Annotated in this window: 44 protein-coding genes, 2 pseudogenes and 1 riboswitch (2 of these 47 running past the window's edge); of the genes and pseudogenes, 15 read left to right on the top strand and 31 right to left on the bottom strand. The window is 66.7% G+C overall.

The genetic code is table 11. The annotated features are described in order from the left end of the window. Both Y958_RS29140 and Y958_RS29135 read right to left on the bottom strand, forming a co-directional pair. Positions 1-8,994 carry the 5' portion of a hypothetical protein gene (locus Y958_RS29140; RefSeq protein WP_145727913.1) on the bottom strand. It extends 8,109 nt beyond the left edge of the window, so only the first 8,994 of its 17,103 coding nucleotides appear in the window; its start codon is at positions 8,992-8,994; its stop codon lies off the left edge, out of view. 712 nt (positions 8,995-9,706) lie between these two features. Then, the gene (locus Y958_RS29135) at positions 9,707-10,603 is read right to left on the bottom strand and encodes a LysR family transcriptional regulator (protein ID WP_088875432.1); all 897 of its coding nucleotides are present in this window, start codon (positions 10,601-10,603) and stop codon (positions 9,707-9,709) included. Positions 10,604-10,723: 120 nt separating this feature from the next. Between Y958_RS29135 and Y958_RS29130 the strand changes: the two genes are divergently transcribed. Then, positions 10,724-12,265 (top strand): proton-conducting transporter transmembrane domain-containing protein, encoded by a 1,542-nt coding sequence (locus Y958_RS29130; protein WP_088875431.1) that lies wholly within the window; start codon positions 10,724-10,726, stop codon positions 12,263-12,265. 26 nt (positions 12,266-12,291) lie between these two features. Continuing rightward, positions 12,292-14,670, top strand: coding sequence for a YbcC family protein (locus tag Y958_RS29125; RefSeq protein ID WP_088875430.1), 2,379 nt, complete (start codon positions 12,292-12,294; stop codon positions 14,668-14,670). 22 nt (positions 14,671-14,692) lie between these two features. On the opposite strand, the gene Y958_RS29120 is transcribed toward Y958_RS29125, so the two are convergent. The 3 genes from Y958_RS29120 to Y958_RS29110 form a co-directional block, all read right to left on the bottom strand. Beyond that, entirely contained in the window at positions 14,693-15,547 is an 855-nt protein-coding gene (locus Y958_RS29120) for an EamA family transporter (RefSeq protein WP_088875429.1), read from the bottom strand. Positions 15,548-15,650: 103 nt separating this feature from the next. Continuing rightward, positions 15,651-16,475, bottom strand: a complete 825-nt coding sequence (locus Y958_RS29115) for a CbtA family protein (RefSeq protein ID WP_088875428.1) — start codon at positions 16,473-16,475, stop codon at positions 15,651-15,653. A gap of 21 nt (positions 16,476-16,496) precedes the next feature. Next, entirely contained in the window at positions 16,497-16,715 is a 219-nt protein-coding gene (locus tag Y958_RS29110) for a CbtB domain-containing protein (protein ID WP_004274006.1), read from the bottom strand. Positions 16,716-16,748: 33 nt separating this feature from the next. Then, positions 16,749-16,913: riboswitch (cobalamin riboswitch) on the bottom strand. A gap of 1 nt (position 16,914) precedes the next feature. Here Y958_RS29110 and Y958_RS29105 point away from each other — a divergent pair. Next, positions 16,915-17,544, top strand: coding sequence for a histidine phosphatase family protein (locus tag Y958_RS29105; protein WP_088875427.1), 630 nt, complete (start codon positions 16,915-16,917; stop codon positions 17,542-17,544). A 96-nt stretch (positions 17,545-17,640) separates the two neighbouring features. On the opposite strand, the gene Y958_RS29100 is transcribed toward Y958_RS29105, so the two are convergent. The 11 genes and pseudogenes from Y958_RS29100 to Y958_RS32650 form a co-directional block, all read right to left on the bottom strand. Beyond that, positions 17,641-18,141 (bottom strand): response regulator transcription factor, encoded by a 501-nt coding sequence (locus tag Y958_RS29100; RefSeq protein WP_088875426.1) that lies wholly within the window; start codon positions 18,139-18,141, stop codon positions 17,641-17,643. A gap of 199 nt (positions 18,142-18,340) precedes the next feature. Continuing rightward, positions 18,341-18,775 (bottom strand): hypothetical protein, encoded by a 435-nt coding sequence (locus tag Y958_RS31695; protein WP_145727914.1) that lies wholly within the window; start codon positions 18,773-18,775, stop codon positions 18,341-18,343. Between the two features lie 12 nt (positions 18,776-18,787). Next, positions 18,788-22,042, bottom strand: coding sequence for an nSTAND1 domain-containing NTPase (locus Y958_RS29095; protein ID WP_186291660.1), 3,255 nt, complete (start codon positions 22,040-22,042; stop codon positions 18,788-18,790). Between the two features lie 195 nt (positions 22,043-22,237). Continuing rightward, complete coding sequence (locus tag Y958_RS29090) at positions 22,238-23,026, bottom strand: glycosyltransferase family 2 protein (RefSeq protein ID WP_088875424.1); 789 nt, start codon at positions 23,024-23,026, stop codon at positions 22,238-22,240. Further along, entirely contained in the window at positions 23,023-23,952 is a 930-nt protein-coding gene (locus Y958_RS29085; protein WP_088875423.1) for a hypothetical protein, read from the bottom strand. The genes Y958_RS29090 and Y958_RS29085 overlap by 4 nt, the downstream gene beginning before the upstream one ends. 19 nt (positions 23,953-23,971) lie before the next feature. Continuing rightward, positions 23,972-25,180, bottom strand: coding sequence for a phenylacetate--CoA ligase family protein (locus tag Y958_RS29080; RefSeq protein ID WP_088875422.1), 1,209 nt, complete (start codon positions 25,178-25,180; stop codon positions 23,972-23,974). Beyond that, positions 25,177-26,106 (bottom strand): glycosyltransferase family 2 protein, encoded by a 930-nt coding sequence (locus Y958_RS29075; protein ID WP_088875421.1) that lies wholly within the window; start codon positions 26,104-26,106, stop codon positions 25,177-25,179. The genes Y958_RS29080 and Y958_RS29075 overlap by 4 nt, the downstream gene beginning before the upstream one ends. Next, positions 26,103-27,167 carry a hypothetical protein gene (locus Y958_RS29070; RefSeq protein WP_088875420.1) on the bottom strand — a complete coding sequence of 355 codons (1,065 nt, stop codon included), beginning with the start codon at positions 27,165-27,167 and terminating at the stop codon, positions 26,103-26,105. The genes Y958_RS29075 and Y958_RS29070 overlap by 4 nt, the downstream gene beginning before the upstream one ends. Before the next feature lie 103 nt (positions 27,168-27,270). Next, positions 27,271-28,032 (bottom strand): hypothetical protein, encoded by a 762-nt coding sequence (locus Y958_RS29065; protein ID WP_145727916.1) that lies wholly within the window; start codon positions 28,030-28,032, stop codon positions 27,271-27,273. An 864-nt stretch (positions 28,033-28,896) separates the two neighbouring features. Beyond that, positions 28,897-28,986, bottom strand: a pseudogene (locus tag Y958_RS32185) (SEC-C metal-binding domain-containing protein); the annotation flags it as partial. A gap of 102 nt (positions 28,987-29,088) precedes the next feature. After that, positions 29,089-29,496 (bottom strand): annotated as a pseudogene (locus tag Y958_RS32650) (UPF0149 family protein); the annotation flags it as partial. 376 nt (positions 29,497-29,872) lie between these two features. Here Y958_RS32650 and Y958_RS29055 point away from each other — a divergent pair. Genes Y958_RS29055 through Y958_RS29045 form a run of 3 tightly spaced genes read left to right on the top strand, consistent with a single transcriptional unit; the run spans position 29,873 to position 31,241 of the window. After that, positions 29,873-30,256 (top strand): MarR family winged helix-turn-helix transcriptional regulator, encoded by a 384-nt coding sequence (locus tag Y958_RS29055; RefSeq protein WP_244909746.1) that lies wholly within the window; start codon positions 29,873-29,875, stop codon positions 30,254-30,256. Positions 30,257-30,313: 57 nt separating this feature from the next. Then, a complete protein-coding gene (locus Y958_RS29050; protein WP_088875416.1) occupies positions 30,314-30,877 on the top strand; it encodes an isochorismatase family protein in 564 nt (187 codons plus the stop codon). Between the two features lies 1 nt (position 30,878). Continuing rightward, on the top strand, positions 30,879-31,241 hold the full coding sequence (locus tag Y958_RS29045) for a hypothetical protein (protein ID WP_088875415.1): 363 nt from the start codon (positions 30,879-30,881) through the stop codon (positions 31,239-31,241). 113 nt (positions 31,242-31,354) lie between these two features. Here Y958_RS29045 and Y958_RS29040 read toward each other — a convergent pair whose 3' ends face one another. From Y958_RS29040 to Y958_RS29020, 5 genes are read right to left on the bottom strand one after another with little or no spacing between them, the layout of a single operon-like run. Beyond that, complete coding sequence (locus tag Y958_RS29040; protein WP_088875414.1) at positions 31,355-31,888, bottom strand: flavin reductase family protein; 534 nt, start codon at positions 31,886-31,888, stop codon at positions 31,355-31,357. Further along, positions 31,878-32,267, bottom strand: a complete 390-nt coding sequence (locus Y958_RS29035) for a carboxymuconolactone decarboxylase family protein (protein WP_088875413.1) — start codon at positions 32,265-32,267, stop codon at positions 31,878-31,880. Before Y958_RS29035 ends, Y958_RS29040 begins: the two co-directional genes overlap by 11 nt. Next, a complete protein-coding gene (locus tag Y958_RS29030; protein WP_088875412.1) occupies positions 32,264-33,220 on the bottom strand; it encodes an alpha/beta hydrolase in 957 nt (318 codons plus the stop codon). Before Y958_RS29030 ends, Y958_RS29035 begins: the two co-directional genes overlap by 4 nt. Beyond that, positions 33,217-34,407: an LLM class flavin-dependent oxidoreductase gene (locus Y958_RS29025; protein WP_088875411.1), complete on the bottom strand. Its 1,191-nt coding sequence runs from the start codon at positions 34,405-34,407 to the stop codon at positions 33,217-33,219. Before Y958_RS29025 ends, Y958_RS29030 begins: the two co-directional genes overlap by 4 nt. 12 nt (positions 34,408-34,419) lie before the next feature. Further along, positions 34,420-35,178, bottom strand: coding sequence for an alpha/beta fold hydrolase (locus Y958_RS29020; RefSeq protein WP_186291659.1), 759 nt, complete (start codon positions 35,176-35,178; stop codon positions 34,420-34,422). Between the two features lie 186 nt (positions 35,179-35,364). Between Y958_RS29020 and Y958_RS29015 the strand changes: the two genes are divergently transcribed. Continuing rightward, positions 35,365-36,243 carry a LysR family transcriptional regulator gene (locus tag Y958_RS29015; RefSeq protein ID WP_186291658.1) on the top strand — a complete coding sequence of 293 codons (879 nt, stop codon included), beginning with the start codon at positions 35,365-35,367 and terminating at the stop codon, positions 36,241-36,243. A gap of 19 nt (positions 36,244-36,262) precedes the next feature. Here Y958_RS29015 and Y958_RS29010 read toward each other — a convergent pair whose 3' ends face one another. Beyond that, positions 36,263-37,042: a helix-turn-helix transcriptional regulator gene (locus tag Y958_RS29010; protein ID WP_186291657.1), complete on the bottom strand. Its 780-nt coding sequence runs from the start codon at positions 37,040-37,042 to the stop codon at positions 36,263-36,265. 107 nt (positions 37,043-37,149) lie between these two features. On the opposite strand from Y958_RS29010, the gene Y958_RS29005 reads away from it, so the two are divergent. Then, the gene (locus Y958_RS29005; protein ID WP_088875407.1) at positions 37,150-37,680 is read left to right on the top strand and encodes a VOC family protein; all 531 of its coding nucleotides are present in this window, start codon (positions 37,150-37,152) and stop codon (positions 37,678-37,680) included. A gap of 37 nt (positions 37,681-37,717) precedes the next feature. Here the strand turns inward: Y958_RS29005 and Y958_RS29000 are convergent, their stop codons facing one another. Both Y958_RS29000 and Y958_RS28995 read right to left on the bottom strand, forming a co-directional pair. After that, the gene (locus tag Y958_RS29000; RefSeq protein WP_088875406.1) at positions 37,718-38,899 is read right to left on the bottom strand and encodes an alpha/beta hydrolase; all 1,182 of its coding nucleotides are present in this window, start codon (positions 38,897-38,899) and stop codon (positions 37,718-37,720) included. 33 nt (positions 38,900-38,932) lie between these two features. Beyond that, positions 38,933-40,120: an FAD-dependent monooxygenase gene (locus Y958_RS28995; RefSeq protein WP_088875405.1), complete on the bottom strand. Its 1,188-nt coding sequence runs from the start codon at positions 40,118-40,120 to the stop codon at positions 38,933-38,935. 149 nt (positions 40,121-40,269) lie between these two features. Here Y958_RS28995 and Y958_RS28990 point away from each other — a divergent pair, with 149 nt between their 5' ends. Beyond that, positions 40,270-41,070, top strand: a complete 801-nt coding sequence (locus Y958_RS28990; protein WP_088875404.1) for an IclR family transcriptional regulator — start codon at positions 40,270-40,272, stop codon at positions 41,068-41,070. A gap of 158 nt (positions 41,071-41,228) precedes the next feature. Here the strand turns inward: Y958_RS28990 and Y958_RS28985 are convergent, their stop codons facing one another. Next, entirely contained in the window at positions 41,229-42,710 is a 1,482-nt protein-coding gene (locus tag Y958_RS28985; protein ID WP_244909745.1) for an aldehyde dehydrogenase family protein, read from the bottom strand. Between the two features lie 183 nt (positions 42,711-42,893). Between Y958_RS28985 and Y958_RS28980 the strand changes: the two genes are divergently transcribed. Then, positions 42,894-44,498 carry a GMC family oxidoreductase gene (locus Y958_RS28980; protein ID WP_088875402.1) on the top strand — a complete coding sequence of 535 codons (1,605 nt, stop codon included), beginning with the start codon at positions 42,894-42,896 and terminating at the stop codon, positions 44,496-44,498. 126 nt (positions 44,499-44,624) lie between these two features. On the opposite strand, the gene Y958_RS28975 is transcribed toward Y958_RS28980, so the two are convergent. The 6 genes from Y958_RS28975 to Y958_RS28950 form a co-directional block, all read right to left on the bottom strand. After that, positions 44,625-47,522 (bottom strand): TonB-dependent receptor domain-containing protein, encoded by a 2,898-nt coding sequence (locus tag Y958_RS28975; RefSeq protein WP_211098835.1) that lies wholly within the window; start codon positions 47,520-47,522, stop codon positions 44,625-44,627. 227 nt (positions 47,523-47,749) lie between these two features. Then, positions 47,750-48,562: an amidohydrolase family protein gene (locus Y958_RS28970; RefSeq protein WP_088875401.1), complete on the bottom strand. Its 813-nt coding sequence runs from the start codon at positions 48,560-48,562 to the stop codon at positions 47,750-47,752. 5 nt (positions 48,563-48,567) lie between these two features. Then, the gene (locus Y958_RS28965; protein ID WP_088875400.1) at positions 48,568-49,467 is read right to left on the bottom strand and encodes an amidohydrolase family protein; all 900 of its coding nucleotides are present in this window, start codon (positions 49,465-49,467) and stop codon (positions 48,568-48,570) included. A gap of 40 nt (positions 49,468-49,507) precedes the next feature. Then, complete coding sequence (locus Y958_RS28960) at positions 49,508-50,839, bottom strand: MFS transporter (protein WP_088875399.1); 1,332 nt, start codon at positions 50,837-50,839, stop codon at positions 49,508-49,510. A gap of 65 nt (positions 50,840-50,904) precedes the next feature. Beyond that, positions 50,905-51,816, bottom strand: a complete 912-nt coding sequence (locus tag Y958_RS28955) for a DUF6282 family protein (protein ID WP_088875398.1) — start codon at positions 51,814-51,816, stop codon at positions 50,905-50,907. Positions 51,817-51,877: 61 nt separating this feature from the next. Further along, positions 51,878-52,729, bottom strand: coding sequence for a hypothetical protein (locus Y958_RS28950; protein WP_244909744.1), 852 nt, complete (start codon positions 52,727-52,729; stop codon positions 51,878-51,880). Between the two features lie 361 nt (positions 52,730-53,090). Here Y958_RS28950 and Y958_RS28945 point away from each other — a divergent pair, with 361 nt between their 5' ends. From Y958_RS28945 to Y958_RS28925, 5 genes are all read left to right on the top strand, one after another. Continuing rightward, positions 53,091-53,879: an HpcH/HpaI aldolase family protein gene (locus Y958_RS28945; RefSeq protein WP_088875396.1), complete on the top strand. Its 789-nt coding sequence runs from the start codon at positions 53,091-53,093 to the stop codon at positions 53,877-53,879. Continuing rightward, the gene (locus Y958_RS28940) at positions 53,880-55,982 is read left to right on the top strand and encodes an acetate--CoA ligase family protein (RefSeq protein WP_088875395.1); all 2,103 of its coding nucleotides are present in this window, start codon (positions 53,880-53,882) and stop codon (positions 55,980-55,982) included. A gap of 32 nt (positions 55,983-56,014) precedes the next feature. Next, entirely contained in the window at positions 56,015-56,875 is an 861-nt protein-coding gene (locus tag Y958_RS28935) for a p-hydroxycinnamoyl CoA hydratase/lyase (protein WP_088875394.1), read from the top strand. Between the two features lie 65 nt (positions 56,876-56,940). Beyond that, complete coding sequence (locus Y958_RS28930; protein WP_088875393.1) at positions 56,941-57,279, top strand: carboxymuconolactone decarboxylase family protein; 339 nt, start codon at positions 56,941-56,943, stop codon at positions 57,277-57,279. Continuing rightward, positions 57,276-57,671: the beginning of an aldehyde dehydrogenase family protein gene (locus Y958_RS28925; RefSeq protein WP_244909743.1), read on the top strand. The gene runs 1,017 nt beyond the window's last position; the window shows 396 of its 1,413 coding nt (coding positions 1-396); it begins with the start codon at positions 57,276-57,278; its stop codon lies off the right edge, out of view. Before Y958_RS28930 ends, Y958_RS28925 begins: the two co-directional genes overlap by 4 nt.

The following is a 57,671-nucleotide window of genomic DNA, read 5'->3' as shown; positions in this document are numbered from 1 at the left end:
CACCGTGCCGACATAGTCGGTCGTCACCGCCATCAGCAGGTCCAGGTTGCCCCCAACCGTGGCGATGGACGACGTCGCCCCCAGGCCCGTCAGGCCGGCCGTGGCAATGGTGACGCCGGTGTAGCTGGACCCCGCCCCGCCCTGCACCAGGGTATAGGCGTTGCCCGCCAGGTAGTTGCTGGTGCCGGACAGGCTGACCTGCACCGCGCCGCCGGTGATGCTGGCGGTGCCGCTGACCGTCAGCTGGGCCGTACCGGGGTTGACCATCAGCGTGCCGGCATTCTGGCTGTAGTTGCCGGTGATGCTGATGTTGCCAGCCAGCGCCAGGCTGGCGCCGGTGTTGCGGACCGTGTTGGCGCCAACGTTGATCTGATCGTTCAGCGACAGCGCGCCGGAGCTGAACACCACGTTGGCCGAGGTGTTGGTGATGGTGCCGACGGTGCCGCCGGCCCCCGTGAACGTGCCAACCAGGCCGCCCGTGCCGCCGGCGATGTTCAGGTCGTTGCCGCTGTAGTTCTGGATGTTACCCCGGATCAGCCCGCTGTTGACCAGCGTGCCGATACGGCCGACCCCTGTCAGCAGCAGGGCGTTGCCCTGGCCGCTGATGGTGCCGCTGTTGACCAGGCTTCCGATGGTGCCGTTATTCAGGTAGATCGCCGAATAGCTGGCGATCAGCCCGCTGTTGGTCAGCGTATTGATCAGCCCGGCGTTGGCGATGCCGCTGGCCGCGTTCGTGTTCGTGGTCCGGATGGTGCCGCTGTTGTTCAGCGACACGATGGTGCCGTTGCTGAGGTTGTACAAGCCCGGCTGCGGCCCCATGATCAGGCCGGCGTTGACCAGGCTGAGGATGGTGCCGCCGCTGTTGAGCACGCCGCCGCCCAGGGTGCCGCCCGCCTGGATGGTGCCGCCGGCCTGGTTGATGACGGTGCCGATGGTGCCCTGGTTATAGAGGGCGTAGCCGCTGACGCTTCCCTGCGCGCTGATTAGCCCGCTGTTGGTCAGGCTGCCCAGGGTGCCCACCACCCGGACACCGGCCGCCGTGGACCCGCCGTTGCCCGCCAGGGTTCCGCTGTTGACCAGCGTCCCCAGGCTGCCGGTGCCGTAGGCCACGAACAGGGCCGTCGGCGCGGTGTTGATGGTGCCGGTGTTGGCCAGGGTGGGCAGGATGGTGCCAATGTAGTCGTTGACCGACACGGCCAGCAGGTTGTTGCCCGCGGTGGTGCCGTTCAGCACCAGCGGGAACAGACCCGACTGGACGCTGACGCCGATGTAGCTGGACCCGGCGCCGCCCGCCACCAGCGTGCCGCCCGCCTGGCCCGCCAGGTAGTTGACATTGGACTGCAGCGTGGTGGCGACCGTGCCCCCCGTCAGGACGGCGGCACCCGTGACCGACAGGCGGTTGCCGTAGCCCAGGTCCAGCCGGCCCGCCGACTGGCCATAATTACCGGTGACGTTGAGAAGGGTGTTGAGCGCCACGGACGCGCCGCTGTTGACCAGGGTGCCGGCGCCGACGTTGACGTCGTCGTTCAGCACCAGGCTACCGGAGGCCAGCACGACGTTGGACAGGGTGTTGGTGATGAGCCCCTTGCCCGACTGGCCGGTGAAGGTGCCCACGGTGCCGCCCGCGCCGCCGGCGATGGTCAGGTCGTGGCTGGACAGGTTGTTGACGGCACCGGCGATGGTGCCGGTGTTGCTGAGCGTGCCCAGGCTGCCCGTGCCGGCGATGACCACCGCCGTGCCCGCGCTCAGGCTGCCCGTGTTGGTCAACGTCGCCAGCGTGCCGCCGACATAGTCGTTGTTGTAGGCCAGCAGCAGGTTGACCAGCGTGCCCACCGTGCCCAGCCCCGCCGTGGCGCTGAGGCCGGCGGCGCCGGCCGCCACCACGGTCACGCCGGCGAAGCTTGAGATCGACAGGGCCGAGCCCAGCGTGGCGGAGTTGCCCGCCAGGTAGTTGCCGGTGCCGGCCAAGCTGGCCAGCACCGTGCCGCCGGTCATGGACGCGCGGCCGGTGATGCTCAACTGGCTGGTGCCCGGGGTGATCACCAGGGTGCCAGACGCCTGGGTGTAGTTGCCGGTGATGGTGGCGACAGTGCCCAGGGTGATGGCGCCACCGGCGTTGGTCACCGTGTTGGTGCCCACGTTGATGTTGTCATTCAGCCACAGGTTGCCCGACAGCACCACGTTGGTGCCCGTGCTGGTGATCGTGCCCCGGTTGGTCAGCGTGCTGCCGGTCAGTGTGCCGACTACCGTGCCCGTGCCGCCGCCGATGCTGAGGGCGACGGTGCCGGTATTGACGATGTTGCCCTGGATCACGCCGCTGTTGCTGATCGTGCCCACGCGGCCGTTCACGCCGATGGCCAGCGCCTGCGTGCCACTGAGGGTACCGCTGTTCAGCAGCGCCGTCAGGGCGGCATTGGCCACGATGGCCTTGTGCGTGGCCGTGATCGTGCCGCTGTTGCTGATGGTTCCGATGGCGGCGCTCATGTACACGCCGCTGGCGTTGGCCGCGATGGTGCCGTTGTTCACCAGCGTCTGGATCGTGCCCGCCGCCTGGAACAGGCCGTAGTTGTTGCCGATCAGCCCGTCGTTCAGCAGCGTGACGATGGTGCCGTCGTTGCGCAGGCCCTGCTGCGCGCTGGCGCTGTTGGACCGGATGGTGCCGCCAGCCGCGTTGTCCAGCAGCTGGATGGTGCCCGTGTTCTGCAGGCCGCCGTCGTGGCCGGTCATGAGGCCGTAGTTGACGACGGTGTTCAGGATGCTTTGGTTGAGCAGGCCGTAGCCCACCGTGCCGGCCAGGGCGGCGAAGGTGCCGCCCACTGTGTTGATCAGCGTGGCTATGGTGCCGCGGTTCAGCAGGCCATAGCCACCGTTGGCGCCGTCGCCGCTGACTAGGCCGCTGTTGGTCAGCGTGCCGATGGTGCCGGCGATGGAGGCGCCGTAGCCCGTGACGGCACCGACCCCGGCCAGGGTGCCGCTGTTGCTGACCGTGCCGATGCTGCCCGTGCTGCGCACGAACAGGGCCGTCTGCATGCCGCCGATGCTGCCGGTGTTGTCCAGCGTGGGCAGCAGCGTGCCGACATAGTCGTTGTTCACCGCCAGCACCAGATTGGTGCCGCTGGTGGTGCCGCCGAACGCCAGGCCGGTGAGCGACCCGGCGGAAACGCTGTAGCCGCTGTAGCTGGACCCGGCGCCGCCCTGGATCAGGGTGCTGGCGTTGCTGCCCGCCAGATAATTGGCGGTGGATGAGAAGGTGGCGCCGGAAACCACCGTGCCGCCGGTGATGACCGCCGCCCCGCTGACCAGCAGCGCGTTGGCCCCCACGTTCAGCGTCCCGCCCGTCTGGCCGTAGTTGCCGGTGACGCTGACGACAGTGTTCAGCAGCACCGAGGCGCCGCCGTTGACCAGCGTGCCGGCGCCGACATTGACCGCGTCGCCCAGGACCATGGCGCCCGAGGCCAGGGTCACGTTGGCCAGGGTGCTGGTGATGGTGCCGCCGGTGTAGGTGCCCGCCACCGTGCCGCCCGACAGGACCAGCCCGTTGGTCGACAGGTTGACCAGGTTGCCGCTGATGGTACCGGTGTTGATCACCTGGCCCAGCGTGCCGCCCGACGCCACCTCCACCGCGATGGAGCCGGCGATGGTGCCGCTGTTGACCAGGGTGCCCAGGCTGCCCGTGCCGGCCACATAGACCGCGCCCGTGCTGGCGCCGCTGTAGCTCAGCGCGCCGCTGTTGACGATGGAACCCAGCGAGGCGCCGACATAGTCGTTGCCGACCACGGCCAGGAGGTCGTTGCCCGACACGCTGCCGGTCAGGCCCAGGCCGGTGATGCCGCCGCCCGCCACCACCGTGGTGTTGTAGGACGAGCCGGCGCCGCCCTGCACCAGGGTGACGTTGCTGCCACCCGCCAGGTAGTTGCCGGTGGCGTTGAAGCCGCTGGAGGTGACCGTGCCTGCGGTGACGGTGGCCGCACCCGTCACCGACAGCAGCGCGCCGCTGCCCAGCACCAGGGTACCGGTGGCGCCCTGCGCGTAATTGCCCGTGACGATGACGCTGTTGGACAGGCGCAGCGAGGCGCCGCTGTTGACCACCGTGCGGCCGGTGGCGGTGATGTCGTCGTTCAGCAGCAGGTTGCCGCTGTTGAACACCAGGTCGGCGCCGGTGCTGGTGATCCGGCCCTTGTCGGCGCCGCCGACGCTGCCGCTGACCCCCGTCAGCACGCCCACCACCGTGCCAGCACCACCGCCGATGGTCAGGGCGGTGGAAGCGCCGTTCAGGATGGAACCGGCGATGGTGCCGCTGTTGGTGAAGGTGCCGATGGTGCCGCTGCTGCCCAGGCGCAGCGCGGTCGGGCCCTGAATCGTCCCGCTGTTGGAGAGATTGCCGATGGTGCCTTCGTTGAACAGGGCGGAACGGGAGGCGGACGTGATGACGCCGGCGTTGGTCAGTTGGGTGATGTTGCCGCCGGTGTAGTTGTCCAGGCCGTTGATGACCCCACCCACGGAGTTGGACAGCGTGCCGATCACCCCGGCGTTGAACAGGCCCGCCAGGCGGGAGCCGCTGAAGTCGGTGATGCTGCCGGCGGCGGTGATGGTGCTGGCATTGGACAGGACGCCGATCGTGCCGCTCGACAGGTTGGCGATGCCGGCCACCACGTTGAAGCCGGTGACAGTGTTGCGGCCGGTGACGGTGACCAGGCCGCTGTTGGTCAGGGTGCCGATGGTGCCGCCGTTGCTCACGCCAGCGATGATGTTGCTGGTGCCGCTGACGATGGTGCCGCTGGCACCGATGGTGCCGCCCGTGGCGTTGGTCAGGGTGCCCAGGGTGCCGTAGTTCAGCACGCCGTCCGCGATGCGCGCGGCCGTGGCCATGATGAGGCCGCTGTTGGTCAGGGTGTTGAGCGTGCCGTAGTTGGCGATGCCCACCGCGGTGGTCGACCCGCTGGTGACGGAGCCGGCAACCAGCCCGGCGTTCAGGATGGTGCCGAGCAGATTGCTGTTGGCGATGCCAAAGGCGCCGGCGATGGTGCCGGCCGCCTGGTTGTTCACCAGGGTGATGGTGTTGCCGTTGTAGATGCCCGAGTTGGGCAGGCTGTCCAGGATCTGGCCGCTGTTGTCGATGGTGCCGATGACGCCGTTGTAGTTGGCGACACCCACGCGGCCGGCGATGGTGCCGGTGTTGACCAGCGTGCCGATGGACGCGCCCAGCGTGCCCGACGACCCCATGAAGATGCCGTTGCCGAGGTTGGCCTCGCCGTTCAGCACGCCCGTGTTGGTCAGGGTGCCGATGGTGGCCGTCCCCGCCACATAGAGCGCGGCGCTGGCCTGGCTGTTGGTGCCCAGCACGATGGTGCCGGCCTGGGTGAACGCCGCGGTGGACGTGCCGAAGTAGTCGTTCTCGACCACGGCCTGCAGGTTGTTGCCTACCTGGGTGCCGATGACGCCCAGGCCACCCACGTTGGACTGCACCACCGGCACGCTCTGGCTGCTGACCAGGGTGTAGGTGGAGGAGGCACCCGCCTGCACCAAGGTGGCGGTCTCTCCCGCCACATGGTTGGTCAGGCTGTCGAAGCTGCCGACCTTGACGTAGCCGTCGGTGATGATGGCAGACCCAGTGACCACCAGGGGGGCGTTCGGGCCCAGGACCAGGGTGCCGGTGGCGTTGTTCTGCAGGTAGTTGCCCGTGACCGTCACGCCCGGCGCCACGCCCAGCGTGCCGCCGGTGTTGTACAGCAGGCCGCTGCCGACATTGACTTGGTCGGCCAGGTAGACCTGGCCGCCCGAGACTACCACGTTGCCGCCCGTGCTGGTGATCGTGCCCAGCGTGCCGCCGGCACCGGCGAAGGTGCCCCAGGTGGCACTGCCGCCCCGCAGGTTGAGATCGGCCGACCCGTTGTTGGCGATGTTGCCTTGGATGGTCCCGCTGTTGGACAGGGTGCCCAGGACACCGGAACCGGCGATGTAGATCAGCGTCGCCACCCCGGCCGGCGTGGCCAGCACGGTGCCGCTGCCGATGGAGATGCTGGCCAGGCTGTCGCCGACATAGTCGTTCAGCACGGTGCCCCACAGGCTGGTGCCCTGGGTGTAGCCGCCCAGGGTCAGGCCGGTGATGCCGCTGTCGTAGGTGATGCTGGTGTAGCTGGAGCCCGCCCCGCCCGCGATGATGGGCGTGGCCCCCGCCGGACCCTGCAGATAGTGATAGGCACCGGTGGCGCCCACGACCGTGTAGTTGACGCCGCTGACCACGGCCGCCCCGCTGACGATCAGTTCACCGCCGCTGATGGCCGAAAGCTCCGCCAGCGTGCCGCCCGTCTGGCTGTAGTTGCCGGTGATGTTGATGCCATGGTTCAGCCGAACCGTGGCCCCGTCCGCCACCACCGTATGCGTGGTCCCGCCTACATTGACGGTGTCGTCCAGCAGGATACTGCCCGCCAGCGTCACGTTGCTAGCCGTGTTAAAAATGCTGCCCGGCAGTGTGCCGGTGAGGCCGGTGAAGGTGCCGAAGGTGCCGGCGCTGCCGCCCAGCAGGGTCAGGTCGTTGGTGCTGAGGTTGACGATGTTGCCCTGGATGACACCGGTATTGGACACGGCGCCCAGCGTCCCGGTGGCCGCCACATAGACCGCCGACGTGGACGTCAAAGTGCCGGTGTTGGTGATGGTGCCGTAGGTGGTCGCGACATAGTAGTTCTGCACCTGCGCCAGCAGGCTGTTGCCGCTGATGCTGGACGCGGCGTTGATGCCGGTGCCGGACGCGCGGACCACGCCGGTCAAGGTCCCATAAGCGAGGGAAATGCCGCCGTCGGCGGTGATCAGGGTGATACCCTCACCCGGGGTATGGTTGACGGCAGTGTCGAAGCTGCCCAGCACCGTGCCGGCGATGCTGGCCACGCCCGTAATGGACAACCGCGCGGTGCCCAGTGACAGGGTGCCCAAGGTCGAGGTCTGGGCGAAGGCGCCGCTGATGGTGGCGACGCTCTGAGTGCTGAAGCTGATGTTGGCGCTGTTGTTGTAGACCGTGCCGCCGGTGTAAACGATGTCGTTCAGCAGGATGTTGCTGCGCGTCGTGCCAGCGCCGAACACCACGTTGCCGTTGCTGATGATGGCGCCCACCGTCCCGGTCAGGCCGGTGAAGGTGCCAACCGTCGTACCGCTGCCGCCCGCCAGGGTCAGGTCGCGCGTTGATTGGTTGAAGATGTTGCCCAGCACGGTGCCGCTGTTCACCACCGTGCCGATGCTGCCATAGGCGCCGACACGAATGGCGGTCCGCGCGCTGATGGTGCCGCTGTTCAGCACGGTGCCGATCGTGCCGGAAAGGGTGCTGCCGGAGATGACGGTGCCGTCGGCCAAGATGGCGGCTACGGTGCCGCTGCTGGAAGCGCTGGCGTTCTGGATCAGGCCGCTGTTGCTGAGGGTGTTGAGCGTGCCGACGGCCTGCGCACTGCTGGCGCCAACGTAGACGGCGCCATAGTTGGTGGACTGGTTCCGAACCGTGCCGCTGTTGTTGAACTGGGTGACCGTGCCGGTGTCCCAGAGGCCTACGCCGGTGCTGCTGTTCGAGATGAGGCCGGCATTGGTGATGGTGCCGATGACACCGCCGGGGGCGTTGATGGCGGCAAACGAATTGGCCGACGTGATGGTGCCCGTGGCACTGTTGGTGATGGTGCCGATGCTGGCGCCAATGGAAGCGTAGATGCCGCCGGCGCCGCCGGCCACACCACTGATCAGGCCGCTGTTGACCACCTGGCCGAGGGTGCCACCGGTCGCCACCCGGACACCGTAGAATCCAGAAACGGTTCCCGCCGCGGCATTGGTCAGGGTGCCCAGGCTGCCGCCCACATAGACGGCCGAGATCGAGCCCGAAGGCGCCAAGGTGCCGGTATTGCCGATGGAGGCGAGGGTGCCGCCAACATAGTCGTTGCCAATGGACAGGATCAGGTTGTTGCCGCTGACGGCGCCGCTGGCGGAGACCAAGGTGGGCGCCAGCCCGGTCGTGCTCACGACGACGGAGCTGTAGTTCGAGCCTGTCCCGCCCGCGACCAGGGTGGTCACGCTGCCGGTGGCCAGGTAGTTGTTACTGGCCGACAGGCTGGTGAGGACGGTGCCGGCCACGGTGGCGGAGTTGGACACCGCCAGCTTGCCATTGCCCTGCAGCACAAGGGTGCCGGCCGACTGATTGTAGTTGCCAGTGACGCTTACCAAGGTGTTGAGCGTCACGGCGGCGCCCAGGTTGCTCAGCGTGTGGCCGGTGATGGTGACACGATCGTTCAGCAGGATGTTGCCGGTCGACAGCACCAAGTTGCTGAGGTTGTTGATGATGGTGCCGAGGTTGCCGACGGTGTAACCGGTCAGGGTGCCGACGACGCTGCCGCTGCCGCCCGCGATGGTCAGGTTGTTGGACGTCCGGTTCCAGATATTGCCGGCGAGGGTGCCACTGTTGGCGATCAGGCCGATGGAGCCGGGGCCGCCGTCGATCGTGTGGATGAACAGGACATTTTCCGCGCCCCGGATAAGCCCGGTGTTGGTCAGCGTGCCAATCTTGCCGCCGTTATAGATGGCGGCCGCCGTATTATTTGTCGTGTTGGAAGACGAAAGCGTTCCAGTATTGATGAAATTGGTGATCGTGGAGGTGTTGTTATTGGATACCGCCAGCACGCCGGCCAAAATGGTGGCGTTGTTGATCAACGTGCCCATAAGGCTCTGGTTATTGATACCAGAGTAACCGGCATTGATGGTGCCGCTGTTGATCAGCGTGCCGACGGGGGCGGAGATGGACAGCACCGTCGAACCGGAGCGCACCACCCCGCTGGCGATGGAAACCAGGGTCGAGGTGATGGAAACCTTGATCTGGGAGCTGCCGCTGGTTGAGACGATCGTATCGGCCCGGGCAGGTCGCGCCGTCGCCAGCGAGACACCGATGGCCAGCGCGGAAGCCCCTAACAGGAAAGCGTGCTGGATCTTCTTATTGCCGTCCGCGCGCGTGACCATTCGCTTCGTCATAATGCCAGCTCCCAACCATCGGCTTGCGCTGCGCGGGGCATGGACACGAAAAGCGAACGGCTCCGGCTCAGATAAGCCGGAGCGAACAATTCCGTGCTTTGATATCCCAACCCTTACAGCGCCCCGGAGATTCACCAGATAACTGCTCCGCCCCCCAATTGGGCAGGAACGAGATAATCTTCTGATATAGGCCCTGGTAGGCTGTCAATGTAATCTTGTGGATTTACAACTATTGTGAATTCCCAATTAGACTTTTGTCAGAACTTGTCACCAATATGCGTGATGTAATCATGTCATTTTTAGTCACAACCTCAGAGTTCCGCGAAGCGTTGACTCGATTCTCGCTGACATGAACTGATGGTGTGGATGCCACTTTCAATGGCCGCGACGACGACGGCTTCCGCTTCGGTCAGAGCGTCCCGTCCTGAGGTCATGAGCCGGGCGATGGTTCGGGCCGATGGCGTGCGGCTTAGGGCCTCGGCCCCAATCTGATCAACCTGGCACCAGCGGTTGGCCACTCGGCGACAAACCGCAGCAGCGTGTCCTTGCTCACGGGGCATCATCAATCGTTGCGCAGGGTCGCCGCAGGTGGCCCGCCCGGGGCCAAAAATCGGCATGCGGTTTTGACGCCGATCAGCACCGCGACCGGTCGATTACTTTGGGACCAGTGGGTCATTTGATCGCGCCGATCCACCAGCCTGACGGACCTTCCTCAGCCCCTGGCCAACAACTCCGCCAGCAGCGGGTTGGGGAAGCGGCGCTCCAGTGTCACAGCCAGGAAACTTTCGACCACGGTGGGTAAGCGCCCGGCCTCCACCAACTCGCCATTGCTCAACTCGTCCCGCACCACGATGGGGGGGATGACGGCCAAGCCGGCGTCCTCACGCACCATGAGACGGATCATGGCCATGTCGTCCACCTCGGCGGCGATGCGCACCGGGATGCCCAGCTGCGCCACCAGCGCGTCGAACGTCGCCCGTAGCGCTGTTTCCGGGGTGGGCAGGATCAGAGGATGGCGGGTCAGCAGGGTTGCCAGGGGGACGCCGCTTCCGGAGTCGTCTCCCTGGGTGGGGCGCAGCCGGGCCGGTGTGCCAATGAGGCTGACCACCTGCTCGTCCAGGCGATGGATCAGATAGGGGCTGGCGGCATCGCGGGGCGGGGCCAGGTTCGTCAGCACCACGTCCAGCGCCAGGCTGTCCAACCCGCGCAGCAGTTCGCCCTGGGAACCGGAACGCAGCACGATCTCCACATCCGGCCTGCCCAGCAGGGGCCGCAGGAAGCCGATCTGGAAGTTTCGCGACAGGGTGGCGAGCGCCCCGACGCGCAACGCGCGCTGTCCGCCCCCGGCATTGCGCAAGGTGGCGGACAGGTCCTCCGCCAAACGGAAGATCGCCACCGCATGGTCCAACGCGATGCGTCCCGCCTCCGTCAGGATCAGGCCGCGCCCCCGGCGCTCGAACAGGGGGTGGCCCAGGCTGTCCTCCAGCGTGCGCAGCTGGGTCGACAGGGCGGAGGGGGAAAGGTTCAACTGGCGGGCGGCCCCGGTCACGGTGCCCTCCGCGGCGACGGCGCGAAACAGGCGCAAATGGTGCAAGTTGAGTGAAGCCATGCCGAGACCATTCCAATAAATAGAACGTACTTCTTTAAAAGATGTAATTTTCTGGAATTCGAGCAAGAGCTATCTCCTGCCTGCGTTCCAGTCCTGGGCCGCGTTTCCCTGGAGAGTTCGATGCCGTTGTCGAGCCTTGCCCCGGCCGTGCTGCTGGCCGCGGCAGCCATCGCCCTGCTGCGCCCCGGCCGGCGCCCCCGGCCCATTCCCCTGATCGCCGAGGGGGCGGCACTGGCCGCCTTGGCGCTGTGCCTGGCCGGCGCGGCGCGGTTCGCGTTCCTGGGGGTGGGCCAGGGAGTGGGGTATGACGGGCCGCTGGTGCGCCTGGATGTCGTCACTGCCCTGGTGGCGCCGACCGTCGCCTTCATCGGCTGGGTGGTGGTCCGCTACAGCCGCACCTATATGGACGGCGCCGCCCGGGAGGGGTGGTTCCATGCCCTGATGTTGACGGTGCTGGGCCTGGTGCTGCTGCAGGTGCAGGCCGGCAGCCTGGCGCTGCTGGTGCCGGCGCTGGCGGCCATCGGCCTGGTGCTGCGCCAGCTGCTGCTGTTCTTCCCCGACCGGGCGCCGGCGCGGCGCGCGGCCGCGAAATTCACCCTGGTCTGGGGGGCCGGCGACGCCGCGCTGATCCTGGCCACCGGCCTGCTGTGGCTGGCCTATGGCACCATGGACATCGCGACAATCGAAGCCGCCGCCCGCATGGCGCCACTTCCCCCGGCCGCTGAGGGGGCCGCGGGCCTGCTGGTCCTGGCCGCCTTGCTGAAGACGGCCGCCTTCCCCCTGCATGGCTGGCTGACCGAGGTGATGGAGGCGCCGACGCCTGTGTCGGCCCTGCTGCATGCCGGCATCATCAACAGCGGCGGGCTGCTGCTGATCCGCCTGGCCTGGCTGGTGCAGGCCAGTCCGGGGGCCATGGCGGCACTGGTGATGCTGGGCGGGTTCACTGCCCTGTTCGGCGCCCTGGTCATGCTGACACAAAGCGCGGTCAAGACGGCCCTGGCCTGGTCCACGGTGGCACAGATGGGCTTCATGCTGCTGCAATGCGGGCTGGGCCTGTGGCCGGTAGCGATGCTGCACATCCTGGCGCATTCGCTCTATAAGGCGCACGCCTTCCTGTCCTCCGGCGGGGCCATCCGGGCGGTGCAGGCCACCCGGCGCCCGGGTCCGGTGGCAGCGCCCGGCGTCGGAGCGGTGATCCGCGCCTTCGGGCTGGCGCTGGCCCTTTACGGCCTCGCCGCCGTCGGCTTCACCCTGCTGGCCGGGCCGAAGTCACCGCAGGCGCTGGCCCTGGGCCTGATCCTGGTGTCCGGCGTCGCCTATTTGGTGGCGCAGGGGCTGGCGGACGCCGCACCCCGGGCGTTGACCCAGCGCACGCTGGCCGCCTCCACCGCCGTCACCCTCTCCTACTTCGGGCTGCAGGCCCTGGCGGTGCATGCCGCCGGCGGCACCCTGCCCGCCCCGCCGGTGGCGGGGGCGCTGGAATGGGCGCTGATCGGGCTGACCGTCACCTCCTTCTGCGGGGTGGCGGTGGCGCAGGCGCTGTTTCCCCACTGGGCCCACCATCCGGCGGCAGCGGGCCTGCGAGTCCATATCGCCAACGGGTTCTACCTCAACGCCGCCCTCGACCGGCTGATCGGCGGCTTCCGCGCCGTCCGGTCCTGACGACCGTCACTACGGGAGACGACACCATGTTCCACGATCAGCCCGACATCGCGCCGGCACCGGCCAAGGCCCTGTTCGCGGCGGCCGAGGCGGCGATGCGCGCCATCCCGCCCGCCTTTCCCCTGAACGCCACGGTGGCCGTCAATCCCTTTCTGGGCCAGACCGGGGAAGATTTGGCGCAGGCCGCCGCCCGGCTGGCCCGTGTCGCCGGGGTCCGCCTGACCCGCAGCCGCGCGGATTACGCCGCCATGATCGCCACGGGGGAGATCACCGCCAGCGACCTGGCGGCGGCACTGGCCGCCTGCCCCCATCCGGGCAAGCCGGCCGACGGGACCACCCTGACGGCACTGGCCCATCAGGACCAGCCCGCGCCGCAGGCGTTGCCCACCATCGCGGATCTGGCGGCGCGCGCCACCGGCACCGACTGGCCCGCAATCATCCGCCGCTGCCTGGGGCTGTGGGCGGCGGGTCATTTCGACCGGGGACAGGCCCTGTGGACGCCGGCCCCGGGATCATCGGCCTTCGCCGCCTGGCGGGAATGGGCAATCCATGACCTGACGCCCGAGCTGGCCGGCCTGACGGGTTTCTGCCGTCATGTCGCCAATTGCCCCGACACCCCAGGCCGCGCCCTGCTGCGCGCCGCCGCCGCGCTGGACCTCACGGCCGACGCGGCGGAGACGGCCTTCCACCGGCTGCTGACCGACCTTGGGGGCTGGGCCCAGCATGCGCGCTGGCTGCAGTGGCAGGCCGAGCTGGCGGACGATGGCGAAGGTACGCTGGCCGACCTTCTGGCCATCCGCCTGGTGTGGGAAGAGGCCCTGCTGGCCCATGTGCCGGCGGTGGCCCCGGCCTGGGCGGAGGTGCTGGCTGCCCACGCGCAGCCGGTGACGCCGAATGCCGACCTGGTGGTCGACACCATCCTGCAGCACGCGACGGAAATGGCCTATCAGCGGGAGCTGGACACGGTGCTGCGGGGAGCTGATACGGCCACCCCCGGGGACCGGCCCTTATTGCAGGCAGCGTTTTGCATCGACGTGCGATCGGAGCCGTTCCGCCGGGCCTTGGAAAGCCAGGACACCGGTATCGGCACGCTGGGCTTCGCCGGCTTCTTCGGCTTGGCCGTGGACCACCGTCCGGCCGCGTCCGACCTGAGGGAGGCACGGCTGCCCGTCCTGTTGCCGCCCCGCCTGCACTCCAGCATCCCCCTGCCACCCGCCCAGGACCGGCGGCGGCGCATCGCCGCCCGCGCCGCCCGCGCGCTGGGACGGTTCCGCCAGGCGGCGGTATCCTCCTTCGCCTTCGTGGAGTCGGCGGGGCCGCTGTACGCCGCGAAGCTGCTGCGCGACGCCCTGGGGCTGGGCCGGGCGCTGGCGACCGACCCGGCGCCGGCCTTTACGCCCGCCCTGTCGGTGGATGTGAAGGCGGCGACTGCGGCACAGGTGCTGAAGGCCATGTCGCTGACCCAGGATCACGCGCGGCTGGTGCTGCTGATCGGCCATGGCGCGACGCTGCACAACAATCCGCACCACAGCGCCTATCACTGCGGCGCCTGCGGTGGTCATCCGGGCGACGTCTCCGCCCGCCTGCTGGCGGGCTTGCTGAACGATCCGGAGACGCGGGCGGGCCTGCCCGCCCATGGCATCGACCTGCCGGCCGACACCCTGTTCCTGGCCGGCCTGCATGACACGGTGACCGATCGCGTCACCCTTTATACCGATGGCGCCGGCCGAGATCATGAGGCGGACATCCGCCGCGCCCGCGACTGGCTGGACCGGACGGGGCGCCAGGTGCGCCAGGAACGGGCGGCCCGCCTTCCCGGCGCCAGCGCGGCGTCACTGTCGGCCCGCGCCCGCAACTGGGCGGGGATCCGGCCGGAATGGGGGCTGGCCGGGTGTGCCGCCTTCGTCGCCGCCCCGCGCGCCGTGACCGCCTCCGGCGACCTGAAGGGCCGGGCCTTCCTCCATTCCTACGACTGGCGGGAGGATCGCGACTTCGCCACCCTGGAATTGATCCTGACGGCGCCGGTGGTGGTGGCCAGTTGGATCGGCCTGCAATATTACGGGTCGGCCGTGGCACCCACGCTGTTCGGCGGCGGGGACAAGCTCATCCACAATGTCACCGCCGGCATCGGCGTGGTGGAGGGCAACGGCGGCATGCTGCGCACCGGCCTGCCCTGGCAAGCCGTCCACGACGGAGAGCGCCTGGTCCACGCGCCCCTGCGCCTGTCGGTCCTGGTGGAGGCGCCGCAGCACGCCATCGCCGAGGTGCTGGCCCGCCACGAGCAGGTGCGGGCGCTGTTCGACAACGGCTGGCTGACCCTGTTCGCCCTGGAACGCGGGCGTATCACCGCGCGCTGGCATCGCGGCACCGGCTGGGACGAGGCCGGACTGGCCCGGGCCGCCTGACGCGATCATTCCGCCGCCCGCCTCACGCCAGGCGCAACACCATGGCGCCCACGGCGATGAGGCAGGCAGCAGCCAGGCGGCGAGGACCCACCCGCTCCTTCAGCACCAGGCCGGCGATGGCGGTGCCGAACAAGATGGAGCTTTCGCGCAGGGCGGCGATGACGGCGACGGGCGCCACCGTCATGGCCCACAGGGCCAGGCCGTAGGAGATCAGGGTGCCGGCGCCGCCCACCAGGCCCCGCGGCCACTGGCGGACGACATGCTGCAGGAAGATCCGGCGCCGGGCCAGCAACGCCCAAGCCACCAGCGGCAGACCATTGAGCAGCACACCCCACAGCACATAGGACGCGGGCGCGCCCGACAGGCGGACGCCGTGGCCGTCAACCAGGGTGTAACCGGCGATAACCACGGCGGTCAGCAGTGCCAGGCGGGTGCCGGTGGTGCCGCCGTCCGTCAGGCCCGCCCCACCGCGCCGGCCCACCCACGCCATGCTGAGAATGCCGGCGCAGATCACACCGACCCCCAGCAGGGCGTGAAGGGACAGCGCCTCATGCAGCCACAGCCCGCTGACCAGCGCCACCAGCAGCGGCGCCGTCCCCCGCATCAGGGGATAGGTCTGGCTCATGTCCGCGACGTGATAGGCGCGGGCAACCAGGGTCAGATAGAGGATCTGCAGGACGCTGGACGTCACCAGATAGGGCCAGCTGGCCGCCGCCGGCAGGGGCAGGAAGGGCAGCGTCACGATGGCGATGAGGGCCGCGCCGCCTGCCACCAGGACGGCCGCCATCAGCTTGTCCCCCGCCCCCTTCACCAGGGCGTTCCAGGTGGCATGCAGCAGGGCCGCGAACAGGACGATGGCGAAGACGGCGATGGACATGGGATGGAGCGATCCTGCGACGGGACCGTCCATTTCTACGGTTGGCGTCGGGCGGCTGTCATCGACCGGTCATGAATGGCTGCCCGGCGTGGCATTATCGACGTCAGAACAGCGCCGGCCGGTCACCCCGGCGCAGGGCCTGAAGATCACGGGACTGCGCCCGTTCGCATAGCCAGCCGTAGCCCAAGCCCAAGGCCGCCCACAGGGCGGCATGGATGCCCCAGGAGGCGATACGGAAACGCCACAGCAGCTGGGCCGGGAATGTCTCCGGCACCTCGTTCACTTCGGGCAGGGCATATCCCGCCACGACCATGACCGCCAGGAACAGGGCGCCGCCGGCGAGGCCGGCGTTCCAGGTGCCCCAGCGGGCGGCCAGCCGGCGGGCCGTGACCACGGCCGCCGCCATGGCGGCGACGGACAGGATCAGCAGGATGAAGAACAGGGCGGTGCGCTGCTGGATGGTGTCGGGGTCGCCCACCGCCGGGGGATTGGCCGGATACTTGAAGGCCGGCACCAGAACCACGGCCAGGAAACCCAACAGGGCCAGAGCGGCGGCCAGGCCACGCGGCCCCAGGGTGCCCATGCGACCCTGGGCGTAGGCATAGGTCAGGGCGAAGAGCCCGCCCACGGCGGCGCCATAGACCAGCAAGCCGGTCAGCAGGCCCCAGCCACCCTGCGTGCCGCGGCTGAACAGCTCCTCCCCCTCATCCGCCGCCTGGGCGTCATGATGATGATGGCTGTGCCCGGCCTCAACGGTGTCAATGGTGGCGGCCGCGTCATGATGCTCATGACCCCCCGTGGCCTGGGATGCTTCAAAGGCGATGGCGCGTTCGACTGGCGGCTCGCCGATCAGCGTGGCCACGCCGAAGGCAAACAAACCCGCCAGGATGCCGATGAGCATCCCGCGGGCGAGATAAATTCCAACCATGATGTCGAGGGTCCACCCGCCTCAGTGGCAGGGGAAGCCCAGCAGGTGGCGGGCGTCGTGCACGAACTCATGCACCTCACGGCCCTGGATCAGGGAGGTGGCGCCCTGTTCCGCCCCCACGAAATAGACCATCAGCACCAGCAGCAGCCCGCCGAACACGGCCCAGGGCAGCAGTTCAGCGGCGGAGATCACCGGCAGGGCAACGGCGGGGGTGCCGGAATGAGTGGTGGCATGGGCCATGAAAAAACGCTCCCTGGGATTACGCGTCCCGTATGCGGTCTGTGTCATGCGACGGGGGGTCTGGCTTCCGCACGCCCTGGAAAGGCCTGGGCGTTCGGTTACAGTGGCGCGACCGTGCCGGATTTGCACCGGCTTCCCCCATGCGCGGGCGATCCGTTGATGGTAGGGAGGGGCCGCACCGCATTCAAGGACTATCTCCATGACAGCCCCCAATGTCATTGGCCGCCTGACCCTGCTCGCCCACGCCCCCACCCGGGCGCAGCGTGACGCCCTCTTCCCACGCGCAGACGAAGCGGCAGAGGAAGCCGGCCTGGCCCAAGCCGCCCTGCTGGCGGAGGTGCGCGCCCTGCGTAAGGTCGATCGCCTGTGGACGGCGCCTGAAACCCGCGCACGGCAGACAGCGGACGCGCTGGCCGGCGCCCTGGGTGTGGAGGCGCATGAGGACACGGCCCTGGCCGACCTGGACGTGGGCGCCTGGCAGGGCCGCAGCCTGGCCGACCTATCGGCCCATGAGGCGGACGCGGTAGGGGTCTGGCTGAGCGATCCGGAGGCCCGCCCCCATGGGGCTGAGTCGCTGGCGCAGCTGCGGGCGCGGGTGGCGCGGTGGCTGGAGCATGGAACGGCGGAGGGGCACACCCTGGCCGTCACCCACCCGGCCGTGATCCGCATGGCGGTGGCCGTCGTGCTGGAGGCGCCGCCGCGAGCCTTCTGGCGGCTGGACATCGCGCCGCTGTCGCTGACCGATCTGCGCTGGCACCGGCGCTGGGCCGTGCGCGCCACGGGAGTGGACGCGCTGACCCTGCCCCGGCCTTTACGCCACCCGGCATGAAAGCCTGGCGGCGTCATCGGCTGGGGTTGGCTGCGGTTCCGGACCTTCCCCCGCCGAGATGGAGATCCGGGCAGCCCGATCCTTCGTGATGTTCACTCACGCTCGACAGACGGAATCACAGTTCGGGGTGCTTCCGCCTTCGCCTGGCGAAGGCCCGAGCTGATTGGCGGACCGGACGTCCGGCGACGACTGGGCCCGGATGATGATTTCCTGAAGTGTATGCACCCCCAACTTTTCACCCGCGCGTTCCCGGTGCTTCTGGACAGTGCGTGGGCTGATATCAATAAGGCGGGCGATTTCCTTGCTGGTGAGGCCGGCCGCGACGTAGCGCACCACCTCCGCCTCGCGCGGCCCCAGGACATCCCAAGCCAACGGTGGCGGCGGTAGTTGCGGCGCCGTGACACCCCGGGCGTAGGCGATCAGTTGCGCGGTCGAGGTCAGCCCCGCCTTGCGCATGATGTTGGAACGGTGCTTGCGGATGGTCAGTTCCGAGGCACCCAGCGTGGCGGCGATCTCAGAACTGGTCAGGCCTTGTCCGGTCAGGTCCAGGACTTGGCGCTCTCGGGCGGTATAGCGGTTCATGATGTGCTGGCTCATGGGCGGGTTGTCGTCGCCGTGACGCCCCCCGCGCCAACGGCCCAACCACCTTGCCAGCAGGCGGAAGAATTCTTCCTTCTGTTATCTTGCCGATGATAAAATATTGATTTGATTTGGAAATTTATTTGGCGGGCGACTGTCTTTGGAAAGAAGGCGGCCTGGGCTATGGCAAGCCCAGGCCGTACTGACTGTCGCCTAATCAATGACCGCAAGAAGGGGGGACAGCTTCACCACCTGTATTGGTCATTTCTGGATCTGACGAGAGCCTCACCTCCCCATTCGAAGCAATTAGCTCCGCGTTAAGGGTAATTGCGGCGACCTTCACATACCCGCAGTTCTGCTGCGTATTATAAAATGTGATGATTCCATCCTCAATATCGGGTGAAATCGCAGTCGCGTCAGGGAAAGGATTACTTTTTGGCAATCCCACAATCCCGGGTTTGGTAAATTTAAAATTACCTTCTGTTACCTTATCAAACACAAATCTGATGCGACCAACACTAGCAGGCACTCTAATAGAGAAATTTTTTGCCGACATTCCATTGTAATACCAGACATATTTCAATTTTCTGGCATTCCATTCAATGCAAACAGAAATATCTATCACACCAGAAGGGCAGTCGTGCGGCGTCATATGTTCTACTCCTTACTTCCTTAGATTTTGCAAATACTCGATATCTCGATAACCTATACTATCTAGAATCTGCGCCGAGGCATTGGCTACCCCTTGGTCCCCGCCACATCGGTTGGCACGGACCCAGGGATCAAGAACCCTGAAGTCACTGCTTGATGGAACTATAGACCGCAGAGCATCTATAGCACCTTGGCAGGTTTGTTTCGCACCCGCCCCAGCGCCTTGTTTCAAATCGATTTCGGCTGCAGCTAGCAGGATATTGGCGAGAAGGATAGCCCGCAGCCTATCCTGCCCATCCCGATCCGCCACTTTTTGGGCAATTCTCGCCGCTTCATCGATTTTCTGCTTAGCGGCATCTAAATCATTCAGTTCTGTCAAGGCAATGCCATGCAGCAATAACGATTGAGCCTTATGGCGTTGCTCCCAATCGTCCGCAGGATTGGCACGGAGCATCTGATCAATTACTACTTCAATATCGAGGATGTCCGGCAAGACACTCTGGACTTTTCCCAACATCAAGTCCGCCCGCGCCTTTAAGAGGCCTATTTCTATCCGGGTGGCTTGCCAACGCCTATTCTCTGGCTCTTTGTTCAAGCTATCATTAATTTGTTTTTCCGCTTGTCCTAGGCTGATAAGGGCGGATTTAGTCTTACCCAAAGCCAGCAGCACCGAACTTTTTAGCCGATTGGCGGCTGCGAGACGGAATGACCAAAGCGCTGCATCTGGATCTTGGCGCTTCACATTATCCAGCACTTCGCGTTGCTGATCATAAAGATTGATCGCTGTTTCCAATTGCCCCTGCTCGGCCTCCGTAAGGGCAAGCCAAGATAGGCTGTTCGCCAATTCCGCTTGCAGCGCGGTATTTTCCGGATGGATCGTCAGCGCTCGCCGTTTCAAAGAAATGGATGCGTTAAGGTTGGCCGTGGCCGCGCTTCCATCCCCTTTCCGCAGCTGTATGCCGCCTAAGCTGCTCAATGCATAGGAAAGTTCAATCCAGGCGTCCGGCTCATTTGGCTGAAGCTGCATACGGCGCTGCGCGAAATCTCGATACTGAGTGTAGCGGCGCAATCCCTCATCTAATCGCCCCTGATCAATGGCGATCTGCCCAAACCAAAAAGCAACCGTTCCCGAGATCTTCAACGTTTCAGGATCAACATCGCCCTCTTTCAAATTGGCTTGCAGCAAGCTCTCCGCTTGGCCCAAGGCCTTCAGCGCTGCGTCGACGTTGCCGCGGGAGCGGTCCACGTCCGCCAAGGTTTGCAGCGCCTTGGCCTGACGCAGGCGGGCGGCGCTGGGGATGCGGCCGGGGTCGTCGGTGGTGAGATAGCCCAGCGCCTTCTGCGCCACGCCATCCAGCAGGTCCAGCCGGCCCAGCGGCCGCAGCTTGTCGGCCAGTTCGTCCAGCATGTAGTCGGCCAGATCCTCCGCCTCCTGCAGGCGCAGGGCCGCCACCTTTTCCGCCCGGCCGGCGCGCAGGCCCAGGAAGGCAGCGACCAGGGCGATGGCGGCGAAGGCGGCCAGGGCGCCCAGGCGCAGACGCTCGGCCCGCTTGACGTGGCGGGCGGAGGCGGTGACCAGGGCGTTCACGTCGGGGCCCACAGGCACGATGCCCTCGCTCAGCAGGTCGCGCGCCTCCTCCAACGGCTTTCCCCGCCGCAACAGGCGGTCGGACCGCCGGCCTTCCGCCGCCCATTGCCGGGCCAGCCCTTCCAGTTGGCTGCGGACGCGCAGGGCCTGACGGTGCTCAGCAATCCATGACACGGCGCGGGGCCACTGCCGCAGCAGCGCCTCATGGGCGACGCCGAAGACGGCCTCACCGCCCGACACCCGGCTGACGAACAAGCGCTCGTCCACCAGGGCCTGCACCAGGGCGCGCTCGTCATCGGACCTCAGGTCTGACCAGCGGGCGAGCACGCCGCGCACGGCATCGTCAATGGCGCTGAGAGCGACGATGAGGGAGAAGATGCGGGGCAACGCCGCCTGGGCGCCGGCCGACAGGCCCTCCAGCGTCGTTTCCGCCCGCCGGCCGATGGCCCCCTCGATGCCGCCCAAGTCGCGATACGCCGCCAGGGTCAGCTCGCGCGTCGGGCTGCGCAACAGGTAGAGTTGCTGCAGGGTGTATTGCAGCAGCGGCAGGGCATCGGGGCTGTGGGCCGCTGCCTCGCACAGCAGGTCATCCAGACGCTCACGGCCGTCCGTGTCTCCGCCGAAGCTGAGGCCGGCGATTTCCGCCGGCAGACGGATCATCTGGCCGATTTCCGCCCGGCTGGGCGGCATCAGGTCGAAATGTCCGCCCGCCGCCTTGGCCTCCATCAGCAGCGGTTCGCCCACCACGTCGGGATAGAAGTCGTTGCGGCACGCGGCGATGACCATGACCTGGCCGCCCCGGGCCAGCCGGTCAAGCGCGGCCAGGAACTGCTGCCGCTGCAAGCCGCTGGCGAAGGCGCTGCTGAACAAGGCCTCCAGCCGATCAACAAATAGAACGAAACGGCCATCGGCGGGCGCGGTCCCATCATTGGCGCCCTGCCCGTCCTCAACCAGGCTCTGGCCCAGTTGCTCGGCGCTGCGGCCCGCGAACAGCGGCTCCCCATCTTCATCCAGGTCCAGCAAGGCGCTGCCCAATGCGGTCAGCAGCGGCATCGCGCCGATGGCGCCCAGATCCAGGACCGTGGCATCCATGACGTGGGGTGTCGCCCCGGCGCGCATCAGGGCCGGCAGCAAGCCGGCCTGGACCAGGGATGTCTTGCCGCTGCCGCTGGCCCCCAGGATGAGCACGAAGACCCTACCCCCTGGCAACTGGCTGGCGAGCACGTCGCGCAGCCGCACGACGGCCACGTCGCGTCCGAAAAACACCGAGGCGTGGCCCGCACCGAAGGGCGCCAGGCCGACATAGGGGGATTCCCGGGCCCAGGTTTCCGCCAGCGTATCGGACTCGCGGTGCGGCGCGAAAATGACCGGGGCAATGGTGCGATAGCCGCGCTTGCGCAGGTTTTCGATATAGCGGGGGGCGTTGACGCTGTCGCCCAGGGCCCGCCGCAGTTGGGCAACGGCCTTTTGCGCCTGGTTCTCACCGACGGCGACACCGTCCCAGCACAGGTGCAGCAAGTCTTCCGCGCTCAGTATTTTGCCGGCATTCAGGCATAAGGCCACCAGGACATCCAAGGCGCGGGGCTCGACCTGGACTTGCGTCCCCTCATCCTCGCGCCACAGCACGCAGGCTTGCGCATCCACTTGCCAGTCGCCGAATTGAAAGCGCCTCACCTTCACGGGCAGCCCCTCGCTGTCGTAAAAGACAGCTCCCCTTCTGGTTACATCAACTTTCCGAAGGGGCCTGCGGTCACACCCTCTACGGAACGGGCGTAAGTATAACCGCATATTACAACTCCAGCGACAAAACTATTCCAAAGGCGTAGCTCATTCGCGAATATCATCTGCTTTGCGCAGGTTCCGGGAGCGGAGAGATCAGGACGCTACGCGCAGGCCCAAATCGGCACACCGAAGCAGGAGGGCGGTCGGTTCGACCTCCGCCTCGACGGCCACCGGCCGGATGCCGGCGGCATAATCGTCGCGGTACTGAATGGTCAGCGCCTGCAGGCGCATGCGCATGTCGGACTCGTAATTCGTCGCGGCATGGGTGGTGAGCGAGGCGCCGTGGGTGCGGCGCAGGTAGAGGAACTTCTCCAGGACCGTCATGCGGAAGCCGGCGGCCTGCGCCCGGATCACAAACTCGGTATCGCCGCCGCAGGGCCAGGCACGGAAGGCGCCGAGGCTGTCCCAGATCTGCCGCCTGGCGACGAACTGGCCGTCCGTCCCCTTGCGCCGTTGCCCGTTCTGGGGACGGTAGTCCGGCAGGGCGGGCACGATGGCGGTCGGCCGCAGTGTCTCGTCCGTGTACACGCTCCACGACATGCTGAGGTCCACGCCGCCCTCCAGCACCTCGATATGCTCCGCCAGATAGTCGGCCAGCATCACGTCGTCAGCGTCGAAACGGGCGATGAGGTCGCCCTCGGCGTAGGGCATCAGGGTGTTGAAGGTGACGTAGGTGCCACGATTACGCGGCAGGTGCACGACCTGCAGGGCCGGGTACGGCGCCGTCCTGACATAGTCCAGCGTGTCGTCGCAGCCATCCACGCCCAGCAGCACCTGCAGGCGCCAGCCGGGGGGCAGCGCTTGCGCGAACACGGCGTCGAGGCAGTCGCCCAGCCAGGCGCGCGCTCGAAAGGCGGCGATCAGGACGGACACGGTCTTCATCGGGCGACCTCCATCAGGGTGGGGCGGCCGGCGGTCAGCTCCCGCAGGCCGCGTCGCAGGAACGCGAACCACCCCGCCTTGGGCGGGTGCGGGGCGTAAAAGGGCGTTAGGTTCAGGTCGATGATGGTGTGCCGGATGCCGTCATGGATGACGTCCAGGCAGAAATAGTCGAAAGGATATTGGGCGACGAAGCCGGCGAGTTGCCGCCACAAATCCCGGGGAAAGCCGCCGTGGTCGCCGATCGCCGGGGTCAATTGCCGGCGATCGATGTAAACCCATGTGTCTTCCGGCCGCTCATCCTCTTTCTTGATCAGGTCCGGGCTGTGCGCCCGGATGCACACCAGCGCGTCGCCGCAGCCGTAGACGCGGTACAAGGTGTCGTCATGGGCGATGAAATTCTCGATGACCAGATCCGGGTTGTCCCACCAGCCGGGCTCCACTTCATCGCGGCGCATCAGGCGATAATCGTCCCAGCCGCGGATGGGGCAGTCGGCCGCGGCGGAAAACAGCGGCTGTAACTCGGCGGGCAGCGCCCTCTCCGCCTTGCCGCCATAGTTCAGGTCCGTCTTGATGAACAGGAACTGGTCGTCCGGCCCCTGGCGGGCCGCGCGCGCGCTTCTGAGGCCGGCGCGGTCCAGCATGCCGTGCAGCGTGCGCTTGCGCATGTCCGCCAGGCCGGCGTTGAGCACCCGGATGCCCCGCCGCGCCAGCTCCCGCTCAAAAGCGGGGCGTTGGCGCGGGAACAGGGCGGCGTGCGACAGGCAGTGGTGGAACAGCACCGTGTCGATGCCGGGGCCGCAGGCCGCTTCCAGCACTGTCCAGTCGTCATCCCATTGCGCCGCGCAGTGCGCACCCGCCAGATGGCTGATGAGATAGCCGCGCCACGAGTTCCATTCGTACACGAGAAGATTGCCCAGCTTTTCCATGGAGTTGTCCCCTGGAGGTTCAGCGGCGCCGGTCGACAAGCGTCGCCGTCTTGGCGGTCGTGGGGTCGATATGAAGATCGGCAAAGGTGACCGCACGCACGTAGGTCGTGTCGCCGCCCTCATCCTGTTTCATGTGCCGGCGCAGGCGCTCGGCGACGACGGGCAGGATCGCCAGGTCGTCGCAAACGACATGAAGGCCCAGCCGGTCGCAGCCGCCGCCGCCCAGATCCAGAACCACCTGCCAGGCGGCACAGCCCTCGGCCACGGCGGCGAAACCGCTATCGTCATGGGTAATTTCATAAAATCGGAAGGTGCGCGGCCGCCGGCCCCGAACCTCCAGCATGCGCTCACCGTCACGGACCACGATGCGGCCGACATCGCCCTGGCTGTAGCGGAACAGGGGAAACCGCTCACGCCAGGTATTGGTCACTACGATCTCGCCGAACCCGTCCGCATCCGGTGAGGCAATCTCCACCACGATGCGCGGCAGGATGCTGAACAGCCCGGGTGTGGCGGTGGCGTCGCAGACCGCCCAGATGCCGGTTTCCGCCGCACCGTACAGGGACCAGATCTGGCGGATGTCAAAAGTGCGGCACAGACGCTCGCGCACGCTGTCACGCATAAGCTCGCCCGCATACAGCAGTTGCGGAATTTGGGGCAAAGGCTGGCCGGACTCCTCGCACCAGTTGGCGAACAAGGTCAGGACGGACGGCGTACTCGCCAGATGGGTCGGCTGGAACAGCTCCGCCGCCGCCCGCATGTCGCTGTACGGGGACTGCGCGCTCATGGGCAAGGTGGTGGCGTAGCACCGCTCCAGCAGGTCATCCACGATGGCCGCCGTACGATAGAGGCCGGTGTAGGCGAAGAGGTTCAGCACCACCGAACGGGGCGCGAACACGCCCCGGGCCAGCAAGTGCCCGGCCAGCGCCTGCCGCTGGGCGTGGTTTTCCGCGATATCGACGGGGAAGATCAGGGGGCCTCCACCGGCGCTGCCGCCGGAGCGCACAAGGTAGATCCCCCGGTCCTCGCCGGCGGGGGAAAAGCCGTCCAGCGCCGCCAGCAAGTCGCCTTTCTGGCATACGGGCGCGTCACGCCAATGTCCGCCGTCCCGGTAGAGGTGGCGCCAGAAGGGATGACGGCGTGCCCTCTCGAAGGCACGCGCCATCATGTCGTCCACGGCGTGACTATCGCCGCTTACCGACCCGATCCAGCCGGAATCCGGGCTCATGCCGCCCTCCATAGCAAGGGCAGGTCGATATCGAAGTGCGTCAGCAGAGCACCATGGGCGCCGCAGAACGCGTCGCGCTGCGCCTGGTCCGGCAGGCTTTCCATGGCGAAGGTCAGCCAACGGCGCCCCAGCGTGCGGCACAGCCGGCGGTCGTCGGCGTCATCGCTGTGGCGGAAGCGCTCCAGGCTGGGCGGGATTTGCAACTGGCGCCAATCTTGGCACCGCCGGTGGGACAGGCTGTCCGGCAGGATCCGGTAACGGATCACCGGTTCAGCCAGCAGCCCCACCGGCACCGTGGCGCCACCGCCTTTGACGATGCTCTTGGCGACCCGGTACCAGAAGTCGATGTTCTCGTTGACATGCCGGCCTTCCGCGAAGCGCTCTTCGCCGATGGCGCCACGCCGCACGGCCACGTTGCTGGCCCGCCCCATGAAAAAGTCCAGATGGCTGGCGCTGGCGGTCACGCGGGGCAGCCGATGCAACGCCCCTTCCAGCGGTACGACCTCGTCCCGCAAGGCGTCCATGTCCGGGAAATAATCACTGTGGGAGGGGGCATCGAACCCCAGCACCAGCAGTTCCAGGGCGTGGCTTTGCATGCAGCGCAGGATTTCGCTGCAACAGTCATCGCGCCAACGGTCATCAGCGTCCAGGAACGCCAGCACCGTGCCGGCCGCGCGCTCCAGGCCGCGATTGCGCGCGGCGCTGGGGCCGCCGTTGACAGGCAGGCGCAGCAATTCGGTGCGTGCGACGCCCCGCTGGGCCAGGCGACGCAGGCCGCTTTCCGCCCGCGCGGCGCCATCGTCGGTCGAGGCGTCGTCCACCACGATCACTTCGTGGGGCAAATGCGTTTGGCGCGCCAGGGAGGCCAGGGCCTCTTCGATGTAATCTTCCTTGTTGTACAGCGGAATGACGACCGAAAGGCTCATGGCACCGCCTCGCACCGATAGAGCTTGCCGCGCTGCTGATGCAGGTTGATCACCGCGTCGTTCGAGCCGCGGAACATGCCGTTGCCGTAGCAAACGGCGTCGCGGCACAGCAGCATGCCCACCATATGGATGGGATGGGCGAAATCCGGATCATTGAAGTCGAGTTGTTCCAGATAGGGCTGGAACATGAGGTGGGGCCAATCGCGCCTCACCCGGTCAGCCCAATCCGCCTCGCCGCAGGCGGAGCGCACCAACGCGCCGATACCGCGCCCGCCGCTGCTTGGTTTGGCGATCCAATCCCCGTCTTGGCGCAGCAACCGTTCGGCTTCAGCTGGCGAGCGGGCGCAAACCGAGGCGATCAGGTGGGGGCGCAACCGTCCATAGAGATCCGCCGGCATCGCGTCGCGCATGATTTCCGCGTCGGACAAGACCGTCAGCACGCGCTTGTCATGCACCAGGATCACGGTGCGCACGTCGTTGAAGTAGGGGCCACGGGCGATAAGATGGGCCAGGACGACGGGCGCCAGCATCGGCAACTCGTTCCGGTCCAGTTGCAGGATCAGATGATCCAGCCTGCGTCCCTGGGCATACAGCGCCCCCGCATGCACGCTCACGTCCGCTGGCCGGACGGCGACGAAGCCGACGCCGGCCTGACCCAGATGATCTGACAGGCAATCGATCTCGCCACTGGGCTCCTGGGCATGCACCAGCGCCACGGTGTTTCCCGGTTCATAGGGTGCGCACAGATCGTCCCAAAAATCCGCCTGTCCCCGCGACCAGGCGCGGCTGACCATCCAGCCATTCAGCGGATAGCGCGCGCCGATTTCACAAATGCGCGCCGTTCCGTCCCGGTCCAGGATGAAGTCGGGCCGATACCAGCCCACGCGATAGGGTGTGGGCGCGGCCAGGCGCAGGATGTTTTCCAAATCCGGCGGTAGGGAATAGATGGCCCGGATGCGGGCATCGAGGAAATACCGCCGCACCACGGCCCGCAAGGCCACGTCGAGCAGGCCGGCCAGCGTGCGCATCTGGTCCCGGTACACCCCCGGAAGCGCGACCACGCGGTCGGAGCATACCTCTCCATGGCGCAATCCGCCGACCATGGGGAGCGGCGCCTTCACCCCAACGGCGCCACTCGTCTCGACCAGGATTGGGCGCCGGCCGTCATTCATGGCCGGGGAACAGAGCCCGAAGGACGTCCGCCTTCCTTTTCAGGTACTGGCCCGCGATCCCGTGCAGATCATAGGCGTCCCAATCGACCTCGACCGCCCGCGCATAGTGGGTCAGGGTGTTGACCGCATGGAAGAAATGGTTCTTCTCGGTACCACCGCAATGCACGGTGATCCAACGCAACGGGCGGGCGGTGTCTTCTGCCGTGTAATGGAAGTGTTCAACCAGCCATTGCTTGAACAGAGGCAGGATGAACTCGACCTCACCATGCGTGTAGATCTCGTGCACCAACGTGGTCAGCAGGCCCAGCGCGATGTCGGGTTCGCGCAAGGACATGTGGTCCTTCCACGTCTTGAAATCGGCGGCGTTCCGGTCGATGTAGCGGGTTTGCAGCCAAGCGTCATCGCCGACGATGTCGGACGCCATGATGTGGAACATCTTCGAATGCAGGATCTTGTGCGTCACCGCCAAGTCTTCGTCGATGATGCGATGCAGGGAAACCAGAGCCTGCAGCAGGGATTGCGGGTCCAGCACCGGTTCGCCGCGGTGCAGCTTCAAGGTCAGGCGGTTGCTGATGCCGGCCACGGTCATGGCGCTGTTGTTGGTCTGGCCCCAGCTGGCGAAGAACCGACGCAGGGTTTCGCCGTCATGCCGCCGCGAGGTCAGGTCGCGGAAGCCATTCTCGATGGCGGCGAACTCCGGCGCGTGGCTGGCGAAAGCCCTCAGCAGCGGTCCACGAAACGGTCCGTCAGGCATGGTTCGCAGCACAGGCAAAATATGATCGTTTAATCTTTCCATGTGAGAATCCCTAGAAATGACTATGATCGCGTCTCGGCTGGCATTTTATTTTCAATCGTCAGATATTTATTGCAGACAGCCGTCAACAATATGATCTGATGTTCTAATTCATTAACGTGTTCGCCATTGATACAATAAACCATGGGGTGATTTTATAAATGCTACTGAGTGCGTACTGTTGGCGCCATCTCAAACCGCCATTCTATTGGGTCAGGCGCCCTCCCCCGGTTGTGACCGGACGCCAAAAGGGAAGCGCTGGATAGGGCGCGCACGTCCTGCCGATGCCGCCACCCTTCCCTCAAAGGCAACGTAGAGGCGACCATATCGGGCACGCCACAGGCCCGGGCCAGGGTGTGGCCCCACGCCACCGTCTCGTCGGCGAGGAGCTCGGCCATCTGCACGGATGTGAGGGCAGGCGGGCGCACTTGGCTGTGTGGCGGCGGGTTTCAGAACATCAGCGGCAGGTACTGGGTGGCGACCCCGACCCCACCAGCCACGGACCGCCCGGATCCTCGTCCAGTCGGTTGTTGAGGGGGTGGCGTAGGGCCATCCCCCACCCGCGCCACCCATTCGGCGTTGGGCACCAGCGCGGCGGACATTAGGGGCCGTAAACAATCAGCGAGGCGAAGGTATGGGCGAAGTTGGCTGAAACGCACTCCGACGTCTTAGCCGCTGAACCGCCCCCTCGCTGCTGACGAATGAATCATGTTGTGTGGATGAACAGGGGCTCCAGGCTCACTGGGAACCTGACTTCTCGATCACCAGGTTCGTTTCCCCTGCGGACAGTTCCAGTCCGTAGCCGTGCCGACGAACACCGCAGGCTTATCCCAGGCCATTCCCGCAGCATTTCTTGAACTTGCGGCCGGAACCGCAGGGGCAAGGGTCGTTCCTGCCGACCTTGGGTGATGTTCGGGCGGCGGCTTGGAAAGGGGCTGGCTGGCGGCCGTTGCGGGCGCGCCAGAAGCGGGCGATCTCTTCGACGCAGGCGGGGATGAGGTCGGGCGCTTGGCTGGCAAGTTCCTCCTCGCCCTCGGCATCAAGACCGAGCGCGGATTGTCCCGTCTCATCGCCGCACAAGCCCAAGATGGGCAGCAGCAAATGGGCATGCCGCTTGGACTTTAACAGAGGCTCCCACGCGCGGGGGCGAATGCCGATGGCCAGCAGGAAGCCCTCCGCCCAGTCGGCGGCGATGAGCGTGCCGTCGGCCATGGTCCAGAAGATAGGGTCGATCAGGCCGTCCTCAACCTGGACCAGGATTTCGTTGTAGCGCTTCATGATGGTGCCCAGGATGGCCTGGGCCTGGGTGGAATCGGCGAAGATGGGCTCGCCGCCACCCCAGACCACCGGCATCCACTCGCTGGGCATGATCAACTCGGGCCCGATGGCGATTCCCGTGAGGAAGCCGTCGAGGTCGGACAGCATCATGGCCTCGGGCGGCGCATCGTCGGAGGCGAGGAATGTATCCAAGGCCTCCAACCCGGCGTCCATGCCCGGTGTGTCGTGCGGATTGCTCATGCCGCCAGTTTGGCCGAACGCGCCTCCTAATTCCAGGGCAGAAGCTCCGTCAGGCGAGACCAGCGGTGAACTGCGGCCGGATTGGGGGACGGCCTGATGGAGAGCGCTTTTCCAGACGATAAGCAGGAGCAGGGCGCACAGCGAACTCATCTATGCAGATTATCTGAACAGATTATCTTTACAGTTTACCTGCCTATCTGATAGATAACACAGCATGAATGCCACGCCGAATGATCCGGGGCCTATGCGTACATCGGTCCTGGCGCAAGACCTCCGCGCCCTGATGGGAAAGCTGAAGCGGCGCTTGCGCGATCAAGCGCATGTCGGGGACCTCACGCCCTCTCAGGTGTCGGTTCTGCTTCGGCTGGAGAAGGACGGCCCCGCCACGGCGTCAAGCCTTGCCCGCGCCGAAGGGATGCGGCCGCAATCGATGGCGCCGGTGCTGGGCGCGCTGGAAGCCGCTGGCCGCGTAAGCGGAGCGCCGGACCCGGCGGACGGAAGGCAGACCCTTTTCTCGCTCACGGAGGCCTTTCGGAAGTCGGTCGAAGAGGGCCGCGCCGCGCGCCAGGATTGGCTGACGCGCACGCTCCAGGCGCGGCTTTCCCCGCAGGAGCAGGACGAGGTCGCGAGGGCTGTCGAACTACTGAAGCGGCTCGTCGACGACTGAAAGAGTTCTGCGGCCGACAGCTGCCAACTGCATCGGGACCTTCAAGAGGATATCTCCATGGCGCTGACGACACTCGACCCGAACACCGCCCTGATCATCGTCGATCTTCAGAAGGGCATTGTCGGCCTCCCTCTCATCCATCCCATCGATGGCGTCATCGAACGGGCGCGTGCGCTGGCTGACGCTTTCCGTGAGCGCGGCCTGCCAGTCGTGCTCGTCAACGTCGCCGGCGGGGCGCCGGGCCGAACGGAGCAGCCGCGTCAAACAGGAACCCGTCCGGACGGATGGACTGATCTCATCCCGGAGCTGAACCAGCAAGCGGCCGACATCGTCGCGACGAAGCGGAGCTGGGGCGCCTTCGCGACCACCGATCTCGAAGCTCAATTGAAAGCGCGGGGCGTCACCCAGGTGGTGGTCGCGGGCGTGGCGACCGGAACCGGCGTCGAGGCGACGGCGCGTCAAGCCTACGAGGCGGGCTTCAACGTCACCCTCGCGCTCGACGCCATGACCGACATACGTCCCGAGGCGCACGAGTACAGCATCAAGAACATCTTCCCGCGGCTCGGCGAGACCGGCACCAGCCGGGAGATCATCGATCTCCTGCCGGCAAGGAGCTCTTGAAATGCCGTGGCTTGCGCTCGCGTCCTATTTCTTCGGCGGCGCCTTCCTGGCGAACGCGATCCCCCACGCCGTCAGCGGCATGATGGGCAGGCCGTTTCAGAGCCCGTTCGCCAAGCCGTCCGGTCAGGGGCTCTCTTCGTCGACCGTCAACGTGCTCTGGGGGTTCTTCAACCTGGCCGTCGCCTATGTGCTGGTCTGTCGCGTGGGTGATTTCGGGTTGAAGGATACGACGGACGTCCTCGCCTTGGGGGCGGGCGCCTTCCTGATCGCGTTGTTTTCGGCACGGCATTTCGGCCGCTTCCATGGCGGAAATGGTTCGGCGCCGCCTTCGTCTCCAACGTCGGCACCTGGGTCCAGCGCATAGCCCAGGACTGGCTGGTCGTCCTGCTGCCATGGATGTTCTTGGCTCGAGGCAGCGATTTCCCACCGACCGCTGTTCCGATGCAGGGCGGCGCGCCTTCTAGGCCACCGCCTCGCCTATCGCCGGTCGGCTGTCCCCAAGCCCGCCGCGAAGCAGCCATAGCGGCCGTCCATGTAGACCAGCGGGTCGATGGGGGCGAGGTCAATCACCTCCTGCACCTCACCAATGAACAGGCCGTGGGTCCCGAACATCGTGTTCGCCACGCTGCGACAGAAGATGCTGGCCTGGGCATCCGCCAGATAGGCGTGGCCCAGCGGGGACTGCCGCCAATCCCCCACGGAGAAGCGTGCCTCCCCCTTCTCCTTGCCGGCGCATAGGGCGGAGATCTCCGCCTGCCGTGCCGTCAGGATATTGATGCAGAAGTCGGCACCCTGGGACAGCGGCGCGAACAGGCTGGCGGACTTGTTGACGCAGATCAGCATGGAAGGCGGGTCCATGCTGAGCTCGCTGACCGCTGTCGCCGTCATGGCGTAGCGTTGGCCGCCGTGGCGGCAGGTGATGACGACGACGGCCTTGGCCAGGCTGCGCAGGCCCTTGCGCAGGGCCAGGGCGATGGTGGCGGCATCCGCCGCGGTGACGTCAGTAGGCATTGATTTCCCTCAACGCGGCCGCCGCCTCGCGCCAGCTGTCCGCCCCGGCAGGCAGACCTGCATAGAGCGTGGCGTGCAGGAGGATCTCGCGGATTTCCTCCTTGGTGACGCCGTTGGCGATGGCGCCCTTCACGTGGTTGCGCAGCTGGGCCGGCCGGCTCTGCCCCACCAGGATGGCGATGGTCAGCATGCTGCGGATTTTCAGCGGCAGACCGGGGCGGCTCCACACCTCGCCAAAGCAGGTGCGGGTGACCATATCCTGCAGGGGCAGGGTGAAATCATCCGCCTCGACCAGGCTTTTCATCCCCTCAGCGCCGAATATCTGTTCGCGCAGGTCGCGGCCCCGCTGCGCCGCGTCGGTATCCCATGATGAGCTCATGGCGTCTGCTCCCTGTCAGCCGGCCAAAGGTAGGGCCGCACCGCCTGAGCCGCGGCGGCCATTTCGCGCGCCGCGGCCGGCGACATGCCCAACGCGCGCAAAAATCCATGAATCATGTGGCGGGCCGTCAGAACCCGCACCTCGACACCGGCGGCCGCCAGGCGGTCTGCATACTCGGCCCCCTCCCCGCGCAGCGGGTCGTACTCGGCGGCGATCAGCACCGCCGGCGGCAGACGGCTCAAATCCGGAACCGATAGGGGCGGCGCATGAAACGGCTCGGCCTCCTGCGACAGACGGTAGAGCCGCACGAAATCCTCCACCCGCTGCACACTGAGAAGCGGATCGCGCCCCCACCCGTAGGACGGCCGCCCCGGTGTCAGGGCATAAGCGCCGTACATCAGCAACTGGCAGACGGGTTGAACAGGCCCACCGGCATCGCGCGCCATGACGGCCGTCATGGTGGCCAGCAGGGCGCCGACACTGTCACCGGCGACGGCAATGCGCCGCCCGTCGACGCCCAGCTGGGCGGCGTGCGCGACGAACCACTCATAGGCGGCGAAGCAATCCTCCTGTGCCGCCCGGTAGGAATTCTCCGGCAGGCGCCGGTACTGCACGCTGACGACGACGGCCCCTGTCTCCTCCGCCAGCCCTTGCGCCACCCCATCGAAGCTTTCGATGCTGCCGAAAGCAAAGCCCCCGCCGTGGAAATAGCAGATGCCGGGCCTCGGGCCCTCACCGCCGGGGTCAAGGATCGCTACCGCGATTTCGCGCCCGCGCGCCACGATGAAGCTGACATGCCGCCGCAGGCCGGCCGGCCAGGGCCGGCTGAATGCCGCAGCGTTCATGTCGGCGGCCAACCGGGCACCGGCCAGCGTCCCCCCCGCCGCCTGCCCCGCGCGGAAGGCCGCCACATAGGCGTCCATGCCGTCCGCGAGAGGCGTGTCCGAGGTCACGCGAAGGCCTCATAGCGGACATCGGGCGTATCCACCGACATTTCGGCCAGGCGGGGCATGACCTCCTGCGCGAACAGGGTCAGGTTCTCCACCGTCTCGGCATGGCCCAGCGTGCCGGCCTGGCCCATCATCAGCAGGTTCCCAAACCCGCCGACCTCGGCATGAAAGCGGCCGATCTGCTCGAAGACCTCATCGGGCGTGCCCACGAACATCAGGCCCGCATCGATGTACTGCTCGATTGTGGGGTTGGAGGGCAGCGGGCTGCCGTCGCGCAAGCGCGGGCGCACGGCATTCGGACCCGCCTTCAGAAGGCGGACATTGTCCTTCACCGAGGCGAAGCCCGCTGGGTTGCGGAACTGCGGATCCAGCCGGGCGGCGGTGGTGAAATAGGCCTTCATCTGTTCCGCGCGCTGGAAGGCGGTTTCGCGGTCCGTGGCCACGGACACCAGGCCCAGATAGCCCAGGCGATCGTCCGATGCCGGCCGGCCGTGCGTCTCCTGGTAAGTCTTGCGATAGCTGGCGAAGACCGACCGGGCCACGGCGCCGGACAGGAAGGTGGCGCAGACATAGCCCAGTTTCGCCTGCTGCGCCGCGCTGCCGGCGCTGGACGCCGTCATCCAGATGGGCGGCGTCGGCTGCTGGATGGGACGCGGCCACAGGCTGACGGCGCGATAGTTGAAGAATTCACCATCCCAGGAGAAGTTGTCGCCGGTATTGGACAGGGCCTCCAGGATCAGGTCATGCGCCTCCCAATACCGGTCCATGAAGCGCACGGGCTGCCGGTTCGACATGAACACCTCGTAGGCCGCGCCCTTGACCAGGCCCACTTCCAGGCGGCCATTGGAAATCACGTCCGCCATGGCGATCTCTTCCGCCACGCGCACAGGGTTGGCGCGGTTGCCGATGGGAATGCCCAGGGCCAGCAGCCGGGCGCGCTTGGTCTGGCGCGCCAGGATGGCCAGCGTCGTCATGCACGAGGTCGACATGCAGGTTGCCGCCGCGTGATGCTCGTTGATCATGATGTTGTAGCCCAGCTCATCCGCCAGGACGTACTCATCCAGGTAGCGATTGATCAGCCGCCCCGCCTCGGAGGGGTCGCAATGATGCTGCGGCAGGGTGACCCGCATGGGCCCCGGAACGTCGAAGGCCGGGTGGTAAGCTTGCTCGCTGAACTGCCAGACTTTCATGGATAGGCCTCCTCAGGCCGCCGCCGCGACGGCGCGCTGGGCGAAAGTGTTGATGCTGCGGGCGGCCGCCTCGACGCTGTCGACATAGATGCGGTGACCACAGTTCGGGATCGCCTCGAACACCGCCTGGGGGATCAGGGCGGCGTAGTCGCGCCCGTAATCCAGGGGGGCGATGGCGTCATCCTCCCCCCACAGCAACAGCGTGGGGGTGGCGACGCGGTGCAGCCGGTGGCGCAGCTTCGGATTGCACATGTAGGGGGACCAGCCGTACAGCATGGTCGCCTCGGCATTGCGCACCCTGCGCTCCAGCACGTCTTCCGGCAGGGCGGCCAGGTCCAGCTTCTGCGCCGGCGTCACCTGCGACTTGCGCTCCACGGTGCCGCCGTCGCACATGAAGATGTCTACGACCCGACGGTCCTTGCGGTGGGCCGTCTCGATGCCGAAGGGCGCCCCCAGCACCGCCAGAGCCAGGCGCCCGCTGTTTTTCACCAGCATCTCGGCGGCGATCCAGCCCCCGAAGGAAAAGCCGGCGACCAGCACGTCGCGCAGGTCCAACTGGTCCAGCAGATCCAGGTAGAAATAGGCGATGTCGTCGACTGTCGAGAAGGACCGCGGCAGGTCCGACCCGCCGAAGCCGGGATGCGACGGGGCGTAAACTTTGTGCGTCGCGGCAAGCAGATCGACCAGCGGCGCCATAGCCTCGATACCATCCATACCGTGCAGCAGCAAAAGCGGCCGGCCTTCGCCCTTGACCAAGAGTTCCAGACGCACATCGCCCACTTGCAGGAAATGTGGCCCGGACAGAGAGTCAGCGTTCGTCGCTTCGCTATTCATCCGCCACGACCTTTCTTGAACGCATTTGCGCGTAATTGATGATGCTTTACTTCTGCTTATGGGGGCAGAATCGTCCAATTCTTTGTGCTTGCGGAATTGATGCCGTCACGGTATCAATTGGCCATGGAACTAAGACATCTGCGGTATTTTCAAGCAGTTGCCCGCGAGGAGCACTTCGGTCGCGCCGCGCAAACCATCCGCGTGGCCCAGCCGGCGCTGACGCGCCAGGTGCGGGACCTGGAGGATGAACTGGGCGTCCAGCTGTTCGAGCGGCTGCCACGTGGCGTCCGCCTTTCCCCTGCCGGCCGGGCTTTCCTGGAAGACACCAACGCCCTGCTGGAAAAGCTGCAGCGCAGTGTCGCCCGGGCCAAAAGCTACGCCACCGGCCATGTCGGCACGGTGCAGATCGGCTTTAGCGAGATCGCCTCGCGCCATCCCGAGATCCCGGCCAAGCTGCTGCGCTTCCGGCTGGATGAGCCCAAGGTGGAATTGAACCTGCTGCCCATGAGCTCGCGCAGCCAGATCGATGGCCTGCGCAACGGCACGGTGGATGCGGCCATCGTCTACGACATCCACTTCTCCGAAGAGGATCTCGGCGCGCTGGAGCATTGCGAACTGGGTGTCAGCGACATCGTTATCGCCATCAACGAAGACCATCCCCTGGCCCAGCGTCCCATCCGGATGCGCGACTTGGCGGAAGAGCGCTTCCTGTTCCCGGCCCGCAAGCCCCAGCCGCGCTATTTCGACCGGCTGATGCAGGCCTGCCTGGCCAACGGCTTCTCCCCCAACATCGTCCAGGAAACCGCGACGGATTCCATCCTGCTGAGCCTGGTGGCCGTGGGCATGGGCGTGGGCTTCACCCAGCAGACGCGGCAGGTGCCACGCCAGGGTGTACTGTTGCGCGAGGTGGAGGATCTGGACGTCTCGTTCCGTTTGCACTTGGTGTGGCGGAAGTCCGATCCCTCGCCCGCCGTGCTGCGCTTCATCAGCGCGATGAAGTGAGATTTAGGCGTGGTTGATCCTATATAAGCCGCAGTGCTGAAAGCTCCCGATACGCGGCGACCAATTCCCGCTTATCCATCACCCCCAGCTTGCAATAGGCGCGGCGGCGGTAGGTAATGACGCTACCCAGCGACAATCCGGACTGGACGCTGATCTCTTCCTGCGTCCGGCCCAGGATCAGGCCGGCCGCCACCTCCGCTTCGCGTGCGCTGAGGCGGACATCGGCGGCCATCAGGATGGCCGCCGTGTCCGACGGCGTGCCATCGCCGGGGGGGCGGGCCGACAGGTCGACATGGCGGGTCAGCGCCGCCATCAGCACCGGCGCGTACCGCTCCACGCACGCGACATCCCCTGGCCGCGACGCGCCGTCGGACACCGTTCGATAGCCGTTGGCCATAAGGGGGCATGGGCCGGCGGACAGGATGCTCAGCCGCTCGGCGATGCCGCCGCGCTCATAGCAAGCGCTGCGGTAAACGGGGTCGGCGATGTCAGCGGCCCTGGTCCGGATCACAACGACGCTGTCCCGCGGCGCAGTCACGACCAGGCGCGCAGTGCGGTCTTGGCGCCAATGATGGCGGGCGTAGGCCAGTGAAGCGGCGCGGGCGAAGTCGGGGCCGCCCCGGCAATCCCCCGCCGCGAACAGGGCGCGAGGCGGCTCCCGCCCACCAAAGGAAAAGGCGGAGGACAAGCGCGCGCCGCAGAGCATGCCCAGCGCCGCCAGGAATTGGGTGGAGAAGTCTGGTGTTCCCACCGCCCCCACCACACCCGCCAATGTCGTGATGTCGTCCGGCGCCTTCATGATCCTGTCCTCCCGCCGGGGGGACGAGGGCTTGGGCGCCCGGCGGTATGATGGGCGGTGCGGCCGCGTCCTGGGACTCGGCCAGACCATTCCCCGGAGCCTGCGCCATGCCGACACCACCCGCCATTAGGGGCCTGTATCATTTCGCCTATCCCTGCCGTGATGGGGAGGAGACCCGGCACTTCTACGAAGACATACTGGGTCTTCCGCTCGTCAATTGCATGCTGGCCGACCACGTTCCCAGCACGGGCGAGGAGAAGCCCTACGCCCACATGTTCTTCGCCATGACCGACGGATCCTACATCGCCTTCTTCGATCTGGGCGATGATGAGATGCCGGCGCCGTCGCCCAACACCCCCGCCTGGGTCCAGCATTTCGCCATGGAAACCGGGTCGGTGGACGCGGTGCTGGCGATGCGCCAGCGGCTGATCGATCATGGCGTCGAGGTGCTGGGCCTGGTCGATCATCATTTCGTGAAGTCGATCTACTTCTTCGATCCCAACGGCCTGCGCCTGGAGGTCACCGCCCGTACGGAATCGCCGACCTACCTGGCCGACGCCGCCAGTTCCGCCCACGCGGAACTGGACAAGTGGAGCCGGGAAAAGGCCGCCCGCCGGCAGGCCAAGGCTGCCGGCTGACGTGAACGGGGGCGGCGACGGCCGCCCCCTCACAGGCTCACGCGTCCAGGAAGCCCTTCCGGCGGCTCCAGTCCGTGATCAGGCCGATACAGGTGGCCAGATGGTCCGGCTGGCCGATGTAGTAATGGGTGGCGCCGATGATGCGGTGGTATTCCTTATCCGGCGTCGCCAGGGCGGCGTTGATCGCAGGGTTGTGGGTCGCGGGCACCGCCTCATCCGCCGTGTTCTCGATCTGCAGCACTGGCGTCCGGTGGATCCTGGCGGCGTTCATCGGCCCCTTCGCGTTTGATAAATCATAGCTCCACTGGCTGAGCCATGAGCGCAGGGTGGTGAAGCGGGCCAAACCGACGGGCCCCACGTTCACCGCCCGAGGGTCGCCCATATAGCACCAGCCGGGCTTGCGTTCATTGGGGTCGACCGCCGGGTCCAGCCAACGGACGTCGCACATCGTGCGGTGCACGACGAAGGCGCGCTCCTGCTCCGCCCCGCCCTGTTTGCGCAGCCGCTCCAGTTGTTCCTGGCACCAGTAGGTGATACGGCGGTTGCGGTCCACCTGGCGCGCGCGAAACTGTTCCACGAAGCTGGCATCATAAGGCGCCTGGTTGGGGCACGCCTCGGCATAGATATCGAAGGCCCGGTCGCGCCGGTCGGGATCCGCCTCGTCGATGACGGACGGGTCCAGCCATTCAGTCAGCGTCTCGGCACGTGACAGGTGGGCGGCGATGAAGATCACGCCGTCCGCCATCGTCAGGCCGGCAATCGTCAGGTCGACCTCGTCCCCCGCCGGGGTGTGCGTGATGGACGGCCGTTCCGCCTGCGCCTGGTAGAACAGCGACAGGGAACCGCCGCCCGACCAGCCGACCAGCACCACGCGGTCGTAGCCCAACGTTCCCCGCGCATGCGCGATCCACTGCCCCAGGTCGATCGCCACCTTCTCCATGATCAGGGCGCTGTCGTTGCGGGCGTAGCGGCTGGCCGCGCACAGCACGTCCAGCCCCGCGTCGGCCAGCGCCAATGGCATGGGCAGCAGCTGTAGGGTGGAGGTGGGGTGCATGAACACATAGACCGTGTCGGCGCGGCGGTCCGGCCGGCGCAGCAGTTGCCCTTCCAGATTGACCTTCCCCGAATTGCCCGCGAACCCGTAGGTTTCGCTGAACCCGGGGGAGTTCGGGAACGTCACCACCAAGGGGTGCCGGACCCAGGCCCTACCCTCTACCATGTCATCTCCTCCCTGTTTTTCATTCCTTGCGCGTCACAGCGGGGCGGTGGTGACGTCGTAGCGGAACAACCACTCATAGCGCTCCGCCACCCGCTCCGGCTCCCACTCCCGGTCCACGTAGGCCTGCGCGCCGGCCGGGCTGGCAAGGGCGGGATTGTGGAAGCGCTCGGCGTTGCCGGCGGCACCTTGGACCACACGCGTCGTGCGGGGGATGCGCGCGTCCTGATAGACCTTCAGCGCCCTGGCATGGTCGTCACGATAAGCCTCCAGCGCCCGGGCCAGCATGTAGGCGTCCTCGATCGCCATGGCCGCGCCCGACGCCAGGAAGGGCAGCATGGGATGGGCGGCGTCGCCCAGCAGGGTGACCCGTCCGACCGTCCAGTTATCCAGCGGCTTGCGGGACAGCAGCGCCCAGCGGAATGGCTGGGGGATCGCCCGGATGTAGGTGTGGACGTCTTCATGCCAGCCGGGATAGTCGGCCAGGTAGGCCTCCACCGTCGACGGGCTGGACCAGGACTCCGTCTTCCAGTCCTGGTTCTCCACCACGCTGGAAAAGTTCATCAACTCGCCCCGCCGGATGGGGTAGTGGACAATGTGGCCGCCCGGGCCGATCCAGTTGGTGCCCACGTCCCGTACCAGATGGCCGGGCAGGCGTTCCATGGGGATGACGCCCCGCCAGGCGACGATGCCGGTGAAGGTCGCGGGCAGTTCACCGAACAGCCGCTGCCGGATGATGGAATGCACGCCGTCAGCGCCTATCACCAGCTCATACCGCTGCGGCGGCTTGCCGGCGAAGTCCAGCACCACGCCACCCTGCCCCTGCTCCACCCCCACGCAACGCGATCCCAGCTGGATGGCATCGGGGTTCAGGGCGCGCACCGCTGCGGCCAGGGTGGAATGCAGATCGTTGCGGTGGATGGTGACATAAGGCGCGCCATACCGCGCCACCGATTCCGGCCCCAGGTCGAACAGCTTCCAGGTCTGGCCGGTGTTCCAAAGCCGGATCTCCTTGCCCACCGGGCAGAACGATAACGCCATCACCCGATCCAGGATGCCCAGCGCCTCGAACACACGCGTGCCGTTGGCGCTGATCTGCAGGCCCGCCCCCACCTCCCGCAGTTCCTCGGCCTGCTCATAGATCGTGACGTCGAACCCGCGCCTCAGCAGTGCCAGTCCAGCCGTCAGACCGCCGATCCCGGCACCTACAATCGCAATTCGCATGTCGTTCCTCGCCGCAACCGCCAGAGTTTGATAATATCTAACATGGTTCGTCAATATCACAAGCCCGGCACCCAGGCCACCCTCGTATTGCGCGGTCGACGGGACCCCCGTACTCTGATAGGCATGGGTGTAAAGCCAATGAGACATAGATGCTGAAAACGCCCGAAGACACCCTCAGCCAGAAGCGCCGCGTTCAATCGATCGAGGTTGGATTCCGTGTCATCCGCGTGCTGCAGACGGCGCATGAGCCCATGGCGTTGCGTGACATCGCCCAGGCGGCGGACATGCCGCCCAGCAAGGCCCACCTGTACCTGACCAGCTTCATGCGTGAGGGGCTGGTGGCGCAGAACCCCCAGACCGCCCGCTACGCGCTGGGGCCCTACGCGACCGAGCTGGGCCTGTCCGCCATCCGCCAATTGTCGGTGGTGGAGGCGGCGAACGCGGAGATGGCGGAGTTGACGGCGCACACCGGCTGCGCCACCTACCTGTCCGTTCTCACCGAATTCGGGCCGGCCATCGTGTCGAAGGTGGACGGCAGCCGCCAGGGCGCCTTCACCGTACGCCTGGGCCACGTGCTGCCGATGACGACCTCGGCCACTGGGCTGGTGTTCCTGGCCTTCCTGCCGGAACCGCAGACCCGGCAGCCGGCGCGGGCCAGCCGCCAGCACGCGATCGAGGCCGCCGATGCGGTGAAGCCCCCCACCCGCGACGACCTGGCCACGGTGCGCCAGAAGGGCTATGCGACGACAAGCGGGCTTATCAACGCCAACTTCGCCGCCATCTCCGCCCCCATCTTCGACTACAGCGACGCCATGGCCGCCGCCCTTACCCTGCTGGGGCCGGACAAGTACCTGGCGGGGGAACGGCTGCAGCCTTGCATCGACCACGTGCTGGACGCGGCCGCCCGCATCTCCACGAAGATCGGCGGCCGTATCCCTGCCCGTTCCTGAAATGAGGCTGGTTCTTATGCTGGCGGCATGAGGGCGCCCTCATGCCGCCGTAGGATGCGACTGCATCCGCCGGAGGTTTCCGGGGAACGCAGTGGACTGGAAACCAAGGAAGCCAAGGCTGCGGATGCAGCCGCCCGGCGCCTGAGGGAGCCATTATATCAAAGCGCGATGGCGATGGATTTCAGCTCCGTGTAGGCTTCGATGCCGTCGCGGCCGTTCTCTCGGCCCCAGCCGGATTGCTTGAACCCACCGAATGGCAGTGCCGGATCCAGCCCGCCGCCATTGACCCGCACCGTGCCGGCCTTCAGCTTGCGCGACAGCCGGTGCGCGGCGCTGAGGTTCTGTGTCCAGACGATGGCGCCCAGGCCATAGTCGGTATCGTTGGCGCGGGCCGCGATGGCGTCCAGGTCGCCGTCGCTGAACGACATGGCGCATAGGACCGGCCCGAAGATTTCCTCCCGCACCACGGACATGGTCGGCAGGGTCCCCGTCAGCACCGTCGGCGGCACGAAGTATCCGGGGCCCGAAGCCGCGGTTCCCTGCCCGCTGATGCGGGCGCCCTCCCTCACCCCCGCTTCGATATAGCCCAGGACGCGGTCCTTCTGTTCCTGGGACACCACCGGCCCCATCTGGGTTGCGGGATCCAGGCCCGGGCCGACGCGCAGCTTTCCGGCATGCTCGGCCACGCCCTCCACCAGGGCGTCGAACACGCTCTCATGCGCGAACAGGCGGGAACCCGCGTTGCAAACCTGGCCGGCGTTGGTGAAGATGGAGCGGGCGGCGCCCTCGATTGCGCGCGTGATGTCGGCGTCGGGCATGACGATGACCGGGGTCTTGCCGCCCAGTTCCAACGTCACGCGCTTGAAGTTGCCCGCCGCCGCGCGGACGATGTGGCGGCCGACCTCGGTGGAGCCGGTGAACGTCACCTTGTCGACGCCGGGATGTTCCACAAGGGCGGCCCCCGCCGTTTCACCAAAGCCGGTCACGAGGTTGAACACGCCCTTGGGGAAGCCGACCTCCTCCACCAGGTGGGCCAGCCGCAGCGCCGTCAGGGGCGTCTGCTCCGCCGGCTTCAGGATGAGGGTACAGCCGGCGGCCAGTGCCGGCGCCATCTTGGCCACCGACATGGCGAAGGGCGCGTTCCACGGCACGATGGCCGCCACGACGCCGATCGGTTCCCGCACCGTGAAAGCGTGCCAGGTCCCGGGACCGGAGAGATTGATGGTGTCGCCGCCCAGCTTGGTCGCCCAACCGGAATTGTAGCGCAGCGTCTCTATGGCGTGCGGCACATCGAACAGGCGCGCGTCGCGTAGCGGCTTGCCGTTGTTCAGCGTTTCCAGCAGTGCGAAATCGTCGGCGTGAGCCTCGATCGCGTCGGCCAGGCGCCACAGCAGGCGGGCACGTTCCGCCGGCTTGGTGTCCGCCCAAACACCCTCCAGCGCCGTCCGTGCCGCGCGCACCGCCAGGTCGACGTCCGCCGCCTCGCCCTTGGCGGCTTGGCCCAGCAGCGTGCCGTCGCCGGGATTGCGCATCTCAAAGGCGGACCCCGACCGTGGCTCCCGCCAGACGCCATCGATGAACAGCCCATGTTCCTTGCCCGCGAAACGCCGTGCATTCTCCAGGGCATTCTGATCCGCCACGATATCCGGCATTTTCCACCGTCTGGGTATGATGAGGGGACAGCTTACCTCACGGCGCAGGCCGTTCAGGAAGGGCCCGTTCAGGCGCCATGGGCATCGCTGTCGTTTGCTATTGTTGAACATATTCCGTTATTATGCAACAACTCGTTCCAAGAAACGGGGCCAAGGAGGCGTGAGGGAGCGGTGACTCAGGACTTCGACCATATCATCGTCGGCGCCGGATCAGCGGGATGCGTGCTGGCCAACCGCCTTAGTGAGGATGGGCGCCGCAGCGTCCTGCTGATCGAGGCCGGCGGCCCGGATTCCAGCCCGTTTCACGCCATGCCGCTGGGCTTCATGGCGGCCATGGCCGACCCGGCCAAGGACTGGGGCTATATGTCGGAGCCGGAGCCCAACCTGGATGGGCGCCACCTGCCGCTCCCGCGCGGGCGCGTGCTGGGCGGCTGTTCCACCACCAACGGCATGATCTACATGCGCGGCCACGCGCGCGATTATGACGAATGGCGCGACCTGGGCTGCCCGGGGTGGGGCTATGACGACGTGCTGCCCTATTTCCGCAAGATGGAGACCAGCTGGCGTGGCGCAGGCCCCTGGCACGGGGGCGACGGCCCCATCCAGGTGACACCCGTGCGCCACCGCGCGCTGCTGACGGAGCAGATCCTGGCCTCGGCCGCCGCCGCCGGATTCCCGCACAGCGACGACCTGAGCGGTGAGCGGCAGGAGGGCTTCTCTCTGAGCGAGGTGACGGTCGACCGTCGCGGCCGCCGATCCAGCGCCGCGCGGGCCTATCTGCGCCCGGCGCTGAAACGTCCGAACCTGCGGCTGATATCAGGCGCCCAGGTCACCCGCGTCCTGTTCCAGGGCCGCCGCGCCGTGGGCGTGGAATACCGTGGCGAGGGGGCGACTCATCAGGCGCGGGCACGACGCGACGTCATCCTGGCGGGTGGCGCCTACAATTCCCCCCACCTGCTGATGCTGTCCGGCGTCGGCCCCGGCGCGCAGCTGCGCGAACACGGGATCGGGGTGGTGGTGGACAGCCCAGGCGTGGGCGCCAACCTGTCCGAACACCCCATCGTCTACATGGACTTCGCCACCAGCGGCGACACCTTCCTGAAGCAATTGCGGCTGGACCGGGCGGCCCTGTCCGTCCTGCGCTGGGCGTTGCTGGGCACGGGACCGTTCGCCTCCCAGATAACCAGCTGCGCCGCCCTGCTGCGGACGCTGCCGGAGCTTGAGCGGCCGGACATCCAGCTGATGGTCATGCCGGTGCGGCTGGACGCCAAGATCTGGACGCCCGGCCTTGGCAAGCGGCTGCAGGACATGTTCTCGATCATGGTGATCCAACTGCACCCGGAAAGCCGGGGACGGCTGACCTTGCGTTCCGCGGACATGGCGGACACGCCGCGCATAGAGCTGAACCTGCTGTCGCATGAGCGCGACTTCGCCGAACTACGACGGGGCATCCGCGCCGTGCGCACGCTGTTCGGCGCCGGCCCCCTGGCCACCCGCGTCCTGCGGGAGGCCAGGCCGGGTGCCGAGCGGCAGAGCGACGCCGAGCTGGACGCCTACATCCGCGCCAACCTGCGCATCACCCAGCATCCCGTCGGCACCTGCCGCATGGGCCGGGGCGACGGCGCGGTGGTGGATCCCAGCCTGCGCGTCATCGGGGCGGAGAACCTGCGCGTCGTCGACGCCTCCATCATGCCGACGGTCCCGGGCGGCAACACCAACGCCCCCGTGATCATGGTGGCGGAAAAGGCCGCCGACCTGATCCGCCAGCAGGATTAAGCACGTCAGACACACCCGCCCGGCGGCATAGGAGAGATCCCATGCCGCCGTTTTCATTGCGCGTTAAAAAAAGGGCGCCGGGGCGGTAACGCCCCGACGCCCTGCGCACGGGAATTCAAGGGAGGATCACATCCGTGCACGCACGCCCAATACCCAAAAGCGGCCGCGATTGTCGAAGAAGGGGGAGTTGGCGATGGTAGGCTGCACGATGCCGTTGGGCGTGATCGGCGGGGCCTCATCGGTCAGATTCTCGACAGAGCCGTAAATCGTCAGGTTCTCGTTCAGCCGGTAGGAGACGTTGGCGTCCCAATACCCGATGCCGGAGATGTCGTTGTTGGCGATGTCCAAGGTGGTCAGGTTGAAGCGTGTGTCGAACTTGCCGCCAGAGATATAGCGATAGCCCACCCCGAGCCTCCACTTGTCGAAGCTGTAGTTGGCGTCGACGTTCACGCGCCATTCCGGCACGCCCGCCGGGGGCGGTGAGATGCCGGCGAGGCCGACATAGTCGTTGGATACGCCGTTCGCCGTTGTGGTCAGCGTATCGGCATGGTTGGCCAGGACCCGCAGTTGCACATCCCCATCGTTGTTCAGCAGGGTGAGGGGGAAAGAATACTCAGCCTCGAAGTCCTCGCCCGCCGCCCGCTGGGAGTTGGCGTTGAAGGGGATGATGTTGACGCGGGTGATGATACCCCCCGTCTGGATGACACCAGAGCAAAACACAGACTGCCCATTGAAGCAGAAATTCACGATGTCCTGCGCCGCCACCGTGGAAATCGCATTCTTGATCTCGATGTTGTAGTAGTCGAGAGAGGCATGGAACCCGTCCAGCCATCTCGGTTTGAAGACGACGCCCACCGAATAGGTGTCCGCCTCCTCAGGCAGGAGGTTGGGATTGCCGCCCGTGATCTGCGTCGTCTGCCGCGCCACGTTGGTGCGGGGGTCGATGATGGCGTTGATCACCTGGTTGCCTTGCGAGAACAGCTCATAGTTGTTCGGCGCGCGGATGTCGCGGGACACTGTGCCACGGAAACGCACGTCCTCGATCGGTTCGTAGTTGCCGCCGAACTTCCAGGCCCAGACGCCACCGCTGGTCGAATACTCGGTATAGCGGCCCGAGGCGTTGAGCTCCAGCTTGTGGGCCAGCGTCATGTCCTCGGCCAGCGGCACCACGACCTCGCTGTATGCTTCCTTCACATTGTATTCGCCGGAGAATGGCTGCCCGTTGATGGACCGCCAGCGGCTGAGCACGGAGTTCGCGTCCGAGGTCTGAACCGTCTTCTCGATGCGGTATTCCGCGCCAGCCGCGACCGACAGCGGCCCCGCCCAGGTGGAGAAGGGCGAGCCCGATATGTTGGCTGCGTAGACGTCCTGATGCATGTCCGCGGTGATGGTCGAGGTGCCGAGGTAGTAGCCCAGCGCCTGCTGGCTGATGGAGCCTGCACCGAAGGGATTGATGGGCACGCAGCTGCGGATGTCGCCATACGGGTCCTGGGCCGCCGTAGGGTTCGGGTTGGCCAGCTTCACCCGGCAGATGGCCTGGCCCGTGGCCGGGTTGATCACCGAGTCCAGGCCGTAAGTCCACCGCTGCGAGATGCGGTTGTTGTCCGCGAACTCATCATAGGTGTTGCGGCCCAGCTGACCGGTAACGCTCCAGTTCCAGTTCCGCCCGAAGGAACCCTCGGCGCCGAAGGTCCAGCGGCGGGTCTTGGTCACGGTCCGGAACTCGGAATTCCCATCCTCGTAGTTGAGGCGACCGAAGGGAATGCTGGCCAGTTTCAGCGACGCCATCGCCGCCTTGACGCTGGGATCCAGAAAGGCGTTGTCGTTGCGGATGGTGATGGTGCCGACGTCGGGATTGGGCGCCAGGTCCGAATTGGCGTGGACCTGCGAATACAGCATGTCCGCGAACAGGGTGATGTTGTCGGCCAGTTGATAGCTGATCCGGCCGTAACCGCTCTTGCGGTCGATCTCCGGCAGCAGGTTGCCGTCATTGATGGCGGAGCCGCCGCCGCCGCCCTGCATGAAGGTGGCGCCGATGTTGGTGCCATACTGGAACGGGGTGGGCTTGCCGTCGGACCCGAACTGCACGCCCGTGCCCGGGGCGAAGCCCAGCTTGTTGGCCAGGCTGAGCGCCAGTGTGTTGGTGCCGCCCGACAGGCCGACAACGCCGCCGGCCGTCATCTGCGAGTAGGTGCCGTGGTCGACGATCAGCAGGCGCGGCTGGCCGTTGGTCTTGGTATAGGCCGGGTTGGTCAACTGCACGGTGCCGTTGGCGCCCCAGGAGCGCGACGCCTGGCTGCTCTCACCCGAATTGTGCATGAAGTCGCCCGCGACCTCGATGTGCACCTTGTTGTCGGCGAAGCCATGGCCCAGGGCGAAATTGACATCCGGACGGCGGAAGTCGTCATGCTCCGTCGATCCGTAGGAGATGTCGGCCTTCGCTCCCTCGAAATCCTTGTCCAGGACGAAGTTGACCACACCGGCGACGGCGTCGGAACCGTAGGCGGCGGAGGCGCCCCCGGTGACGATGTCGACGTTCTTGATCAACGCCACGGGAATGATGTTGGTGTCGATGGTCCCGGCCGGATCGGTGATGCCGACACGGTTGCCGTTCATCAGCACCAGGGTGCGCTGCGTGCCCAAGCCACGGAGGTCGGCGTTGGAGGCACCGATCGGTTCGCTGGACTTGCCGATGTTCTGATTGATCCGCAACTGCGGCACTTCAAGCAGCATGTCCGCGACGGTGCTGACCGCCTTGTCCTGCAGTTGCACCGCGCTCAGCGACGTCATCGGCGTGGGCGCCGTGAAGCCGGAAATGCGCGTGCCGGTCACGATGATTTCCTCAAGGTCCCCCGCAGGCGCGCTGGCTTCCGCCGGGACACTCTGCGCAGCGGCCTGGTGCGGCGCGGTCATCGCCAGCGCGGCACTGATGGCCAGCAGGCTGACGGCCCCATATTTCAGCGGCCGGCGACCGCCTGTGCCCAAGAACAGTTGGCTGGAATCGTTAGGCAGCCTATCGCTCATCTGTTCCCTCCCCGCTCCGGAATGAAGGTCATTCGGGATGCTCATTGTTTGTTATTTTCATATTCATTTATACGATGACGAAAATCCAATGCCGCAATCGGCAAAACCGATACCGTTTCGGCATCAAAAATCGCCCAAGCCAAGCCCTTAAGGGGAAAGGGCGCTCACGCGGTGGAGCCCACCCCATACTCGGAAAAGAGGTCCCTGATTTGATGCGGTCGCCCGCGTCAGAAGAAGCACAGACGCAACGCCGCGTCGGAAATCTGGCGGCGCACCGCCGGGTCCGGCACCAGCGCATGGAAGTGTGCAAGGGCGTCCGCGTACGTCACGGCGCCTTCCTTCCCCACAAAGGGCGCGTCGCTGCCCCACAGCAGGCGCTCCCCACCGGCCTCCACCAGCAGGCGCGCCGCGCAGGCCTGGCGGATCGCCGGGTCCAGGCGGAAGCCCGCGGAGATCTTGACCCAGGTCCGCCCCGCCGCGACCGCCCGCAGCATGGCCTGGAAGCCGGCGCCCTCCATACCTTCCGGCGCACGCAGCAGGCCGAAGTGATCGACCACGACGTTGACGCCGTGCGCTTCCAACGCCGGCAGCACGATGGCCAATTGGACGGCGCTGGCGTTCAACTCGACATGCATGCCGCAGTCGGCCAGGCGATTAAGGAATTTCAGGTAGGGATAGCTGCGCAAGTCGGGCGGCGCCTGGTCTACCTTCCACTGCATGCGCACGCCCACGACGCCCTGGTCCCGCAGGTGGCGCAGGGTCGCCAGGTCGGTGTCGGGCTGCAGCATCACCGTCGCGCGCAGGCGCCGGTACCGCCCCAGCGCCAACAGGGTGTAGTCGTTGTAATCGCCGTAGAGGCTGGCAGCGGTGACGATCCCGAAGGCGATGCCGTGCCGGTCCAGGTCCTCCAGGAAATCCTCGGCCGTGTAATCATAGTCCGGCCGGATCCAGGCATCGTCCCGCAATGGCATGCGCCGTGTCAGGATGTGGGCATGCGCATCGACGATGGGCGGTTCGGCAAAGGGGCGCTCAACCGTCATGGCGCTTACCTGTCGCCGCGCTGGAACAGGCTGCGCGCCGTGTCGCACAGGAACAGCCGCCGCTCCGTCTCATCGAGGAGCACCGCCGACGCGCGCGCCTGCGCGGCCATGCTCTCGTAACTTTCTTGGGTGTTGCCGACGTCGGAGCCCCACATGACGTGGTCTGCCCCCATGACGTCCACCGCGCGGCGGACGAAGGCCGCATGGTCCACGCCGGCTTGGTCGAACATGCGGAAATTGATGGTCGTCAGCTTATAGTAGACGTTGCGATGCTTCCGCATGGCCTCCAGCACCGGCACCAGGCCCAGCTGCTGAGGGTCGCCACCGCCCGGCCAGCCGAAATGGTCCAGCGCGATACGCAGGCGCGGAAATCGGCGGGCCAGGCTGCCGACGCGGGCCAGCGGGGCGGGCGAGGCCACGCCCGGGGCGTACATCACCACCATGGTCAGGCCAAAGCGGTCGGCGACCGCCCAGGTGCGGAGCGCCGCCTCGGAATCCAGCCAGGGATAGGCGCCGGTGGCGTCGGGATAACCGAACAGGCGCAGGCCCACGATCCCCCGCTCGATCACCATGCGGGTCAGTTGCGCCGGCGTCTCCGGATCCTGGGCGTCCAGAATCACCACGGCCGACAGCTTGTCCGGATGCGCGTACGTGGCGTCCAGCAGGTAGCGGTTGTCGGTCTTGTAAATGGTGTTGTACTGCACGGCCGCACCGGCGACGACGCCGCTGGCTTCCCACCACTGCCGCAGTCGCTCCGCCGTTATGGGGTCGGCGGCAATGCGCCGGCGCAGGTTGTCCTCCCCCTCCCGCGCGTTGCGCGTGTCCATGGGATAGCGCGCCGCATCATTGGTGAAGACGTGCGCGTGCGCGTCGTAGATCGGTTCCCTGCCCGCTTGCTGGCTCATAGCCCCTTCATCCCCCCGATTATCGTATCGTGCCGTATGGTCAGGTCGGCGCGGTGGTCAGCGGGGCCGGCTGGCCGGGCTTGCGGCTCAGGGGCAGCATCGCGACCGCCGGTATCGCGCTCATGGCGGCGAAGAAGGCGAAGGTAGCCGCCCGCCCCACATCCGCCCCCAGCAGCAGGCCGCCGATCAACGGACCGACGACGGCGCCGGCGCGCCCGAACCCGACGACGAAGCCCACGCCGAAATTGCGCAGCCGCTGGGGATAGAGCGCGATGGCGGTCAGGAACACGCCAGTATAGGCGCCGACAGTGAAGTAGGTCAGCACGCAGGCCATTGCGATCATCACCGGCACCCCGGCATGCACGCTGCCGAACAGGACCAGCATCGCACCCATCAGGATGAAGAAGATGGCGGTCATGCGCGCCTCACCCACGCGGCGGGAAAACGCGCCCACGGTGAGGTGGCCGGTGGCACCGACGATGCCCTGCAGCACACCGGAGAAGCTGGCCTGCGTCGGCGTCAGCCCGGCCTCCACCAGCACCGTCGGCTTCCAGTTCAGCAGGAAATAGCCGACCAAGGCATAGATGAAGGAGGCCAGCCACATCAGGACGGACAGCCGCCAGGCATCCTTGGCCAGCAGGGCGACCGCGCCATTCTCCTTCCGCGCCCGCTCGGGCCGCGGCGGCAGTTCAACCAGCGGATCGAGGCCGAGGCCGGCCAGGATCCGGTTGATGCGGGCCAGGGCGCCCCGGGGCTGCGCCGACACCAGATAAGCGGGTGATTCCCACATGAACAGGGCCAACGCCAGCAGCAGCACGGCGTTCATGCCCATGCCGAAGACGTAGACCGACCGCCAGCCGTACGGCACCAGCAGGAAGCCGGCGACCGCCCCCCCGATCATCATGCCAATGGTGAAGCCGGTGTGCAGCATCGACAGCATGAGGTTGCGCCGCTGGTTGTTGGCGAACTCGGACACCAGCACGTTCAGGCTGACGACCAGGATGCCCAACCCCGCCCCCATCAGGAAGCGCAGGGCCATCAGCACCTCAATGGAAGCGGCGATCGACGACAGGCCATGCGCGATGGTGATGGCGACCAGGGCGATCAGCGTCACGCCGCGCCGACCCAGCCGTTCCCCCAGGGGCGCCGCCACGAACGCGCCAAGCGCCAAGCCCAGCGACCCCATGCTGAACAGCAGGCCCAGGGTCGCCTTGGGCACGGCCCATTCGGCGGAGAACAACGGCGCCGTGTAGGCCGCCGACATCATGTCGTAACCCTCGGTGACATTGATCAAGCAGCACAGCGCAACGATGACGTACTGCCGCAAACGCATCGGCGTGACGGCGATGGCGTCAAGCGGATTGGCCGGCATGCTCGGTACCTCCCTGGTCTGGATTTTTATTGTGGCGCGGCGGCGTTCCCCGCCGCCGGCCAGGATCACTCCGCGGCGGATTGCTCACGCGCCGGTTCGTCCAACCCGACCAGCCGGCTGGCGTTCAGGCTGATCATCTTGCGGATGTCGTCGTCGGAATAGCCCAACTCGATACACATGCCGATGACATGGCGGAACCCTTCCACCGGCGTTGGGTTGCCCACCTGGCCCAGGTCGGAGCCGATGATGGTGCTGTCCACGCCGCCGGCCTTGATCACCTGGTTCAAGCTGTCGGCGGTGTAGTTCTTGCCCTGGACGCCGGCCCACATGCAGCACGAATGCTCCAGATAGGCGCCCATGCCGGCCAGTTCCTTCATGTCGGCCGGGCCGCAGCCGATGAGGAAGGTGGGATGGTTGACCAGCAGGCGCTTGACTCCCCGCGTCTTCGCCTCGGCGAACAGCGGCCAGATCTCGCTGATGTGCAGATGGCCGGCGGAGAGGATGGCGTCATACTGCGCGATCTGGTCCAGGATGACCTTGACCTCGTCCAGCAGCGCGCCGCGATCATCCACCACGGTCAGGGCGCGCGGCGGCAGCATCTGGTCCTTCGTGGGCAGGAACTGGCGCCGATGCGAATGGCGGATGTGGTTGGCGGCGGAGAAGGTGGGCATCCACACCAAGCGGGCGCCTAGCTTGAAGCCATGCTCCACCGCGTAGGGGTTCAGGCCGCCCGTGGTGTTATTCAGTGGAACGCCGGTCAGGAGTTGAATCTTGGGATTCATCGTCTCCTTCAGCAGCTCGGCCACGGGCGTCACCGAATAATAGTGATCCTTGAACAGGATGGCCCGCAGGCCGGCGGCCTCGGCGTCCCTGATGGCCTCGACATGGTTCAGCCGGCGCGGCATGACCGAAGGGCCGCTGTGGCAATGCAGATCCACGGCACCGACCAGCAGATCGTCAATCCTGCGATCCGTCATACTCTATCCTCCCGTTTTCAGATGCGCCGCGCTGGCCGCGGTTCGTATTTGGGGTTCCTGTTTATGGCGCCGGGTCCGGCGCCGGATAGTCGGCCGCGTTCAGCACCCAGCCCTCGCGGGCGGAGAAATCGTGGCGCGGCGGGCAGAAAACGTCCGCCAGGCGGTTGAGGCCGGTGCTCATCCCCTGCGAGGTATGGGTCGCCGGCGGTGGTATCACCGCGACCGACGGCGCCGCGCAGTAGGCATGTTGGTCCTCCAGCCAGTGCGCGCTGTTCCCCGTCCAGGGCCAGCGCAGGTGGTGGATGAATTCGCCCGCCGTGGCGATGGAATACTGCTCGAAATCATCATGGTGGTGGGGTGACAAGTCGGCCGGGTCGCGGGGACCCGCGCGGCCGCTGGTCAGGTTCACCATGATGGTGGTGCAGCGGTAGATTCTGCCGAAGCGGCCCGGCTGCGACGGCACGTCGCCGGAATAGACCCGAATGCGCCAGCCGCCGACCGGGTCGGGCCAGGGCGTGAACTCCGGAACGTTCAGATCGGGCGTGGCGAAGTCGCCGGCGTTGGCGCAACGGGCCGCCAGATCCGCCGACCGGGTGGTGATCAGCCGATAGAGGCCGCCGTCGCCCAGCGCGCGGACGCTGCTGTCGCCGGGCGGGATGAAGGCCACGCACGGCCCGTGCGCCGTCTCCGTCTGGCCGCCGGCCGTAATCTCAACACTCAAACCCGCGTCGGGAAGGACGACGGCGTATTCATCGATCTGGCCTGAGCGCGCCAGCACCGCGCCGGAACGCACGGCGCTGTAGGCCACGATCAGGTTCTGGCCACGCGTCAGCCAGGTGGAAGCCAATTCGCTCTCCTCCACCGGCATCTCTTCATAGAAGCGACCGTAAGAGGCCGGCTTGAAAGGGGTCATGGCCACCTTTTCCGCCGACGGCGCCAATGAAGCCCGCAAGTCGTTCTTTCCGTACACGCCGCCTCCCACACGCTCTTCAAGATGCTACACGTCCAAGCGACATGGAGGCCCGGCGGAGCTTTCTTGAAATTCCCGGCAATAGTTTATGAGAACAGTAGGACCGCTACATCGTTAGCCGTCTAATTCTTTTTGACCAGCGCTCCGATACCGCCACGGCATCGGTCCGTAGGCAGCGCCCTCCGATACCGGGCCGTTATCGGACAAGGCATCAATCAGCATTTGATTCCCCATCCACGTTTGCATTGGATGACCGGGCGGCAGACGTCCGGTCCCAAGAGACGTCGCAGGCGGGAGGTGCTTTGTGATCAATAGCCTAGCCAAACGGCGCCTGGAAAAGGGCGAGGTCGTCATCGGCACGTTCGTCAAGTTCGCGTCCGCGAATTTGGTGGAGATGATCGGCCTCGCCGGCTTTGACTTCATCATCATCGATACCGAACACGCGAACTTCACGCATGGCGAGGTCGAGGACCTGATCCGCGCGGCGCAGCTGGTGGGGATGAGCGCCATCGTCCGCACCAGCGATGCCGGCGAGGCCACCATCCTGCACGCCCTGGATAGTGGGGCCAGCGGCGTGCAGGTGCCATCGCTGAGCTCGGCCGCCGAGGCCGGCGCCGTCATCCGCCGGGCCAAATACCACCCGTTGGGCGAGCGCGGCTGGGCCCCCGGCTGCCGGGCGGGCGACTACGCCTACACCCCGGCCAAGACCTACATCGAGCAAGCCAATCGCGACACGCTGATCGCCGTCCATGTCGAGAACGCGCGCATGGCCGCCGACATCGACGCGCTGTGCGCCCTGGACCAACTGGACGTCGCCTTCATCGGCACCGGCGATCTCAGCCAGTCCCTGGGCCATCCGGGCGAGCCGGACCATCCCGACGTGGCCAAGGTGGTGGATGAGGTCGTTGCAGCCTGCGCCCGCGCCGGCAAGCACTACGGCGTGGTGGCCAGCAGCCCCGACGGCCTGAAGGCCTGGGTCGGGCGCGGCGCCCGCTACATCGCCTGGCAGTCCGACATGGTCATGTACAAGAACGCGCTGAAGGCGGCGATGGACAAGGTCGCCCCGTTCCGCGTCGGCCGGGGGGAGGTCTGAATGCGGGCCCCCCAACTGGATTTGACACGCCTGCTGCAGCCACGCTCGGTCGCCGTGGCGGGCGCCTCGCCCGAGCCCGCGTCGCTGGGCGGCGCCGTTTTGCGCAACATCGCGGGGTCCGGTTTCACCGGGCCGCTGTACCTGGTCAGCCCGACGCGCACCGAGATCAATGGCGTTCCCTGCCTGAAATCGCTGCACGACCTGCCCCACGGCGTCGATGTCGCGGTTCTGAACGTGCCACACAAGGCGGTGCGCGAGGCGATCGGGGCCTGCATCGAACGAGGCGTGGGCGGCGCCGTCGTTTTCGCCGCCGGCTTCGGCGAAGCGGGAGAGGAAGGTCGTCGCGAGCAGGAGGAAATCGCGGCTATGTGCCGGACCGGCGGCCTGGCGCTGCTGGGCCCCAACTGCCTGGGCTTCGTCAACTACGCCAACGGCGCGGCGCTCAGCTTTGAATCGCTGGACTTCCAGCCGATGGCCGGCCCGCCGCATGCCGCGGTGGTGGCCCAGAGCGGCGCCATGGCGTCCAACATCCGGTCCGCCCTGCTGGCGCGCGGCGCGCGGATTTCGCACGTGGTCACCACCGGCAATGAGGCGGTCGTCCGCATCGACCATGTCATCCGCCATCTGGTGGACGAAGGCGTGGGCCTGATCGCCGCCTATGTCGAGCAGATCCGCGACCCGGCCGCCTTCCTGGCGGCGGCGCGGGTGGCGCGGGAGGCCGGCCGGCCCATCCTGATGGTTCATCCCGGCGCCAGCGCGTCAGGCCGGGCGGCGGCGCTGTCACATACCGGCGCCATGGTCAGCGACTACGCTGCCATGAAGACGGCGGTGGAGGATGAAGGCGTCGTCCTGGTCGAAACCATGGACGAACTGTTCGACGCCGCCGCCATCCTCTACCGGTTCCCCGAGCCGACACAAGGCAGGGTCGGCGTCATCACCAATTCCGGCGCGGTGCGGGGCCTCAGCCTCGATTTCTGTGAGAAGATCAGCCTGGAGGTGGCGGCCCTGGGTAGGGACACGGCGGACACCTTGCGCCAGCTGCTGCCGCCGCAATGCGAGATCAGCAATCCTCTGGATGTCGGCACCGCCGGCTTCTCCGACGCGTCCGTCTTCGGCAAAACCACCAGCGCCATGCTGGCCGATCCCGCCGTCGGTTCCGTCCTGCTGGCCATGGCCGGCGGCGGTCCCTGGCAGCAGCGCGCGAAGGCGGAGGCCATCGCCCCCGTCGCCCTGACGGCGTCCAAGCCGGTCACCGTCGCCATCCTGGGCGATGAATCGCCGCTGGATCCCGGCTGCGTCGCGCCCTTGCGCGAAACCGGCACGCCGCTGTTCCGTTCACCGGAGCGGGCGCTGCGAGCCTTCCGCGCCGTCAACGGCCGGGCCGTGGCGTATGCGCGGGCCGCGGAACGCACAGCGCCGCCGCCCCCGGCGCCGGCGCTGTCGCGGCATGGCCCCCTGCCGGAATATGAGGGCAAGGCCCTGCTTTCGGCCATAGGTATCCCGGTGCCCGAAGGTGCGCTGGTCCAGGACGTCGAGGCCGCCGTCGCGGCGGCCTCGCGCATCACCTACCCCCTGGTCATGAAGCTGCAGGCGACCTGGCTGACCCATAAGAGCGAAGTCGGCGGCGTCATCGTCGGCGTCAAGGACGAAGCGGCGCTGCGCGCCGGCTGGCGGCGCCTGACGGACAGCGCGGATCGGGCCAGGGCTGGTGGGGCTATCGACGGCATCCTGATCGAGCAGATGGCGCGGCCGGGCCTGGAACTGGTGATTGGCGGCCGCAACGACCCGGACTGGGGCGCCTTCGTGGTGTTAGGCCTGGGCGGCGTGTGGGTAGAGGCTCTGGACGCCATCGAGATGCTGCCGGCCCACGCCGGCCGTGATCAGATCCTGGAGCGTCTGCGACGGATGCGCGGCGCCAAGTTGCTGGGCGCCTTCCGCGGCCAAGCGCCGCGAGACGTGGAAGCTGTGGCCGACGCCGTCATGGCGCTGGGCACCCTGCTGCGAGCCCATCCCGAAATCAAAGAAGTGGACGTCAACCCCCTGACCGTCTTCGCGGAGGGCGAGGGGGTCATGGCGCTTGATGCATTGTTCATCGCCGACTGAGGAGCATCCCCGTGGAAGCCATGGCATCCGATATGACGAAAATTGAGACGCCCGTTGCCGAAAAGCCCATCCCGGGTGGCAAGGAAGTACTGGTCGAGTTTGAGGACGGCATCGCCTGGGTACAGCTCAACCGGCCGGCCAAGCGCAACGCCATGAGCGTCGGGCTGGCCCGTGAGATGAACGAGGTGCTGGACGCGCTGGAAACCGACGACCGCTGCGGCGTCGTCGTCCTGACCGGGGTGGGCGAGGCCTTCTCCGCCGGTATGGACCTGAAGGACTTCTTCCGGGCCACGGACGGGCTATCCGATATCGAGCGCCACCGCGCCTATCGCTCCACGCGAGCCTGGCAATGGCGCACCCTGATGCACTACGCCAAGCCGACCATCGCCATGGTCAACGGCTGGTGCTTCGGCGGCGCGTTCACGCCGCTGATCTGTTGCGACCTGGCCGTCACCGATGAAAAGGCGGTGTTCGGGCTGTCGGAAATCAACTGGGGCGTCATCCCCGGCGGCGTCGTCTCCAAGGCCATCAGCACCGTGATGGGCGACCGCCAGGCGCTGTACTATGTCATGTCGGGCGAGAAGTTCGACGGCGCCAAGGCCGTGGCGCTGGGACTGGCCAACGAGGCGGTGCCCAAGGAACAGCTGCGGGCCCGGACGGCGGAAATCGCCCGGACGCTGCTGGGCAAGAACCCCACCGTGCTGCGCCAGGCCCGGATGGCCTACAAGTATGCGCGCGAAATGACCTGGGAGCAGGCGTCGGAATACCTGACCGCCAAGGTCGACCAGACCAATTTCGTGGATCCGGAGCGCGGCAAGGAGCAGGGCCTGAAGCAGTTCCTGGACGAGAAGTCCTTCCGCCCCGGCCTGGGCAACTACGTCCGCGCCGAATAACCCGCACGATAAGGGGGCTTTGGTCCGGCGCGATCAGAGACCCCCGGCATGGAAGGGAGCCACGCATGCAAAGGCCAAGCAGCGGCAAGGGAAATGAGTTGGCGGCGGTTGTGCCGGCCTTGGTCGAATACACCGACCGCATTCTGTACAACGAGGTGTGGGAGCGGCCGGGCCTGTCCAAGCGCGACCGCAGCCTGGTCACCATCGCCGCCCTGATCTCAATGTACCGGCCGGAGCAGCTGCCGGCCCATCTGGGCCTGGCGCTGGACAACGGCCTGACGGTGGAAGAGATCGGCGAGGCCATCAACCACCTGGCCTTTTACGCGTCCTGGCCGTCCGCCATCTCCGCCAGCCGCAAGTTCCTGGAGGTGGTCCAGCAGCGACAGGCTGAAGGCAAGTCATGATGTCGGCGCCCTTCCTTCTCACCATCGGCGGCGAAGGCATGGCCGCCGATGGTGCGTTTCCCGTCATCGATCCCGCCACTGGTGAGCCCTTCGCGACGGCGCCGGACGCCAGCGAGGCGCACCTGGACCTGGCGGTCGCCGCCGCGCGGGCGGCCTTCCTCTCCTGGCGGCAGGTGGACACGGCCGCCCGCCGCGCGGCCATGCGCGCCTTCGCCGACGCCATCCGCGCGGAGACGGAGGCGCTGGCCGCCCTGCTGACGCGGGAGCAGGGCAAGCCCCTGACCGCCGCGCGGCGCGAGGTAGCGGTGGCCGCCGACCGGATCGAGGGGACGGCGGCGCTGGACATCGGCGGCGGCTATCTGCGGGAGGGGCCGCAAGGGCCGGTGCGCCTG

The sequence above is a fragment of the Nitrospirillum viridazoti CBAmc genome (assembly GCF_000730165.1).
Lineage (GTDB): Bacteria > Pseudomonadota > Alphaproteobacteria > Azospirillales > Azospirillaceae > Nitrospirillum > Nitrospirillum viridazoti.
This window is presented reverse-complemented; position numbering and strand designations above follow the sequence as displayed.

Excerpts from the sequence above, each read along its gene's own strand:
- Y958_RS29135 (WP_088875432.1), bottom strand. The coding sequence starts at position 10,603 with ATGGCTTCACTCAACTTGCACCATTTGCGCCTGTTTCGCGCCGTCGCC.
- Y958_RS29090 (WP_088875424.1), bottom strand. The coding sequence starts at position 23,026 with ATGAAGACCGTGTCCGTCCTGATCGCCGCCTTTCGAGCGCGCGCCTGG.
- Y958_RS28965 (WP_088875400.1), bottom strand. The coding sequence starts at position 49,467 with ATGAGCCAGCAAGCGGGCAGGGAACCGATCTACGACGCGCACGCGCAC.
- Y958_RS29065 (WP_145727916.1), bottom strand. The coding sequence starts at position 28,032 with ATGCCTGACGGACCGTTTCGTGGACCGCTGCTGAGGGCTTTCGCCAGC.
- Y958_RS31695 (WP_145727914.1), bottom strand. The coding sequence starts at position 18,775 with ATGACGCCGCACGACTGCCCTTCTGGTGTGATAGATATTTCTGTTTGC.
- Y958_RS29100 (WP_088875426.1), bottom strand. The coding sequence starts at position 18,141 with ATGAGCCAGCACATCATGAACCGCTATACCGCCCGAGAGCGCCAAGTC.
- Y958_RS28950 (WP_244909744.1), bottom strand. The coding sequence starts at position 52,729 with ATGACCCCTTTCAAGCCGGCCTCTTACGGTCGCTTCTATGAAGAGATG.
- Y958_RS29105 (WP_088875427.1), top strand. The coding sequence starts at position 16,915 with ATGACAGCCCCCAATGTCATTGGCCGCCTGACCCTGCTCGCCCACGCC.
- Y958_RS28970 (WP_088875401.1), bottom strand. The coding sequence starts at position 48,562 with ATGACGGTTGAGCGCCCCTTTGCCGAACCGCCCATCGTCGATGCGCAT.
- Y958_RS29035 (WP_088875413.1), bottom strand. The coding sequence starts at position 32,267 with ATGAGCTCATCATGGGATACCGACGCGGCGCAGCGGGGCCGCGACCTG.
- Y958_RS29000 (WP_088875406.1), bottom strand. The coding sequence starts at position 38,899 with ATGGTAGAGGGTAGGGCCTGGGTCCGGCACCCCTTGGTGGTGACGTTC.
- Y958_RS29110 (WP_004274006.1), bottom strand. The coding sequence starts at position 16,715 with ATGGCCCATGCCACCACTCATTCCGGCACCCCCGCCGTTGCCCTGCCG.
- Y958_RS28990 (WP_088875404.1), top strand. The coding sequence starts at position 40,270 with ATGCTGAAAACGCCCGAAGACACCCTCAGCCAGAAGCGCCGCGTTCAA.
- Y958_RS28975 (WP_211098835.1), bottom strand. The coding sequence starts at position 47,522 with ATGAGCGATAGGCTGCCTAACGATTCCAGCCAACTGTTCTTGGGCACA.
- Y958_RS29025 (WP_088875411.1), bottom strand. The coding sequence starts at position 34,407 with ATGAAAGTCTGGCAGTTCAGCGAGCAAGCTTACCACCCGGCCTTCGAC.
- Y958_RS28930 (WP_088875393.1), top strand. The coding sequence starts at position 56,941 with ATGCAAAGGCCAAGCAGCGGCAAGGGAAATGAGTTGGCGGCGGTTGTG.
- Y958_RS28995 (WP_088875405.1), bottom strand. The coding sequence starts at position 40,120 with ATGCGAATTGCGATTGTAGGTGCCGGGATCGGCGGTCTGACGGCTGGA.
- Y958_RS29055 (WP_244909746.1), top strand. The coding sequence starts at position 29,873 with ATGGGAAAGCTGAAGCGGCGCTTGCGCGATCAAGCGCATGTCGGGGAC.
- Y958_RS29015 (WP_186291658.1), top strand. The coding sequence starts at position 35,365 with ATGGAACTAAGACATCTGCGGTATTTTCAAGCAGTTGCCCGCGAGGAG.
- Y958_RS29125 (WP_088875430.1), top strand. The coding sequence starts at position 12,292 with ATGTTCCACGATCAGCCCGACATCGCGCCGGCACCGGCCAAGGCCCTG.
- Y958_RS28935 (WP_088875394.1), top strand. The coding sequence starts at position 56,015 with ATGACGAAAATTGAGACGCCCGTTGCCGAAAAGCCCATCCCGGGTGGC.
- Y958_RS28940 (WP_088875395.1), top strand. The coding sequence starts at position 53,880 with ATGCGGGCCCCCCAACTGGATTTGACACGCCTGCTGCAGCCACGCTCG.
- Y958_RS29040 (WP_088875414.1), bottom strand. The coding sequence starts at position 31,888 with ATGCCTACTGACGTCACCGCGGCGGATGCCGCCACCATCGCCCTGGCC.
- Y958_RS29045 (WP_088875415.1), top strand. The coding sequence starts at position 30,879 with ATGCCGTGGCTTGCGCTCGCGTCCTATTTCTTCGGCGGCGCCTTCCTG.
- Y958_RS29080 (WP_088875422.1), bottom strand. The coding sequence starts at position 25,180 with ATGAGCCCGGATTCCGGCTGGATCGGGTCGGTAAGCGGCGATAGTCAC.
- Y958_RS29005 (WP_088875407.1), top strand. The coding sequence starts at position 37,150 with ATGCCGACACCACCCGCCATTAGGGGCCTGTATCATTTCGCCTATCCC.
- Y958_RS29010 (WP_186291657.1), bottom strand. The coding sequence starts at position 37,042 with ATGAAGGCGCCGGACGACATCACGACATTGGCGGGTGTGGTGGGGGCG.
- Y958_RS29120 (WP_088875429.1), bottom strand. The coding sequence starts at position 15,547 with ATGTCCATCGCCGTCTTCGCCATCGTCCTGTTCGCGGCCCTGCTGCAT.
- Y958_RS28955 (WP_088875398.1), bottom strand. The coding sequence starts at position 51,816 with ATGACGGATCGCAGGATTGACGATCTGCTGGTCGGTGCCGTGGATCTG.
- Y958_RS29130 (WP_088875431.1), top strand. The coding sequence starts at position 10,724 with ATGCCGTTGTCGAGCCTTGCCCCGGCCGTGCTGCTGGCCGCGGCAGCC.
- Y958_RS29075 (WP_088875421.1), bottom strand. The coding sequence starts at position 26,106 with ATGAGCCTTTCGGTCGTCATTCCGCTGTACAACAAGGAAGATTACATC.
- Y958_RS29050 (WP_088875416.1), top strand. The coding sequence starts at position 30,314 with ATGGCGCTGACGACACTCGACCCGAACACCGCCCTGATCATCGTCGAT.
- Y958_RS29115 (WP_088875428.1), bottom strand. The coding sequence starts at position 16,475 with ATGGTTGGAATTTATCTCGCCCGCGGGATGCTCATCGGCATCCTGGCG.
- Y958_RS28960 (WP_088875399.1), bottom strand. The coding sequence starts at position 50,839 with ATGCCGGCCAATCCGCTTGACGCCATCGCCGTCACGCCGATGCGTTTG.
- Y958_RS29085 (WP_088875423.1), bottom strand. The coding sequence starts at position 23,952 with ATGGAAAAGCTGGGCAATCTTCTCGTGTACGAATGGAACTCGTGGCGC.